The sequence below is a fragment of the Pseudomonas sp. NPDC088885 genome, assembly GCF_044750025.1.
Lineage (GTDB): Bacteria > Pseudomonadota > Gammaproteobacteria > Pseudomonadales > Pseudomonadaceae > Aquipseudomonas > Aquipseudomonas rustica.
In genome coordinates, this window is the sequence record NZ_JBIVJB010000004.1 from 76,515 (window position 1) to 133,756 (window position 57,242).

Below are 57,242 nucleotides of genomic sequence, written 5' to 3' on the forward strand. Positions count from 1 at the left end.
GAACGTTTCAAACCAACAGGAGTGTCGCCATGCGCGAACAGGATTACGCAGTTAATAACGGCGTGCAGGCTGAGCAGCTAGAGGTTAGCCGCGTCCTGCGCAACACTTACGGCCTACTGGCTCTGACCCTCGCATTCAGCGGCGTGATGGCTTTCGTTGCGCAGCAGATGCGCGTTGGCTACCCGAACATTTTCGTGGTGCTGATCGGCTTCTACGGGCTGTTCTTCCTCACTAACAAACTCCGCGACTCCGCGTGGGGCCTGGTGTCGGCGTTTGCCTTGACCGGTTTCATGGGTTTCCTGCTCGGCCCGATCCTCAACCGTTACCTGGGCATGCAGGGCGGCGCTGAAGTGGTCAGCTCGGCATTCGCCATGACTGCACTGGTATTCGGTGGTCTGTCGGCTTACGTGTTGATCACTCGTAAGGACATGAGCTTCCTCGGTGGCTTCATCACCGCTGGTTTCTTTGTCCTGCTGGGCGCAACGCTGGCTAGCTTCTTCTTCCAGATCAGCGGCCTGCAACTGGCGATCAGCGCAGGTTTCGTGCTGTTCTCGTCGGTCTGCATTCTGTTCCAGACCAGCGCCATCATCCATGGCGGCGAGCGCAACTACATCATGGCGACCATCAGCCTGTATGTATCGATCTACAACCTGTTCATCAGCTTGTTGCAGATCTTCGGCATCATGAGCCGCGACGACTGATCGCTGTCGTTAGAAAACGAAAAACCCGCCTCGGCGGGTTTTTTGTTGTCTGCAGGAAAGCTTACGGTATCAATTGATAATGATGCTGCCGTCTGTGTGCTGTTTATAGATGGTGTAAGGCAGCAACAGCGTATCGAGGACGCCGGACGCCGCTGCATCGATCAGCACGCCGGGGTTGGCATTGTTGTAGTCGAAGGTGTCGACACCGTCCTTCACTTCCGCGTGCATCAGGCAGAAGTCGTAGGTCACGCCGCTGTAGATTCGGGGCACGGCGCCGCAGTAGGTTTTTTCGTCCTTGAGGCTCTTGGCCGCGGCTTGATCACTGCGCACGACCGTTTGCACCGTCCCGCAACCACTGAGCAGCACCGCTGCAATCAACATGACCTGAGTTTTCATGACCGCCAATCCTTCGCCGGAAAAAACTCAATCTACGCCGAACGTGCTGAAAAAGCACTCACGCCATCGGTGGCAGACGGCGCTTGACCGGGGTTTTCTTGACGATCGCGGTGTTGGTTTCTGCCAGCGTATTCAGCCGGTCGAGGAGGGTGTCCAGTTGTTCCATCGAGCGCACATGCAGGCGGGCGATAAAGCAGTCTTCGCCCGTCACCTTGTCGCATTCGGTGAATTCGGGGATCGACATGATCTGCCGCTCGACTTCCTGCAACTGCCCCGGCAAGGGGCGCACGCGGACGATGGCTTGCAGTTGATAGCCGAAACATTTCGGATCGATCTCGACGGTGTAACCCTTGAGTACGCCGCGTTCTTCCAGACGCTTCAAGCGCTCGGCCACGCTGGGTGACGACAATCCGCTGATCTGCGCCAATGCCTTGAGCGAGCGGCGCGAGTCTTCCATCAATGCGCTAATCAGAATCTGGTCGATATCGTCAGTCATGTAGCTCCTCCCGGATTAGGCGATTTCAGAAAATCACCCGCGATAAAAAAGGCAGATTCGCAGTTTAGCCTGTCTTTTGCTCTGGAGAGAGCCGCTGTCCGCTTGGCATACTTTTGTCACAAAGACAGGAGATAAACGATGGACACAACAACCCGCCGCGGCTCATTTGAAATGACCGCCGCCATGCTGATATCCGGAACCATCGGCTGGTTCGTGTTGGTCTCCGGGCAACCGGTGCTGGACGTGGTGTTCTGGCGCTGCGTGTTCGGCGCTGGCACCTTGTTGCTGATTTGCGCTGCGTTCGGCTTTCTGCGCCCGGGCATCCTCACCCGCACCACATTCTTGCTGGCGGTGCTCAGCGGTGTGGCGATTGTTGGCAACTGGCTGCTGTTGTTCGCCTCATATTCGCGAGCCTCGATTGCCATCGGCACGGCGGTGTACAACGTGCAGCCGTTCATGTTGGTGGGGTTGGCGGCGCTGTTTCTCGGCGAAAAAATCACCCTGCAGAAACTGTTCTGGCTGGCGATTTCATTTATGGGGATGCTGGCGATTGTCAGCGCCCACGGTACGCAGGGCGCGAGCGGAAACGATTATCTGATGGGCATTGCCCTGGCATTGGGCGCGGCGTTTCTCTATGCGATAGCCGCGCTGATCATCAAGCGTTTGACCGGCACACCGCCGCACTTGATCGCGCTGATCCAGGTCTGCACCGGCGTACTGTTGCTCGCACCATTCGCGCATTTCTCCGCGCTGCCGCAAGCGCCGAGTGCGTGGGCCAGTCTGATCACGCTGGGCATCGTCCACACCGGTCTGATGTACGTGCTGCTCTACGGCGCGATCCAGAAACTGCCGACCGCACTGACCGGTGCGCTGTCGTTCATCTATCCGATTGCGGCGATTTTCGTCGATTGGTTCGCCTTCGGTCATCGACTGCAACCGCTGCAATGGCTCGGCGTGGCGGCGATTCTGCTGGCGGCAGCGGGCATGCAACAGAGATGGGGCTTCAAGTCCAGAGCCGGTGTCGCTGCACGCCCTTAAATGGCTTTGATTAAATCTTTGAACGCGCCTTTCAACAGCTGATTGCCGGCATCGACCAGATGATTGTCATCAAAGTACAGCGGCTCGCCGTTTAGCGAACCCATGCAACTGCCATCGGGGCACAGCGATGGTGTTGGATCGATCACCGTCGCGTTGCACTGTTTGGCAGCGGCTTCGATGGTGAAATTGGCGATCCTGTTGCGTTTTTGATAGTCGACCAAAGGCACTGAGATATCGGCGGTCTGCTGGAAAATCCGCTGATTGAGGTTCAGGCCTTTATATACGCTGAAGGGCATTTCCGGGATCGGCCGGACGATATACACCGGATGGTTTTGCGCGATCTCACACACAGTTTTGCTGTACTCGGCCACGTATTCGTCGATGAAGGCCGATTCACCTTTGGGGCTGTCAGGGAAGTGAATGCGATAGCTGTTGCCCCGGCCGGGATCGGAGTACAGCGCGGCCCGACTGAACAGCACCACCGGAACGCCCTTGTATGAATCCTTCAAGATCTGCAGCTTTTCATGGTTGAAGGCTTGGCACTTGGCTTGAAGATCCTTGTCGTGCATTTCGAAGTTCTGCAATTGAGGACAGCCACCGCGTGACCACGATAGCGCGGCGTGCGGATTGTTCATCTGCACCGCAGCGGCGGTCGATTCGGCATGACTGTCGCCGAACAAAATCACTGAAACGTCCCCGGTGCCCAGCTTGCAGTCCGCCGCGTCGTAGGCGTTGGGATAGCACTCTTTTGGATAGAGTTTGCTGGTGTATTGCGGTTGTCCGAGGTCGACGAATGCAAACCGCGCAGCGGGATACTTCTTCACTAGCGACGAAGTCACCGACGCCACGGCAATGACCGCCACCGTCAGCGCGGCAAACTTGAACAGCGTGCGCGGCGCCGTGGTGATCTTGCGGGTTTTCGATTCCACGTATCGGAAGGACAGCGCACCGAGCACGAACGACAGAACAATGCCGCCCAGCACATGCGGCCAACTGCTGAGCAAACCGCACAGATACAGCAGCACCACCAGCGGCCAGTGCCAGAGGTAAACGGAGTAGGAAATGCTTCCGGTAAATTGCAGCGCCTTGTTGCGGCTGAACAGCGAATGCGTGTTGCCGTAAATCACCAGCATCGTCCCGAGCACCGGCAGCAGCGCCAGATAACCTGGCCATAGATCGTTTTCGGAAAAGCCCAGAACGCTGATCAAAATCGCGATCAAACCGAGGCCTTCGCTGAGCAGGCCGTTACGCTGGCTGAGCCGCAGCGGAAACAGAAAGACCAGTCCGCCGGCAATCATTTCCCACGCGCGGGTGGGCAGCATATAGAAGGCAAAGGTCGGATTTTTCTCGGTCACCACTACCGATGCGGCGAATGAAATCACCGCCAGTGCGAGCAGCGCATAGCGGGTCTTTTGCGAACCGAAGAATTTGTACAGCCCCATGACCAACACGGGGTAGAGCATGTAGAACTGCCATTCGACGGAGAGCGACCAGGTGTGCAGCAGCCAGTTCTCGTGCAGCGGTGCGTCGAAGTAATTGCCGTCTTTAGCGAACAAGAAGTTCGAGCTGAACAGCAGACTGCTTTTGATCGTGCGGATCGATTCGCGGAAATCATCCAGCGGCAGATACACGTAGCCGAAAATCAACAGCGCCACGCACAGCGTCGCCAGCGCCGGAATAATCCGCCGGGCTCTGGAGGCGTAGAAGCCGAGCAGGGAAAACTTTTGTTGTTGCAGACCGCTGAAGATGATCCCGGTCATGAGGAAACCGGAGATCACGAAAAACACGTCGACCCCGGCAAAGCCGCCATCGAAACCGAGGACGTTGAAGTGAAAGAGCACCACCGACAAAACGGCGAGTGCCCTCAAAGCATTGATGTTTTCCCTGAACTGCATGTGCGCATCCATTCACGTACTTTGCGATGGCGCATTGTAGTGATCATGTCTGCGTTGTTACATGGGAAAATTCGCCGCGCGTCAGATGTTCCAGCGCGGCGCGGTTTTCGCCAGCCGCTGACGCATGTCGCCGATGTTCGCGGCGAGCTGTCGGGTCAATAAGCGATAACCGTCCAGCGCGCTGTAAACCGGTTCGTCCAGGCCGGCGTCCGGCAACTCCACAGGTCGATCGAGACGTTGGCTTGCGCCGGTTTTCAACGCCCGCGCCATGCCGATCAATTGCACCCGAATCTGCCGGTGTTCAGCCTTCAGCGCTGATTGCAGATGCGCCATGGCCTCGGGGTCGTTAGCGTCCGGGCGGGTGTTGCCGAGGATTTCCAGGGTGCTGATGCACATGCGCAGGTTGCGCTGGATCGAATCCAGTTCGGTCATGGAAATCTTCACTTCTTTGGACACCGACGGCATCAGCGAGCGCAGTTGCACCATCACCGCGCCCAAACGGCCCATCAGTTTCAGATGTTCATCGGCGCTGACCGGTTGGCCGCTGATGATCCGTCCATACACCGTGGCGCAATCGCGCAGCGCATCGGCGAGGTTGTAGCGCCACGAGTACACGGCGTACAGCGGCAACGCGAAGGAAAAGGCCAGGGCGAGGGCAATGCCGATCAGAATATCGACGCCGCGCCACAAACCATCGGTGATCGGGTTGTCACCATGCCCGGCGACGATAAACACCGTGATCGCCGAGAGCAGGGCGGTGTAACCCCCCTTGCCGATGGCGTGATAGGAGAAGAATCCGCAGACCACCGCCATCGCAAAGTACGTCAGCCACGGCATGCCGAGCCACGCCTGTTGCGCCACGAGAACCAAGCCTACGGCGGCGCCGATCAACGTGCCGGTGGCGCGTTCGGCGGCTTTTTTGCCGATGTTGCCGTGGTGTTGCAAGCCGCCAATTACCACCAGCATGGTCACCGAAGCCCACTCGCCGTGGGGCAGATTGATGCCGGTGGTCAGCAGAATCGTCGCCAGCAACCCGAGGGCAACACGCACGGCGTGGATCAGTCGGGCGTGGCGGTAGCGCCGGTATGGATCGAGCAACGGTCGCAGGATTCGGCGCAATAGCGGTGGCAGTCGATGGGTGCTGTGAGTACTCAGTGCGAACCTCTCGTCAGTGTTTTTCAGATCAATGGAAAGGGAAAATGTAATTCATCCAGGCCGCCATGCGCAGGAGAATTTTGCGCATCGCGCCGATGTGATGAAAGTGCTGACTGTACAGCGCGGCCTGACCGTAAGCGCCGCCGGGCATCTGTTTGGCGTACTGGGCGTAGTCCGGATCGGTGATCTCAATGATCACCGGCACTCGCCCGGCCGGCGGTGAACCGGTGTAGCCGATCAACGTGCCGGACGGTTGAATCTGTCCTTCGGCAATCACGCCGATGACGCTTTTCACCCGACCTTCGAAGACCTTGCCGGGAATGCCGTCGAAGGCGACTTCTGCCTCGTCACCGACGGTCAGACGCAGCAGGCTGTTCTGACGCAACCACGCAGCAAAATACTGGCCTTCTTCGGGAATAAACACCATGGACGGGCGCAGCGGCAACTTGCTCGCCATCATCCCCGGACGCAACGAAACGTGGGTGACGAAACCTTTGCTCGGCGCGCGAACGGTGGTGTTGTCCAGCTCGAACTGGGCGTTGTCGAGTTGCGCCTGCAGGTCATCGGTGCGTGAGATGGCGGCATCCAGTTCGCGCTGAGTGCCGAAGTTACGGCGGATCAATTCGGTGATGCGATAACGATCGCCCTTGGCCGCGACCAGTTGCGCCTTCAGCGATTTCACTCGGTTTTCAAACGGCGTCGGATCAATGCGAAACAGCACATCGCCTTTTTCCAGCGGCTCGTTGCCGTGCACCGGTACTTCGATCACCTGGCCGCTGACGATGGGAATCACTGGCACAGAAACGAAGTAGGAACGCGCCACCTCGGAGTAGGGGTGGTTGTAGTTCATGGTGAAAATCAGCGCACCGATGATCAGGATTCCGCCCAGAACGGCGGTGGGCACCGTCCATTTATTCAGCGGGATGCGGAAGATCTTGAACAGCGCGACACAGAATGCGGCGTACGTGAGGATGAGCAGCAGATCCATGCTCAGTTCCCCTCTTTATCAGAGCGCGGTGACTGCGCCTCAAGTCGCTCAATGCGACCTTGCAGCTCTATGACTTGCTGTTCCAGCCGCAGCACATGGTTCTGCACCGGTTTGCCGTCGCCGAAACCCCAACCGCGATCCTCGCGATACGCCATCGCCCAGATCCACAGAAACGGCCACAACGCGTGCAGGGTGAACAGGCTGACCCAGCCGGTGGCATGGATCGCATCCTGATGCGGGTGGTTACGGTGAACGGCAATTTCGTACGGAATGTCATGCAGCACGATGATCCCGTAGAACAGCACGAGACCGACAAACACCAACAGACCCAACGCGACGTAATCAAGCATGTCCAGCTCCCGGCATCCAGTGCAGCGCTGGAATCAGTGTAGACACTGAAATGCCGGGGGCTTTGTGGATTTAGACGAGAAGCTGATGACTTCCCAATCCGCTTAGAAGATGTAGTCCGTGGTCAGGAAACTCGAATCGCGGCCACGAATGATTTCGCTGATCAGATCCTTGTTGCTGTCCTGGAACTTGGTCGCCACCAGCGTGCGGATCGAAAACACCCGCAAGGCGTCGTGCACCGACAACGTCCCTTCAGCGGAGTTTTTGCGCCCGTTGAACGGATAAGTGTCCGGGCCACGCTGACATTGCGCGTTGAGGTTGATCCGCCCGACCTGATTGGCAAAAGTGTCGACCAGTCGGCCGACCGCCACCGGGTTGGTGCCGAAGATGCTCAACTGCTGGCCGAAATCCGACTCCAGCACGTAATCGATCACCGTATCGAGGTGACGGTACGGCACGATCGGCACCACCGGGCCGAACTGCTCTTCCTGATAAACGCGCATCTGCGGGTTCACCGGGTACAGCACCGCCGGGTAGAAGAACGATTCACGGGATTCGCCGCCATTGGGGTTGACCACTTGCGCGCCTTTGCTCTGCGCGTCGGCCACCAGACCGTGCAGATAATCGACTTTGCCTGCCTCCGGCAACGGCGTCAGCGACACACCGCTGTCCCACGGCATACCCGGTTTTAGCGTGGCCAGTTTGGCGTTGAATTTTTCGATAAAGCTGTCGACCACGTCTTCATGGACGAAGAGGATTTTCAGTGCGGTGCAGCGTTGGCCGTTGAACGACAGGGAGCCGGTGACGGCTTCGCTGACGGCATTGTCCAGATCGACCTCCGGCAAGACGATGCCCGGGTTCTTCGCGTCCAGACCCAGAGCGGCGCGCAAGCGGTGTGGTTTTGGGTGCAGTTTTTTCAGGTCGCTGGCGGCTTTGTTGGTGCCGATGAAGGCGAAAATATCGATCTTGCCGCTGGCCATCAGCGCGCTGACCGTTTCGCGGCCACTGCCGTAGATCACGTTGATCACGCCGGTCGGGAAGCTGTCGCGGAAGGCTTCAAGCAGAGGGCGGATCAGCAGGACGCCGAGCTTGGCCGGTTTGAACACCACGGTGTTGCCCATGATCAGCGCCGGGATCAGTGTGGTGAAGGTCTCGTTCAGCGGATAGTTGTAAGGGCCCATGCACAGCGCGACGCCGAGTGGTACGCGGCGGATCTGGCCGAGGGTGTCCTGTTCCAGCTCGAAACGGCTGGAGCGGCGGTCGAGTTCCTTGAGCGCGTTGATGGTGTCGACGATGTAATCGCAGGTGCGGTCGAACTCTTTTTCCGAGTCCTTGAGGTTCTTGCCGATCTCCCACATCAGCAATTTCACCACGGCATCGCGCTGTTGGCGCATGCGGCCGAGGAAGGCTTCGACGTGCTGAATGCGTTCGGCCACGCGCATGGTCGGCCACAGGCCCTGGCCGCGGTCGTAGGCACGCACGGCGGCGTCGAGGGCGGTGAGGGCGGTGTCGGCATCAAGCAACGGCGTGCTGCCGAGGATGACTTGCTCGTCGCCATTGTCACCGTGCAGATACACCGGGCTGCGCACCGTGGCGAGCGGGCCGTCCCAGCGGCGCAACTGGCCGTCGACCAGATATTCACGTTGCTCGACCTGACCGTCGAGGCGATATTTTTCCGGGATGTCGCTGACAGAAGGGAACAGATTGCCAACGATGTTTGCTGTGCTCATGTCGCTACCCCGCGTGCCATTTGAAAGTCTGTAACGGTTATACGCCTGAATGCCGCGAAATTTAAACCCGCAAATGTCACCCGAATGTCACCCAAACCCCCAGAACAGAAGGGGTGACCACACAGCCCCCCCTGTAGGAGCTGCCGAAGGCTGCGATCTTTTGATCTTTCAGGCCTATGCGATCCAGTGTGGGAGCGGGCTTGCTCGCGAAGGCGTGGTGTCAGGCGACATCATTGTTGAATGATCGGCCGACTTCGGGAGCAAGCCCCCTCCCACAATGGATTTGTGGTGTTTTGAGAATTTTCTACTGGCCCCTGAAGTCCCCCTCGTTGTCCGGCAATGCCCTCAACCCGCTGGCGCGCCTGCCTTAAGGTGTGATCACAACAATAAGCGATGCCACCCTTGAGGATCGTCATGCGGGCAATTCCCATCACATTACTGCTGACTCTATCCGTGGCGCTGTTTGGCTGCGGCGAAGACCCCAAACCTCCGGCCACCACCGCCAGCAACGCCATGCCCAAAGACCCGGCACTGGCGCAGATCTACGCCAACAGTTGCCAGCTCTGCCACGCCAATCCCGCCGCCAACGCGCCACTCACCGGCGACCGCAAAGCCTGGGAGCCGCGCATCCAGCAAGGCGCCGACACGCTGCTCGACCACGCCATCAACGGCTACAACGGCATGCCGCCGATGGGGCAGTGCGTCGAGTGCAGCGAAGAACAATTTCTGCAATTGATCGGCTTCATGGCCGATCAGCCACTCCCACAATAAGGTGCCCGGCATGACGATGGATCTGACACGGCGCCAGTTATTGCAACGGGCTAGCATCATCGGCGCGTTCAGCGCGTTGGCGAGCAATCCGGCTCTGGGCCAATTGATGCGCGCGCCACGGCTGATTCCGTGGCGCAACTGGTCGGGCGGGCAGAGTTGCCTGCCGGCGGCGCGCCTTGCGCCGAAGAATCTCGACGAACTGACAAGTGTGATCAAACAGGCCCAAGGCAAGATCCGCCCGGTCGGTTCGGCACATTCCTTCAGCGCTCTGGTGCCCACCGACGGTACGCTGCTGTCGCTGAGCTACTTCAACGGCCTGCTCGATCACGATGCAAAAACCTTGCAGGCGGAATTCGCCGCCGGCACACCAATGTCGCGCATGGGCGTACCGTTGAAAGACATCGGCCAGGCCCTGCAAAACATGGCCGACATCGACTACCAGACCCTCGCCGGCGCGATCTCCACCTCGACCCACGGCACCGGCAAAAACTTCCAGTCCTACTCAGCCCACGTTTGCGGCATGCAACTGGTGACCGCCAATGGCGAGGTGCTCGACTGCGACAGTCAGCACGATTCTGAGGTATTCAATGCTGCGCGGGTCTCCCTCGGCGCCCTCGGCGTGGCGACCAAAATTCGTCTGCAAAACCGCCCGGCTTATCGCCTGCGCGAGCGTCAATGGATCGCTAAAACCGAAGAGCTGCTGGAGGACATCGACAAGAACACCAGCGAAAACCAGCACTGGGAAATGCTCGTCGTCACCCACTCCGACTACGCCTTGTCCATCGCCCTCAACGAAACCGATGAGCCGGCCACGCCGCCCATCCCGCCGGAAGAAGAGGGCGGCAACGAGTTCGTCACCCTGATCGAGAAGATCGACAAATATGGCAGCGACTTCCCCGACCTGCGCCGCACCATGCTCAACAGCCTGCGCCATTTGGCGAGTTTCGATGATCGCATCGGCGACTCGTTTGACATCTACGCCAACGTGCGCACCGTGCGCTTCAACGAGATGGAATACTCGGTGCCCGCCGAACACGGCCCGGCCTGTCTACGCGAGATTCTCAAGCTGATTCAGGACAAGGATCTGCGCACCTGGTTTCCCATCGAGTACCGTTACGTCAAAGCCGACGACATTCCGCTGAGCATGTTCGAGGGCCGCGACAGCTGTTCGATCTCGGTGCACCAGCATTACCAGATGGATCATCACAACTTTTTTGCGGCGGTCGAGCCGATTTTCTGGAAGTACAACGGCCGCCCGCACTGGGGCAAATTGCACACGCTCAACGCGAAGAACCTGCAACCGCTGTACCCGCGCTGGCGCGAATTTGTCGACGTGCGCCAGGCGCTGGATCCGAGTGGACGATTCTTGAACGCGCATTTGTCATCGATTCTGGGGGTGAGCTGATGGCGGTTAATCGACGTAACTTCCTGCTCGGTACATTGGGCGTCGGCGCCTTGTTGGTCGGGGTTGGCGCGTGGTTGCGGCCGGGCGATCGCGGCGGGCCGTACAGCGATTATTTTCGTGCGCTCAATCGCGAGTTGAAAGATAAAGGCCCGATGCGGCCGGTGCTGCTGATCGATCTGGATCGACTCGATCACAACATCGACGTGGTCATGCAGTCGGTGAAGCGCGGCGGCAAACATTTGCGGCTGGTCGAGAAATCACTGCCGTCGCCGGGGTTGCTGAGCTACATCGCGCAACGCGCAGGGACACAGCGTTTGATGTCGTTTCATCAGCCGTTTTTAAATCACGATGCGGTGACGTTTCCGCAGTCGGATATTTTGCTCGGCAAGCCGTTGCCGGTACGTTCAGCCGAGTTGTTTTACCAAACCCACAAAGGCCCATTTGATCCGTCGAAACAGTTGCAATGGTTGCTCGACGGCCCCGAACGATTGCAGCAATACCTGCAACTCGCGCAGGGCTTGGGCACGCGGATGCGCATCAACATCGAGCTGGATGTCGGCCTGCATCGTGGCGGGGTCAGTGATGTGAATGTGCTGGGGCAAATGCTCACCCTGATCAGGGCCAACCCGCAGCATCTGCAGTTTGCCGGGTTTATGGGCTACGACCCGTTCGTGGGCATGGGCGTGCCGGGGATACTCGGTTCGCCCGAGGAATTGTTCGCCAAGGTCATGGTGATTTATCAGCGCTGCGTTGATTTCACTCGACAGCAGTTTCCCGGTTTGTGGCACGACGGACTGTGCCTGAACACCGCCGGCAGCCCGAGCTATCGCATGCATGAAAACGAGAAGCTGAGCACGGAAGTGTCGGTGGGCACGGCGATGCTCAAGCCGACGCATTACGATTTGCCGTCGCTGACCGAGCATGTACCTGCGACCTATATCGCCACGCCGGTGTTGAAAAGCACCGGCGCGGTGAACATCCCGGCGCTGGACGACAAGTCGCGGCTGTTTTCTTGGTGGGATGCCAACCAGCGCGAGACCTTTTTCATCTACGGCGGCAACTGGATGGCCGAATTCGAATCGCCGCAGGGTTTGCAGAGCAACACGGTATACGGGCGCAGCTCGAATCAGGAAATGGTCAACGGCTCCATCGCTGTCGGCCTGAATATCGAAGATCAAGTCTTCCTGCGCCCGACCCAGACTGAAGCCGTGCTGCTGCAATTTGGCGACCTGCTGGCGGTGCGCGGCGGCAAAATCGTCGACACCTGGCCGGTCTACATCTGATCCAAAATCACCCAAACCCCTTGTAGGAGCAGAGCTTGCTCGCGAAGGCGTCCTTTCAGCCAAGTAAATCCACGCTCATGTACCGCTTTCGCGAGCAAGCTCTGCTCCTACAGTTTTTGTGTTTGTTTGACATTGCGTGCCGAAACCGCAGAACGGTCTACGCTTGAAAACGCCATGACCGAATCAGCACAAGCATGGCGTCTCAATCTGAAGAACAAGGAAGATCCAATGACTCAATTGATCACCCAGGTGTCCCCGCAATCCTTGACCGACGTGCTGCAAGCCGCCGGTTATCGCGTCAACCAGACCGAACAGAACGGCATCGTCCAGCTACTCAGCGCCAGCCAAGGCATCGGCTACGCTGTGCGTTTCGGCAATCCGGCGGCGGAGCAGGGCAGTTACGTTGACTTCACGTTCAGTTGCGCATTGCGCGTGCAAGGTGAGCTGCCGGCCGGCGTCGCGGAACGCTGGAACGCGACTCGGCGTTTTGCGCGGTTGTCGTTGCAGGGCGAATTTCTGGTGATGGAAATGGACGTGGTGGTCGGCGCCGGGGTCAGCAACGATCACCTGCGCGGCAACCTCGAATTGTGGGATCGCCTGTTGCAGGAATTCATCGTCTATCTGCGCGATTTCAGCCAGACCGCGCAAGCCTCGACCACAACCGCAACAGCGGCCGTCGCCGAAGAAGAAGTCGCCCTGACCTGACACACATCCCCTGTGGGAGCGGGCTTGCTCGCGAAAGCGGTGGATCAGGCGCTACAGGTTTTGAATGTGCCGACGCCTTCGCGAGCAAGCCCGCTCCCACATTTTGAATCTCGCTAAACAGACAGATGCTGGTTTAGAGTGGACGGCCACATAGAGATCACGGACGGATCTGCCATGCCCGACGACATCCATATCGTACGCTCCAGCGAAGCCCACATCGAGGGCGTCACTGCGCTCTACAACGACCCGGCCGTGGCGCGGCAGGTGTTGCAGATGCCGTTTCAATCCACCGAAGTCTGGCGGCAGCGGTTGCAGGCGGAAAACGATCGGGCGGTGAAGCTGGTGGCGCTGCATGAAGGTGTGGTGATCGGCAATCTCGGGCTGGAAGCGTTTTCACGGATTCGCCGGGCGCATGCCGGCAGTTTCGGCATGGCCGTTGCGGTGGCGTGGCAGGGCAAGGGTGTCGGGTCGAAATTGTTGACGGCGGCATTGGACGTCGCCGACAACTGGATGAACCTGCACCGCGTCGAGCTTTCGGTATATGCCGACAACGAAGCGGCGATCAGCCTCTACCGCAAGTTCGGGTTCGAGGATGAAGGGCTGTTCCGCGATTACGCGGTGCGTGACGGGCAATGGGTCGACACCCTGAGCATGGCCCGTCTGCGACGCAGCACTAAAACCTGACTCAATCGCCCAACGCGAACGCCACCGCCGACTGTGCATGCAGTTCGGTGGTGTCGAGCAGGGGCAGGGCGCTGTGTTCGGGTTTGATCAACATGCCGATTTCGGTGCAGCCGAGGATGATTGCCTGAGCGCCGCGTGCGGTCAGGGATTCAATGACTTTTTGGTAGGTCTGCCGCGAGGCTTCGCTGATCACGCCGACACACAGTTCGTCGTAGATGATCCGGTGCACGTCCTTGCGTTCGGCTTCGTCCGGCACCAGAACCTTCAAGCCCTGAGCGATCAGGCGCTGCTTGAGGAAATCCTGTTCCATGGTGAACGCCGTGCCGAGCAGGCCCACGGTGCGTGCGTCGATTGCGATCGCAGCCTGCGCGGCGGGCTCGGCAATGTGCAGAAATGGAATGCTGATCGCTGCCTGAATCTGCTCGGCGACCTTGTGCATGGTGTTGGTACACAGCACCACGCAATCAGCGCCGCCGGCTTCGAGCCTGCGCGCTGCGTCCACCAGAATCGCCGCCGCATCGTCCCAGCGCCCGGCGTGCTGGGCTTGTTCGACCGGGCCAAAGTCGACGCTGTACATCAATATTTGCGCCGAACGCAGTGGCCCGAGCCGGTCGCGAACCTGTTGGTTGATGAGTCGATAATATTCGGCGCTGGACTCCCAGCTCATACCGCCGATCAGGCCGATGGTGCGCATTGAAATTCCTCGATCAATGATTTGTGTTTTCCCCGAGTGTCCTTTTCTTCAAGGCCTGATGCCAGCAGCAATTGACTGTACCGCTGATCTTTCACGCAAGTGTCACGGTGTGTTGCAAAACCGCAGGCGATTTACCGTACACCGGGGCTTCGATCTGCCACTATCGAACATCGCAGGATCCTTTCCGAGGCACACAGCAATGAGCGACGTACAGCAACTGGGCGAGATGCTTCGTCATTACGCCGAAAGCGAAGCGCACAAAAAGCAACTGTTCGAAACGCAGTCGCAGGTCTGGGCGAGCCGCATCGAAGGGCTGTTCGGCGATATTCAGCGATGGCTGGAGCCGGTGCAGGCGCCGAATCTGCTGGAAGTGAGCCGTGAGGCGTACGTTGCGTTCGGCCCGAGTACGCCGGTCGAGACCTCGACGTTCAAGACCGAGAAGCTGAGCATCGTGATTGCCGGCAAACCGGTGGAGTTTGTGCCCGATGTGATGGGCAGCGCCGGGCAGATTTCGCTGGCGGTGATGGGGCTGACGGCGGCGCGTTACGGCAGTATTTCGTTGGTGGGGCTGCCGGGCGGCGAGTGGCAGTGGCGCAAGACCAATGGTTTGAAAGATCCGGACACGTTTGTGTTCGATGCGAATTTTTTGGCGTTGCAATTGCAGAGCCTTATCCCCCGCGAACGCGGCTAAGATCAAGGGCATACCCCCTCACCCCAGCCCTCTCCCCCAAGGGGGCGAGGGGGAAAGGGAGCCGATCTTTGTTGTGTTCAATTGCAAGTTCGACTCAGGACTTTCAGGTCGATGTATCTCGAATATCCAACCCGGTCAGTTCCCTCTCCCTCCGGGAGAGGGCTAGGGTGAGGGCAACCCCAGACCCACCTCAAATCTCCAGATTACCCCAGCCCGATTTCACCACCTCCGGCGCCACCGCTTTCACGCTTTTCCCGGTAGCCAGCTCAACCCGCCGCGCCACCTCGGGATCATCAGCAAACGGCACCATACTCGCCTCATCCAGACTCTCCGCCGTCTCCCGTCGCAAGCAGTACTCCACCGCCAGCCACAAAAACACCACGGCCAGCCCATCAAAAAACACCTCGATCATGACGGCCTCCCAGGCTCAGGCAATCTGCGCTTCACGCTGAGCCAATGCCACATCAGCCACGCGCACCGTGCGCCAGACGTTGTAAGCCATCAGCAACATCCCGCTAAGAAAGAACACCCCGCCGGCAAAACGCACGATGAACCCCGGGTGACTGGCCTGCAGTGCTTCGACAAACGAGTACGTCAGCGTGCCGTCCTCGTTGATCGCCCGCCACATCAAACCCTGAGTGATGCCGTTGACCCACATCGAGGCGATGTACAACACCGTGCCAATCGTCGCCAGCCAGAAGTGCAGGTTGATCAGCGGCGTGCTGTACATCTGCTCGCGGCCGAAGACTTTCGGCACCATGTGGTAGGTCGCGCCGAAAGTGATCATCGCCACCCAACCCAAAGCCCCGGCGTGAACGTGGCCGATGGTCCAGTCGGTGTAGTGGGAGAGGGCGTTGACGGTTTTGATCGCCATCATCGGCCCTTCGAACGTCGACATGCCGTAGAACGCTAGCGACAGCACGAGAAAGCGCAGAATCGGGTCGGTGCGCAATTTATGCCAGGCGCCGGAGAGCGTCATCATGCCGTTGATCATCCCGCCCCAGCTCGGCGCGAGCAGGATCAGCGACATGGCCATGCCCAATGACTGCGCCCAGTCCGGCAGCGCGGTGTAGTGCAAGTGGTGCGGGCCGGCCCAGATGTACAAGGTGATCAACGCCCAGAAGTGCACGATCGACAACCGATACGAATACACCGGCCGATTGACCTGTTTCGGCACGAAGTAATACATCATCCCGAGGAAACCGGTGGTGAGGAAAAAACCCACCGCGTTGTGCCCGTACCACCACTGCACCATCGCGTCGGTGGCCCCGGAATACACCGGATACGACTTGAACCAGTCGACCGGAATCGACAGGTGATTGACAACGTGCAGCATCGCAATCACCAGAATGAACGCGCCGAAGAACCAGTTGCCGACGTAGATGTGCTTGGTTTTGCGCTGCACCACGGTGGTGAAGAACACCACGGCGTAGGCAATCCAGACCACGGCCATCCACACCGCGCCGGAAAATTCTATTTCGGCGTATTCCTTGGTGGTGGTGTAGCCCAGCGGCAGGGTGATCAGCATGATCACGATCACCGATTGCCAGCCCCAGAAAGTGAAGGCGGCGAGGGTGTCCGAGTACAGCCGCACCTGACAGGTGCGCTGTACTGCGTAGTAACTGGCGGCGAATTGCGCGCTGCCGGCGAAGCCGAAAATCACCAGGCTGGTGTGCAACGGTCGCAAGCGGCCGAAGGTGGTCCACGGCAAGTCCAGATTCATGTCCGGCCATACCAATTGAGAGGCGATCCATACCCCCATCGCCATCCCCACGACACCCCAGAAAATGGTCGCAATGACGAATTGGCGGACGACCTTGTAGTTATAAGCCTGTCCGATTGTTGCTGTGCTCATGGTCAGTTCATCCACGGTTGCAAAGTCTTGCCAGGCCAACCGGTCTGGCATGGGCTGCACTGTAGGAACACCGTGGAAAACAAAACAGGCTCAGGAATTGTTGATTTGTGCGGATCAGATTTTGGCTTTGCCTGCGGCTATCTGACGCGGTCTGATATGGTTTTTCGTACCTTCGACGGGTCTGTTTCCCGCTGCACCGACACTGTCAGGAGAACTCCGTTGTGGCGAGGGGATTTATCCCCGCTCGGCTGCGCAGCAGTCGCAAGCCCGTTGCATGCGGTGTGTCTGATGTACCGGGTCGGCAGGTTTTGGGGCTGCTTCGCAACCCATCGGGGATAAATCCCCTCGCCACAATGGGCCAGTGTGGCAGCAGAAGTATTGCGGCCATTGGATGTGGGGGAAACCCTTACGGGCCTCTGCCATCGGGGATATTTCCTTGGGTCGATGATGGCATTTTGTTAAAGTCCCGCCCGCCAGCGGGATTCGGCTGGGCGATGGAATCGATGAAGGGAGTCGGGTTTGTGAGTGTGGGCAAAAATATTTTGGGTCTCACAGCGGTGCTGTTGATGCTGACGCTGTGGGCCAGTTACTTCTATGTGTTCAAGGAAAACCGCAACGGCCAGCTCGGCGGTGTTGGCGAAAGTACCGCGTGGTGCGGCACGCCACCGTCTACGCAAGCAGCGTTGCTGGGCAAGGATCAACTGACCTTGCGCGTCACCAATAACCTGCGCGGCGAGTTCATGGTCGGCGGCTCATTGGTGGTGTCCGAGCGCACGTTCAATCGCTACGATCTCGGTCGCAATGAACTGCGCCTGCGCCTGGAACCGCTGCAGTGGACCTTCGGCGCGACGCCGATCTTCCTTGAACAAGTCAAGGTTCAGCCGCTCAGTCGCAACCTGGCATCCTCCAACAAAAGCGCTTACGCCGAACTGGAACCACGGCCGATCGGCGTTCAGGGCCAGGTCGCCGCGTTCCCGTTCGACACCTATCGCTACGGCTACAAACCGGTGCTCTATTACCTCAAGGGCAGCGAGCGCATCGACCTGCGTTTCAGGAACGTCACCACGCTGATGGAAATGTCCAACACCTTCACGCCAATCCAGAAGTACAACCGCGTCGACTACATCAACGAGAAAAACTCGCTGATCCGCGACGAGGATTACAAAGCTTACGGGGCGCACGAATGTGCCTTTAGCGTTGAGCGTAAAGACTCGTTCAAAGTCGTGGGGTTGTTGATGTTGCTGGTGCTGTGCCTGCCGCTGATGCTGGTGTTCTATCGCGACGAACCGGGGATCGATTTTCTGGCCACGCTGGTGGGGATTGCTGTGGTGCGGGTGATGCTGCTCGGACCGGTGCAGGACTTTCAGTTGTACAACATCGACTTTGTGTTTGGCGCGGCGATTTTGTTAGTGGGCACGGTATCGCTGATCAAGGCGATGCGGGCGAATAGTCGGCGGGAGATGGCGTTGAGGAGCGGGGAGACGTCTTCCTGGTGAATTGTTCCTGACTTTTGTTGGCTGTGATGCCGTCTTCGCGAGCAAGCCCGCTCCCACAGTTTGAATGCATTTCAAGTGTGGGAGCGGGCTTGCTCGCGAAGGGTCTCAGGGTCAGTCCCGGATTATTTCAACGCCGGATCCCCCATATTCATCTTCTTCCACCCCTGCAACAACACCTGCGCCTTGGGCTCCTGGCCACTGTCGAGGTAGTACTGGATCAGCGACAGCCGCGCATTACGATTCGCCGGTTGTACCTTCAGCAAGCCTTCAAGAATCGCGCAAGCCTCATCAACCTTGCCGCCCTCGTGCAACGCCACCGCCAGTACATAACCGTACTGGGCGTTCTGCGGTTCCAGTTGCGCAGCTTTGTGCAGCGCAACCATCGCTTCAGTCGTCTTGCCGGCGCGGATCAATGACAAGCCCCGAGTGTGCTGTAACAGCGCCGCGTCCGGGTGTTCCTTGATGCTGTCGTCGAGCAGCGTCTGCGCTTCCTGACTGCGGCCGCTGGCCTCCAGCCATTGCACCAGTGTCACGAGCGCCGGGTAGAAGTCCGGATCACGTTTGAGCGCATCTCGCAGCAACGCTTCAACTTCCGAACTGCGCCCACTGGCCTGATAGAGCATGGCCAGATTGAGGTTCGCTTCGGCGCGTTCCAGCAGACTCTTCTGCACCGCCTCGTACTCGCCAATCGCGGCTTCCCAGTTGGCTTGCGCCGAACCGAGACCGCTGCTGCGAGCGACGCTGAGCAAATCGCGCGCGACCACAATGCGTACCGCTTTCACCGGATCGCCCAACAGTGGCGACAACAATGGCGCACGTTCAGGCGGAGGCAGAAACGCACTGATTGCCCGCGCTGCGCTTTCACGCACTTGCGACTCAGGATTTTTCAGATCCTGCGTGGCCAGTTTCAAAGCCTGTTCGCTTGGATACAGCGGCAATTCCGCCAGCAGGGTGGCGCGCTGGATTGCCGGCAGGTTGCTGCGTTGCAGTTGCGTAAACAGCGCGTCGGCGGCGCCGGGCTGGCCATTGCGGATCAGCCACAGGCTTTCGTCATAACGCGGTGCTTGCGGCGCGGTGGAAGCGCTCCACAGCTTGAACTGCGCGGTGACTTTGTCGCCAGCCTTACCTTGATGGCAGGTCAGACACGCGTCCGGCGTGCCGAGCTTCTGCGCGCGTTCCGGGTTGGGAATGCTGAAGCTGTGGTCATGACGGAAGTCGTTGCCCATGTAGAACTTGCCGGGCATGTGGCAATCCACGCACTGCGAACCCGGCTGGCCCATGGTGTGGCGCGTGTGTTCGATGGAGTCGTAATTCTTCGCTTGCAGGCCTTTGCCGTCGACCCCTTCAACCGAGGTTTTGCCGGCAGTGTTGTGGCATTGCAGGCACACCGCGTTGCCCGGCGCTTTCAGTTCGTTGCTGTGCGGGTTGTGGCAATTGCTGCAACGCACACCTTTGTCGAACATTTTGCTTTGCAGGAATGAGCCGTGTTCGAACACCTCGTCCTTGATCTTGCCGTCCAGCGCATACAGCTCGCGGGTGAGGGTGCTCGGCAGGTAATCGTCCATCAGGCGTTTGCCGACGGTGTAGCCATCGCCCAGCGGCGCACGACGCGCATGGCAACGGGCGCAGGTTTCGATCTCGACCGTGGCGTTCTTGTCCTTGAGGTCGACGTCGAAACCTTGATGGATCAGGTCGCCCTTTTTCTGCGTCCATTCCAGGTGATTGGAGGCCGGGCCATGGCAGGCCTGACAACCGACGCCAAGGCTGTTCCACTGACTGTCAAAGGTATTGCTGGCCGCATCGAAGTTGCGCTTAAAACCGGTGGTGTGGCACTCGACGCACATGAAGTTGGCGTTCTGGCTCGGCTTGCTCCAATGCAGCGGATTCTTGAAGTTCACGCCTTGGCCGGGATAGAGATGAAACCAGCGGTTTTTCTGGGTATCCCAGGCCACGCCAAGCGCCTGCAAACGGCCTTCGCCAACCTCGATCAGGTACTGCTGCAGCGGCGCGATGCCGAAGGTGTAGGCCACTTTGAAATCGGCGTTCTTGCCGTCGATGCCCGGCGTATTGACCCAGAACTCGTCGCCCTTGCGTGTGAACTTCGTGGTCTCTTTTTCAGCCTTGACGGTGACGTTATTGAAGTCACCGAGCATGGTCTCGGCGTTCGCCGGTTGCATCGCCAACTGGTGGTGCGAGCCTTGCCAGTCTTTGACTTGCTCGGTGTGGCAGCCTTGGCATTGTTGCTCGTCGACCATGCTCGCCGGTTTCAGTGCGACCGCTTGCGGCTTGGGCGCGGCAGGCGCGGGCGCCGGCGCACTGATCGGGGGCACCGTGAGCGGCGCGGTAACGGGCGCAGGGCTGAACAGAAACCAGCCGATCCCCGCCACGGCAGCCAGCAGCACGCCAATGGAAATCGGAAACAGGTAACGAGAAAGTGAAGATTGAGACGAATCAGGGTCAGGTTGTAGCGCTTTATTTTTATGCTTGGGCATTACGACTTCCGTGGTCCAGGTGCATTTACCGTCAGGTCTACGTTCAAGCTCGGTGCAGCTTTGCCGGATGGCCGGCGTCTGTCAAATGACCGTTGTGATCGGGCGCGCAGCCTCGTGTGAATTTTGTAATTTTGCATCGCAAAAGCTGAGGTTTTAGCTATACCTGTAACTCCCCTTATGCAAATCTTTCGGCTTTCTGACAGGAGTTACAGCATGAAGCTAGCAGTAATGATGGGCACGCTGTGCATCGCCACCCTTGGCGTGGTGGGTTGCTCGAGCAAAACCGTCGCTCCAGATGAGTATTCCGGGTTTCTCAAGGATTACAGTCAGCTCAAGGAAGCCAAGTCACCGTCGGGTGCCGAGGTGATGCGCTGGATGGATCCGAAACTCGACATCAATAAATTCACCAGCGTTTACGTCGAACCAAGCCAGCTCTATCCGAAGCCGCAACCGACCGCAAAAATCTCTCAGCAAACCCTCAATGGCATCACCAGCTATTACGATCAGGCGCTCAAGCGTGAGCTGGGCAAATCGCTGCCACTGGCCACCGGGCCTGGGCCGGGTGTGATCGTACTGCGTCCGGCGATCACCGCCGTCAGCAGCAAAACCGAAGGGCTGCACGCGTATGAAGTGATCCCGATTGCTTTGGTAGCCGCGGCGGTCAGCACGGCCACCGGCATCCGTGATCAGGAAACCACCCTGGCCACTGAAGCGGTGTTCATGGACGGCGCCAGCAATAAGGTCGTGGCGCAAGTTGTGCGCAAAGGCACCGGCAAACCGCTGGAAAATGATTCCCAGGCGCTGAAGGCCGAAGACGTTAAAGCCGTGATCGATGGCTGGGCGTCTGATATGCACCAGACCTATCTGAAACTGAAATCCGAATCCAAGTAATGCATCGGGGCTGATGGCCCCTTCGCGAGCAAGCCCGCTCCCACACTGGATCTGTTTCGATCACACATTTGTGATCACCACAGACCCCTTGTGGGAGCGGGCTTGCTCGCGAAAGCGGTGTCACAAACGCTGAATTATTGCCCGGTAAACCAGCGGAAATACGGATTCGCGCCATCCCACTGCATCACCTCGCGCATGTCCCGCCCCCACGCATCCCGATCGCCGTCATACGCATGCAGGCTGGCACGATAGAACTGCATCAGCCGTTGACGATGGGTTTCCATGCGCTCAGTGAAAGCGGCATCGGCATTCACCAGCGTCGGCGCCTGATACAGATCCAGCAGCGCCGGCAACACGCGAGTGATTTCCTTGCTGCGCACCCATGGCGCGTATTCAATGCGCGGCTGATCATCGGTCACCGCCGGTGCATCGGCGGCAAAGCGCTCAAGGCCGGCGCGATCGGTCACCCACGTCGCAAGCAACGCCGCCGCTGAACCAATGCCGACATCCTGCAAGGTGCTGCGCACATTGTCCTGCTGGAAACGTTCGGTGATTTTCGCGGCGTCCAGTTCCATCGGCTCCATCGAGCCCACTAGCAACATCTCGTGGAATTCGCTGGTCCATAGCGAGGCATACGGAAATACATCAAGGAAGCTGCGCACCAGCGAGCGCGAGTCGTCGATGTTTTGCGTCGGCAGCGGCAGCCATTGCGCGACGATGCCGTTTTTCTGCAGACGACTCGCGGCCAATTGGTAGAAGTCGCGCGAGTACAGATTGACCACGCCGGCCGCGGAGGGCGGTGGCGGCTCCAGTGTGACCAGGTCGTAAGTCTGCGCACTGCGCAGCAATTCCTGACGACCATCACGCAGACGCACTTCCACACCCGGATCACTGGCAGCATTGAAGTTGCCCTTGAACAACGGCGCCGCTTTCACCACCGACGGCAGCAACTCGGCGACCACGCGGTGCTCCAGCCCCGGATAGCGCAGCATGGCGCCCGCAGTAATGCCGGTGCCGAAACCGATCACCAGGGTCGAGCGCGGTTCGCCGTTGTGGATCAACAGCGGTAGCAGCGCCTGAATGCGCATGTAGCGCAGCGACGGCATGGCATCGCCGGTGTTCGAGACGCCCTGAATGTACAGACGATGGAAATTGTTCTCGCCGCGACCTTGGGCGACCACCGCGACCGTGCCGCCACGACCTTCTTCGTAAAACGCCAACGTACCGTTGCGTGCGCCGGGCAGCAGGCCGGCGATTTTGTCGACCGGCGTCAGCACCGCCAATGCGACCGAGACCAGGCTCAGTGCGACCACTGCCTGACGCCGGCCTTTCTTCACACCATGGCCCTTGCGCACGGCGAAGTAGCCGATGCCCGCCGCGATGATCGCCAGCAGACCCAGCGTGCGCACCAGACCCAGCAGCGGGATCAGCAGGAAGCCGCAGAGCATCACCCCGACAATCCCGCCCAAGGTATTGAACGCCACCACCGCGCCGACATCGCGACCCACGCGCTCATGGCCGACACTCAAACGCAGCGCCAAGGGAAACGCCGCCCCCAGCAGCAATGTCGGCACAAACACAATGCTCAGCGCCGCGACGGCAAAGCGAGCACTCATGCCGACCAGCTCACTGGCGCCCAGGCTCAGCAACCACATCTCGGTCTGGGTCTGGGCGTAAATCAGCCAACGACCGAGCACGGCGATTTCCAGCAGCGCGATCAGGCCGGCGCCGGCAATCAACAAACCGAACACGCCCCACGGATCACGAATGCGATCAACGCGACGCGCGAGCAGGGCACTGCCGATAAACAGGCCGGTCAGGTACGTCGCCAATACCACGGCAAACGCGTAAGTGCGGGTGCTCATGAACTGCACGATCGATTGCGACCAGACCACTTCATAACCCAGCGCCACACCGCCGGCGATGGAATACAGCCACAGCGCCGTGCGATCCGCAGCTTTTTCCGGGTGGTGATGGATCGGGGTAACAACAGGGGCCGGATGCTGACGGGCGAACCACAAGGCGCCAGCCGCCGCCAACAGATTGAGCATCGCTGCGGCCAGCGAGCTGCCTCGCACACCGAGGGTGGCGATCAAAAAGAATGCGGCGAGCAGGGTGCCGACAATCGCGCCCAAGGTGTTCGCGGCGTACAACTGGCCGCCAGCCTTGCCCGGATCAGCCGCGAGCGAACGCACCAGCACCGGCAGCGTGCCGCCCATCAACACCGCCGGAATGCCCACGAGGGCGAACGGCAGCAACCATGCGAACACACCGACGTGATCCTGCAGCCAGGCGAACGGACTGGCCGCCATGCTCATGGCCACGGTCGCGCCAACGCCCAATATCGCCACCAATACTTCCAGCCCGGCATACAGCAGCACCGGTTGCTGCAAGCGATCCGCCCAGCGCCCGAACAGCCAGCCACCGATGGCCAGACCGGCGAAGAATGCGCTGATGCCCGTGGTGATCGCGTACACCTCAACGCCGACCACCAGCGACAGTTGCTTGATCCACAGCACCTGATAGACCAGTGCTGCGGCACCGGAGATGCACAGCAGCAGGGCGGGGATCAGCAGTGAAGGGGAGGCGGTGTGCGAGGCGGGTATGGCCGACGGCTTGCTGGCGATACGTGAGGACATGCGGATTGCCTTTTTTCAATTCGATAAAAACGGCGACTGTGCTGATCGTTCCGACGCTCTGCGTGGGAATGCCTCACTGGACGCTCCGCGTCCGCTTTGGCATGGGACGCAGAGCATCGCGGGATGCGTTACCACGCAGAGCGTGGGAACGATCAATACAAATGATCGGGCCTGCTCCCTGTTGGAGCTGCCGAAGGCTGCGATCTTTTGATCTTTATATTTATCAACGGAGATCAAAAGATCGCAGCCTTCGGCAGCTCCTACAAGGGGGATATCCGACTAAAAATAAGTCCGCCCGCCGGTAAGGGCGGGCGGCAGTCTTGCGGTCTTACTGTGCAGCTTTCATTTTTTCAGCGATTTTCGCATCTACCGCTGCGCGGATCTGGTCAATACTGAAGCTGGCCGGTTTCTGGCTTGGCGGATAATCGACGAAGGTCTGCAGGAACGCTGCGGACTTCATCACGGCCATTTCGGTCAGATAAACGTTCTTGCTCGTCCAGTCGTAGTACTGATCGGAAACAATGTCGGCACGTTCATACGGGTCCATGCGCAGGTTGAAGATTTTCGGTACGCGCAGGCACACGAAAGGCTCGCTCCAGACCTTGAAACCACCCGGCTCACGTTGTTCGCAGAACACCGCTTTCCAGTTGCCGAAACGCATCGAAACCAGTACGCCATCGTCGTTGAAGTAGTAGAACTCCTTACGCTCACTCTTCGGGCTTTGGCCGGTCAGGTAAGGCAGTTGGTTGTAACCGTCCAGGTGCACCTTGAAGTTGGTGCCACCGGAAGTCGGCGCCCAGCCTTTCAGTAGCTTGTTGGTCACATCGGTATCACCGGCAGCGGCGAGCAAGGTCGGGAACCAATCCAGACCCGAGAACAGCTCGTTGGACACTTCACCCGGTTTGATCTTGCCCGGCCAGCGAACCATTGCCGGCACCCGGTATGCGCCCTCCCAGTTGGAGTTCTTCTCGTTGCGGAACGGCGTGGTTGCCGCGTCCGGCCACGACCATTGGTTCGGGCCATTGTCGGTGGTGTAAACCACGATGGTGTTGTCGGTGATTTTCAGGTCATCGAGGGTTTTCAGCAGTTTACCGACGTCACCGTCGTGCTCGATCATGCCGTCCGCGTAATCGTTGCCGGGCATGCCGCTTTGACCCTGCATGGATTCACGAATGTGTGTAAAGGCGTGCATGCGGGTGGTGTTCATCCAGACAAAGAACGGTTTGTCCGCCTTGGCCTGTTTCTCGATGAACGCTTGCGCCGCCGCCGTGGTTTCGTCGTCGATGGTTTCCATGCGCTTGGTGGTGAGCGCGCCAGTGTCTTCGATCTTGCCGTCGGCGAAGCTGTGGATCACACCACGAGGGGAAACAGCTTTGACGAATTCGGCATCATCTTTTGGCCAATACGGACGCTCAGGTTCTTCCTCGGCATTCAGGTGGTACAGGTTGCCAAAGAACTCGTCGAAACCGTGGTTGGTCGGCAGGTATTCATCCTTGTCGCCCAAGTGGTTCTTGCCGAATTGACCGGTCGCATAACCCTGAGACTTGAGTGCCTGAGCAATGGTGATATCACGCTTTTGCAGGCCTACCGGAGCGCCGGGGATGCCGACTTTCGACAGACCGGTACGCAGTGGCGTCTGACCGGTGATGAACGAGGATCGACCCGCGGTGCAGCTGTTCTCCGCGTAGTAATCGGTGAACATCATGCCTTCTTTGGCAATCCGGTCGATGTTCGGCGTTTTGTAACCGACAACACCCATCGAGTAGGCACTGATGTTGGTCTGGCCGATGTCGTCGCCGAAGATCACCAGGATGTTGGGTTTTTCAGCCGCTGTGGCGGTTGCCGACAGCGCCATCACCGAGGTCGCAACCAAGGCGAATTTCGGTAGCCACTTGCGTATGCGAGTCATCTGACTTGCTCCTTTTCGCGGGGGGTCATTTATTGCTGATAACGTTTATTGCAGTCCTGCAGCACGCTTTTTTTATTGCACCTGCTCGTTTACCGGCGGATCGAACGGGTAGATCCGGCGCCATTCGGTCGCCATGTCCACCACGGTCCAGCCGCGGGAATTTGCTTCATCGAGAGCTTTGTCGAGCTTGCCGATGTCTGATTTGCGGTCGTAGGCCCACTCGCGCTTGGCGTCGGTGTGGTGCACCAAACCCATGAAACGTTTGCCGGTACCGGCGGCCGTCCACTGCAGCATTTGCAGGTCGCCGTCGGAGTTGCCGAAGGCGAGAATCGGCCGCTTGCCGATCACCGCATCAATGCTTTCCGGTTTGCCCGGGCCGTCGTCGTTGTGCGCCAGTTTTGGCGTGCGCACGATCGAGGCCTTGCCATCCTTGTATTCGAAAGAAGTGACAAATGTGGTGCCGATCACCTGTTCCGGTGGAATGCCGTAGACCTTCTCGGCAAAGGCGCGCATGAAACCGGTGTCGCCGCCGGAAACAATGTAGGTCTTGAAGTCCTGGCTGCGCAGGTAGTCGAGCATTTCCAGCATCGGCTGGAAGATCATCTCGGTGTACGGCTTGCCGGTTTTCGGATGGCGGGCCTGGCTCAGCCAGGTTTTCGCGTAATCATCAAACGCTTCGGTGGTCATGCCGCTGTGGGTGGCGCCGACGATTTTCAGCAGGCCTTCCATGCCTGACGCCGCGAGGGCCTTGTGGTCGTTTTCGATCACCGCTTTGAATGGCTGCGTGGTTTTCCATTCCGGGTGCTGATCGGCGGTGCGCTTGACCTCGTCGAAAGCGAACAGCAATTCGAAGTACGCCGGTTGCTCGCTCCACAGCGTGCCGTCGTTATCGAACACGGCGATGCGGTCGGCGGGTTTGACGAAGTCCTTGCTCGTCTGATCGGTCACGGTCTGCACGAATTCGATGATGCTTTTCTTCGCCGGGCCGTCGTTCCACGAAGGCAGCGGCTCATTGGCCTGGGCCAGCAGCGGCAGGGCCAGACCGAACAAAAGAGCCAGGCCAAAACGTTGGCGGTGCAGCAACGGGTACGTCATGGGAAATCCTTCTCGTGTACAGGGTTGAGCGGGCGCAGCGCCGAGGCCGGTTTCGCGTGCTGCTGTTCGGCCTGACTGTGAAGCGTAGTCAAGGATTGGCGCAGTTGGACAAGTGTCTGCTCGGTGGCCGGTTCGCGACCGTAAAGCCCACGCAACAGGCCTTGCAGACGCGGGCCGGCATCGACGAGCTTCAGACCCATTCGACTGCGGCGCAGCCACAGATACAGCGCACTGAGTTGCGCTGGTTTGGCTTCAAGTTGCGGATTGATTTGTTGCCAGGCGTAATCGGCTGACTGCAACCACGCTGCGTGCCGCGCTTGTTTGCGCGCTTGCAGGGTGCGGTAGCCGCGAGTCAGGGCCGGGCGGCTCAAATAGCCGAGGCCGATAATCGCGATGAGCGCCACGAGCCAGATCAGCCATTGTGTGGAGAACCGCAGGCGATTCTGGCCGAGTTGCTTGAGGTCTTCGGCGATGGAGAACACAGGTTTGTAGGCGCTGTTGGCGGCGGCAGCGAACGTCACTGCGGGCACTTGCGCGGTGCGTGTTTGATTGCTGCTCGCGTCCCACCATTTCACTTCGATGGCCGGCAGTGTGTGCGAACCGGCGCGGTCGATGCGATAGGTGACGCTGTCGATGCGCTGGCCGCCGAGAATGTCGCCACGGCCGTCATCAAGGCTGGTGACTTGCGGGGTTTTCGCATAGCGGCTGAGGCCCTCGACATCGCCCAGTGCCGGGATCGGCAAGGACATGGCCAGTGCGCCGTCGGCCTTCAAGGTGAGTTGCCGGGTAATGCTGTCGCCGACTTTGAGCGGTGTGGCCGAGTTGATCACGTTCTGGCTGAAGGTCAGTCCGGTGGCAACCAGTGGCGTTTCCCCGGGGTTGAAACCGGGCGGCCGGGCGGCGCTGAATTGCAGCGGTTCGCTGTGTGCGCTGATTTCGCTTTCAGCCTGACCGGGGGTGGCGCTGACGGTGAGGGCCGGGATATCGAACGATCGCGCGACGTTCGGCGTGATCAGGTAGGTGTAGCGCAAACCGTTGAAGGATTGGCCGTCGATGGTCTGGTTCAGGTGCTGGGCCTGACCGTCCGGGGGCATGACCAGAGCGCCGTCGAGTTTGAGATCGGGCAGGGTGGCGGCGCTGGTGAACCAGGTGTCGGTGAGGACATCGACTTGCAGCTCGATCAGGCCACCGACCATGGCGCCTTCAGCGGGTTGCAGATGAGCCTGGACTTTGAGTTGTGGGGCAGCGGCGAGGGCCTGGAGTGTGAATAGACTTCCTGCTAATAAAGTCAGGAACGTTGTGCTGGTCTGGCGGGCCCCTTCGCGAGCAAGCCCGCTCCCACATTGGTTTTGTGTACGCTGAAGATCCCCTGTGGGAGCGGGCTTGCTCGCGAAGGCGCCAGTAGGGTTTCGGAGATTCATGGCTTAACCCCCGCCTGATCCTGCAAGCTGAATTTCTGCTTGAGAAACTTCGCCGGCGATGTCGTCAGGTTCTGCAACCACAGCGCATCCGATGCGGCTTGCTCCGACTCGATTTTCTTGCTCTGCCCCTTGCCCTTCGCCTTGTCGAATTTCACTTCATCCGGTTTGGTTTCAGGCGCGTTTTTCTCGGCACTTTCGGTGTCTTTGAGCAACGCCTGCGCCAACGCCAGATTGGCCGTGGCCTCCGGGAATTGCGGCTGCAGTTTCAAGGCTTGGGTGTACGCGGCGATCGCCTCATCAAACTTGAAACGGCGCACGTAAATATTGCCCAGATAGAAGTACGCCTGTGGCGTGTCCAGCCGCGCGAAAGTCGCCAGCGCCAAGTCATAGTCAGACGCGTGATATGCCGCGACGCCTTTCCAGTACGGATCGACAAACAGCGCCGCTGCCTGAGGCAGGTGCCCGTGCTCAAAGGCCCAGCGACCTTGCTGATCGCGAGTGAAAAAGGCGTCGGTCAGTGCATTCGCTTGCGCCGGAGCCGGCATGCCACCCAGCCCCACGGCCAGCAGCAACGCCGCCATCCAATTCACGCTCCAGCCTTTGCGCACGCCGAAAAATGCCAGCAACAGCAACGGCCAGCACAGCCAATAACCGGCGTCTTTCCAGTGCAATTCACGCTGCTCGGCGCTGGCGCTTTGGAAGTGCTGTTGCGCGTGCAGTTCGATCCAGTCCAGATCATCGTCATTCAGGGTCAAACTGCCGAGGGGCGCATCGACAGCAGAAGCCAATTGTTTGATTGCCGCTTGATCAAAACTGCCCAGTTCCGGGCGCCCGTTGGCATCGGTGCGCGGCTGCCCGCTGGCGTCGTGGATCATGCCGCCGTCCTCGCTGCCCACCGCCAGCACTAACACTTGCAACTGACTGCCGCTCAGCTGCTTGTCGAGGCCATCAAGTTGCGCGGTCTCGGCGCCATCGGTGATCAGCAGCAGGCTGCCCGGCGTCTTTTCTGCGCTGAGCAAGCGTTTCGCCTGCTCAATCACCGCGGCGACGTTTTTCCCCGGTTTGTCGATCAACCCGGTGCCCAACGCCTGAATAAATGAGTCGAGCAGGGCGGGGTCGTCGGTCGGCGGCAACACCAGGTGCGCGCTGCCGGCGTAGGCGATCAGTGCCGTACGGGCACCGGCGCGACGCTGAATCAGGTCATGCAGTTTGTGCTTGGCCGCTTCCAGTCGCGTCGGTTGCACATCGCTGGCGTCCATCGACGGTGACAGATCGACAGCGACGATCAGCGGCGCACGGTTTTCGAGAAAGTCCGGACGATCCTGCTCCCAGGTCGGCCCGGCCGCCGCGATGGCGCCGAGAATCAACAGCGCACAGAGCAGATGCACCGGGCGCAGGCGTTGATTGTCTTGTGGCGTGATCAATAGATGCGGCAGCAAATGCTCGGCGATGTTGCCACGCAGTTGTCGCTGCAAATCACGGCTGCGGCGCCAGATCAGCGGCAACAACGCGCCGAACAGCGCGAGCAGGAGCCAGAACGGGCGCAGGAAATGGAAGTCGCTGAGGTTGATGTCCATCTCAGACCTCCTGCCGCTGACGGGCGAATGACAGCCGAGGCCACAGCAGCGCGCCGAGGTGATACAGACCGAGCAACAACATCGCCGCCCCCAGCGGCCAATAGAACAACTCGCGTTGCGGCTGATGACTGAGGGTTTTCACCTGATGCGGCGTGAGGCGGTCGAGGGTGCTGTAAACCTGATCGAGCGCGGTGCGGTCTTCAGCTCGGAAGAACTGGCCGCCGGTGGTTTTCGCGATCTGCTCCAGACCCGGCAGATTGACTTTGGCCTCGCCCGAAGCACTCGGGTCGCCGATGCCGATGGTGTGGATGATCACGCCTTTGTTGGCGGCCATTTCGGCGGCGTGATCGGGAGTGATCGCGCTGCTGGTGTCGTTGCCATCGGTGAGCAGAATCAGCACTTTTTCCTGCTCATGGGCTTTATCCAACAGCTTCAGGCTGAGGCCGATGGCATCGCCGATCGCGGTGTTCGGCCCGGCCATGCCGATGCCGGTGTCGGCCAGTAACAGCGACAGACTCGCATGATCGAGGGTCAGCGGTGCCTGCGGATAAGCGCCGCTGCCGAAGACGATCAGGCCGAGGCGGTCGTCCTTGCGCTTGTCGATAAAGCCTTGCACCACGTCTTTGACGGCGGCGAGGCGATTGATTTTTTCGCCGTTGGCGTTGGTGAAATCTTCGGTTTCCATCGACTGCGAGATGTCGATGGCGAGCATCAGGTCGCGCACCGGTTGCTGGCGTTCGATGGGTTTTTCAACGAACACCGGACGTGCCACGGCGAGCAAAATCAGCGCCCAGACCAACAGGTTCAAGAGTAATTGCCAGACGTTGCGGCGGGTGCCGGCATGGGTGGGCGCTTCGCCGACAGCGCGGCTCATCGCCGCAAAAAACGGTACGCGCACGGCGCTGCGCGCTTCGTTATAGGCCGGCAGGTAGCGGTAAGCCAGCCACGGTAGCGGCAGCAGAAGCAACAACCATGGGTAATCAAGCTGCCACATGATGATGCTCCACCCAGTCCTGACATGTGTCGAACAACGCCTGACGCTGCGGCGCGGGGAGGGCGCGCAGGGTGTCGTCGGGGGCGTAGGCGAGTTGCGCGAGTTGTGCGCTGAAATCGGCCGGGAGCGGCTTCTTGCTGTGCGCTTGCAAGAAGCGCTGCCAATCCTCTTTACCAAGCGCCGCAACCCCCTGTGGGAGCGGGCTTGCTCGCGAAGGCGTCCTGTCAGTCAGCGCAGAGGGTGAATTTGATTGCCCCTTCGCGAGCAAGCCCGCTCCCACAGGGGTTGTATTCCAATGTCGCGATTGAGTGGGCATCGAGAGCGCCACTCGCTTGAGCAACTCGGGCAATTCGCGCAACGCATTGAGGTCGTCACTGCGGCTACGCAATTGTGCCAGTCGCGCCAACCCTTCACGACGGTATTCATCGCGGCGCCATTGCAGGTAACGGCGTACGCCAATCACGATTGCCAATACGATCAGCAGCCCAAGCAACACCCACCAGCCCCACGTTTGCGGCGCATAACTGACCGGCGCGGGCGGGGCCAACTCTTTGAGTTGATCGATGCTCGGGATATTCGGATTCATCGCCGTGCCCCGGCGCTTTTGCCCAGTTCGGCACGCAGTTGCGCGTGGGCTTCTTCGGCGGTGCTGAACATCATCAGTGGCACCTGACTGCGGCGCAGCAGGGTGGCGACGTCCTTCAAGCGACCACCGAGAAAATCCCCCAGCGGTTGATGCACATTGCGTTTTTCGATGGCCAGTTCGACCTGCAATTGGCCTTGGGTAATCAGCAGGCGTCCATTGTTCGGCAGCTTCAATGCCAGCGGATCGTAGACTTGCAGGGCGATCACGTCGTTGTGCGCCGACAGCTGGCGCATCAGTTGCAACGTACGTTCGCCGGCCCCGGCGAAGTCGCTGACGATGCAGATCAAATGGTCGTGACCGGCCAGCGCCAGGCAACGCTGCAAGACTTTGTCGAGCTGGTCTTCGCCTTCGGCATCCGGGTTAGCCGCGTCGAGCGCCTGATTCTGTTCGGCGATGCGGCTGAGCAGCGCTTCAACGCGTTTACGGCTGCGCAACGGCGCGATGCTGTCGATACGTTGATCGTTGAACACCAGCCCGCCAACCCTGTCGCCGGCGTTGAACACCATCCACGCGGCCAATGCGCCGAGTTCGGCGGCGAGAGCGGATTTGAAGCTGCGTTGCGAACCGAAAAACATCGACATGCGCTGATCAACCACGATCAACGCCGGACGATCACGCTCTTCAGTAAAAGTGCGCACCACCGGTTTGCCGGTGCGCAGCGAAGCACGCCAGTCGAGGTGACGCAGGTCGTCGCCCGGCTGGTAGCGGCGTAGTTCATCGAAATTCAAGCCACGACCACGCAGGCGCGAGGCATGGTTGCCGGCAAGGATGCTGCCTTGCGGCTGACGAGCGAGAAAACTCAGGTCACGGGCCTTGAACTCCAGCGCCATCAACTGCGCGAGAGAGACATAGACCAGGCCGTCGCTGCTCTTCGTATTTGACATCAGGCCGGAATCGCTACTTTATCGAGAATCCGATCGAGCACTTGATCGGCATTGACGCCGTCCGCCACCGCGTCATAACTCAATTGCAAACGATGACGCAGCACCGGGTGCACCACCGCGCGCACATTGTCCGGCGAAACAAAATCCTGCCCCTGCAGCCACGCATCGGCGCGGGCGCAACGATCCAGACCAATGCCGCCACGCGGGCTGGCACCAATCGAAATCCAGCGCGCGAGGTCTTCGTCGTAGTCGGCGGGATGGCGGGTGGCGTTGATGATGTCGATCAGATAACTGTCGATGGCCGGTGACACATGCACCGCGCTGACTTCCTCGCGTGCCGCGAAAATCACCTCCTGCGACAGACTGAAACCCTTGCTCGGCGCGGTGTTGGCGCCTTGCGCGAATTCTTCGGCGCGCAGCAGGCGCAGCACCTGGCTTTCGTTGTCGGCGCTCGGATAATCGAGCAGCACTTTCATCAGGAAACGATCCATCTGTGCTTCCGGCAGCGGATACGTGCCTTCCTGTTCGATCGGATTTTGTGTGGCGACCACTATGAACAAATCCGGCAACGGATGGCTGGTGCCGGCCACGGTGATCTGGCGTTCTTCCATCGCTTCCAGCAGCGCCGCCTGAACCTTGGCCGGGGCACGGTTGATTTCGTCAGCAAGAATCAGGTTGCCGAACAGCGGGCCGGGCTGGAAACGGATCTCGTTTTTGCCTTCAACCTGATGCAGCACTTCGGCACCGGTGATGTCAGACGGCAGCAAATCCGGGGTGAACTGGATACGGCTCATTTTCGCGTCGAGGTGTTTGGCCAGCGCCTTGACCGTACGCGTCTTGGCCAGCCCCGGCAGACTTTCCAACAGTAAATGGCCGTTGGCCAACAGGCCCAGCAGGATCTGCCGAATCACTTGATCCTGACCGAGCACCGATTCGGCGATGCTGGCTTGCAGGGCATTGAGGTCGGTAAGTGCAGTCATGGGGCAGTCCTTTGTGTCCGGGTCTAGAAAAATGCCAAGGTCATGTTGACGCTGAAGCCGTTGCCTTCAGGACGATTTTTGGTGTCGAACTCCGGTACCCAACGGGCGCTGATATTGGCTTGGGCGTCGGCGAATTTACCCGACCAGCCCACCACCGGGCCGGCGCCAACGGAACGACCGCGATAACCGTTGAACGTATCGGCAGTCTGGCCTTTGTCGTCGGTCAGTTGCTGGATATAACCCGCCGCAACGCCGGCGCTCCAGCCATTGCCGAAACCGTGGGTCCACAGGGCGTCGAGGGTGAAGATGTTGCCGTTGCGATAATCGGTGGCGTCGTTCTCGGTGTAGAACTCCAGACCGCTGGACAGCGTCAGCTCGCCACCCTTGCCGTCGAGGTGGGTGAACGCCACGGTCGGCATGAACGTGTAATTGTTCTGCCCCGGGTTGGCCAGTCGATCATCGTTATAAGCACCGGTTGGCACGTAGATCGGCAGGGACAGCGAGATGTGGTTCAACTCGTCGAAGTGGTAACCGGCGGCGATCGGCGTGATCAGGGCGTCGGCGAATTGGGTGCCGGAGTCGCTGTCACCCAGCGTGCGCCCGCGCGGGCCGGTGATGCTGGCTTTGATGTCGGTGTACTGCACGGGAATGCCAACGGCCGAGGCGTAGTTCCAGCGACCTTTGCCGGTGTCCCAGACATGGGTGAAGTTGGCCATGGTGTACGACACTTTCATGTCGATCCCGCCACTGACCGCGCCGGAAATCGGCGCACCAGTGCTGCCCTTGAGCGAGCCGTCGTACCAGATGCTGGTCAACGACATGACCCAGCCCGGCTCAGGCGGCACGATACCGGCGTTGGAAAACACCTGCTGACCGGTAATTGGCCGGCCAACACCGCCCTCGGCGGCGTAAAGCAGCGGACTGCCGATCATGCACAGCGCCAGTAACGGGCGCACAACGTAAGGCTTGACCATCAACGACTCCGCTTAAAGTTCTGGCTGTATAAATATTCGAATAGTGGCGCCGCCGGGCGCTCGGTCGCTGCGTAGACAGCGCTCCGATCAGTTTGCGGGCTGGCGATGGATTCCTGGGCGCCGACGCCACAGCTGACAAACATCGTCATCAAGCTATAGCCGGCGGCCTTGAGGGTGACTTGCATAGCGTTTTCCTTACTTGCCAAACGTCACGTTAATCCCGGTATACACGACGAATTGCGGCAGGCCATCGCCCTTGCGATCGACAGTCCACTGCGGTTCGACGAAAGCATTGAGGATGTTGCCGCCCGATTTCCAGGCTTTGCCCACACCCAGACCGAGCGGGATGTAGTGGGTGTCGTTTTTCAGGTCGAACGTCCAGGTGCCGGTGGAGCGCAGGTACCAGCCTTTTTCCAGGTTATGGATGATGAACGGCTGCATGGTCGCGCTTTCAACGTGGGCGCGGTCGCTGTCGCCAGCGAAAGAACTTTGATACTGCACCAGTGCGCCGAGCAATCCGCGCGGGGAGGCGTCGATCGCGACAGCCGCGAGGCCCCCTTGCCATTTGCCGGTGCCGAGCTCGTCCTGTTCGGCGGTCGGCGCGGTGATCAGCGGGCCAATGCCCAACTGCACGCCTTCGGTTTTCAGAATAAAAATGTCGAACAGGTTCAGATCGCCCATGCCGGTGCTGTAACCGTTATGCGGATCGGGGCGGGTGCTGATGGGCAGTGTCGCGCGCACCAGCTGCGGCACACCGATGAAGTCGTTCGGGGCGATCGGCAACGTGCCGCGCAGCAGGACGTCATTGGTATGAGCGTTGCTGTCGTAGAGTTTGGGGGTGTAGTAGTCCTGAAGATTGGCGCCCGGCGCCACGTTCAGCGGGTTGTTACTTTTATTGGAGTCTTCGGCATTGTCTGCTTGCGCGAACGGCATAGCCGCCAGCGAACTTGCCAGAAAAAGAGTCTTCCCCACTCGATTGAACTTCATCCCCGATTCCCTGGTGGCTCACTGGACAACTCGGCACTTGTCGGCCGTACGGCGTAATCCCTTTCTTTTCAAGCCTCTAGGACACGTCTTGTTTACGCTAGCAGCTTATCCAAAGTCTGCCAGTCGAATGTATTAATTCTTTGGTTTTGTGTACTTGTTCGCTATTCGGTTGTGTACTAATTGGATAGTAACGAGATGTTTTCGTGGCAAGGGAGCTAGCTTCCGCTGGGGCGCGAAGCGGCCATTTGCTTGATCAAAAGAGCGGCCAGCTGCACAGTCCAGCGTAGTAAGTTGTCAGGGTTTTCTGGCTTGCTTGCGAAAGTGGCGAGTCAATCAACACGCACGTGGGAGATGATGAGAAACCTGTGAATGTATTCCTTGATCATTTCCAAGCTCCGCTTGGGTATGCAGCCCTCGACGTTCTGCGTCAATTCAATAGTTCGAATGCAGAGCGTCCCCTGAGGGGAGCAGTCGATCAAAATCCAAGCCTCTGCATTCCGCGTGAACAGGTATTGGCAGAGATCAAGCCTCTAATGAAAGCAATGCACGGCAAACGCGAAGCAATCAAGGTGTTTGGCAATGATGGGGGCCGGTCGTTCAGGAGGCATTAAAGATCAGGTAACATCCGTAGATCGTGATATTCAAAGGAGAGAAACGATGGCAGGAAAGCCGGTCGCAAGACTTGGAGATCCAGGGAGTCACGGCGGAAATATCACCACTGGATCCAGTCCTATTTTTGTTAATTCAATGCCCGTGGCTTTGGTAGGAGATATTTATTCCTGCCCAGTTCACGGGAGCAATCCCATAACGACGGGGGCTCCTCATGTTTTCGGGTTGGGTAAAGACGTTGCCCACGTCGGCTCCCAAACGGCATGCGGAGCGACGATTACTGCTGGATCCCCCGACACCTTTGTTGGTGCGTCTGGCGGTGGCGCCCCCACCAGCTTCTTTTCGCAGTTTTTGAAAGAAAAAACCTTTGTCGAGTTTCAGTTGCTGAACGAAAGAGATGAGCCTATCGCTTACGAGGCATATGAATTGACCCTGCCCGATGGAGCCTTGATGACTGGCGTCCTTGACGAAAATGGCTTTGTGCATGTTGCAAATATTCCTAGAGGAAGCTGCAGCATAAAGTTTCCGAAACTTGAAGATACGGAACATCTTTAATGGTTCAGTCGATTAAAACTACCAGCACAACACAGGCAGCAAAGAGTACAGGCACATCAGGGAAAACCACAAAGAGCAACCAGGTAGTCGTGTCCGGTGCTTACATGGAAGTACTAGTGGGTGGTCCCTACGTTCGCGATAAAGAAGAGCATCCTTTCGGTCACGCAGCTTTACATGTGGTAGTGGGGAGCAAAGACATTACCTATGACTTTGGTCGCTATGGGAAGACATGGGGCACATTCGATAGCGAGGGCGAAGGCGTGCTGAACGTTTGGTTATCCTTCAAAGCATATGTCTCGGGTGAGAACAGTTTGGGGCGTACAACAACAGGGTTTGTTTATTTTTTGGATAATGCAAAAGCTGAGGCTGTGATCGCTCATTTTGACGGTATTGTCGCTCAGCAAAAAGAGCAGAGAAAAAAGACGGCATCATCAGCAAGGTATGTGTTGCCATCCAACTATCATCCGACCACGAATAACTGCACAACCGTGACAATTGCAGGAGCAAAGATTTCGGGTAAGTCCATTGTGCAGAATCCAGCGAAATTTAATGAGATGCGAGGTCTCTCTTTCATCGAGAGACAGGCAGCGCGCACGCAAAGTAGCCCGCAGGACGGGATCTTCATGCCAGCGGATTTACAAGCCATGCTCGAAGCGAATACTGAGGCCCCCTATGATAAGAAAAATGTTTACAAATAGGCGACTGGGCCTATGGCTGGTGGTAATTCTATCCGTCAATGCGATTTTTTTGGCTTCTCTGATTTTTGGCGATATTGCGAAGGGACATGATATGAAGATGATCAAAACTAAAGAACCGTTGTTGATTGAGGGGGCAGAGGGTGATGAAAACTACTATGTCCTGCCTATAGGGGCTACGCTATATCACGATAAAAGTTTTCCTGAAGGGCATGATCGTTATGTGGTGTATCTTAATCATAAAGGTGCTATTGCTCACGAAGAAGTACCCATGAAGCCTGAATACGGCGGTTCCTTTATCGATCCTCTTTGGTTGGCCAATGTCGATCCGGAAGCATTGAAAGAAATTTTCAAACGCTTCCCTCTTTCAAAAAAGGATGTCGCCGCAGCAATTAAAGCCAATGAAATAACCAAGGACGATCTGGCTGACATAATCCGCTCAATGCCCGACTGACCGATTGTCAGTATTCGAGTGAAACAAGGCTGCGGACTTTTTTGCTTCTAAAGCAATCGATGGTCGCAGCCTTCAGCGGTTCTTAATCCAGTGTTTTCGGTTATGCGTTTTTCTTTGCTTGCTCGCGGATTCGCTCTTCTTGCTCACGCGCTTGCGGCGTCAATTCCGGGCCAAAGTCTTCAGCTGAGAATATCTGGCGAATCTCGATGTCGGAATCGGTGCCCGGCATAGGATTCGGGCAGCGCTTGACCCACTCAATGGCTTCTTCCTTGGATTTAACGTCCCAGATCCAATACCCGGCGACCAATTCCTTGGTTTCGATGAAAGGGCCATCAGTCACCGTACGTTTGTCGCCGGAGAAGCGCACACGGGCGCCTTTGCTACTCGGGTGTAAACCGTCCGCTTCGACAAGGATGCCGGCCTTGGCCAGTTCCTCGTTGAAATTGCCCATCGCGGTGAGCAGTTCTTCACTGGGCATGACGCCGGCTTCCGAATCGGCGCTGGCTTTTACGAGGATCATGAATCGCATGGCGGTTACTCCGAAAAGTGTGGGGTTCACTGCTTAATCGAACGGGCCGGACATGAATCGACAGCATGGTTGAAAAAATCAGGATCGCCCGCATCCCCGTGCAGGAGCTGCGGCACGCTGCGATCTCTTGATTTTGTTTCGAGGAGCAAAAGATCGCAGCCTTCCGCAGCTCCTACCGGGATCTCGGGTTGTATACAATTTCGTGCGTCGGCACCTGACAATTTCATTTTGGGCATAGGTCGTCGGACAATTTCGTGGTTAACTTCCGCTTCTTGCATGCTCTCCAACCACAACGTTAGAAGGACTCAAGTCATGGCTCAAGTCACCCTTAAAGGCAATCCGGTTCAAGTCAACGGCCAGTTGCCACAAGCCGGTTCCAAGGCGCCAGCCTTTTCCCTGGTTGCCGGCAATCTGTCCGACGTCACCCTGAAAGACTTCGCCGGCAAGCGCAAAGTCCTCAACATCTTCCCAAGCGTTGACACCCCGACCTGCGCCACTTCCGTGCGCAAGTTCAACGCTCAGGCCAACGAAGTCGCCAACACTGTCGTGCTGTGCATCTCCGCTGACCTGCCGTTCGCTCAAGCACGCTTCTGCGGCGCCGAAGGTCTGGAAAACGTACAGAACCTGTCGACCCTGCGCGGTGCCGAGTTCATCGAAAACTACGGCGTAGCCATTGCTGACGGCCCGCTGAAAGGTCTGACTGCCCGTGCCGTTGTGGTGCTGGACGAGAACGACAACGTGCTGCACAGCGAACTGGTCAAGGAAATCGCTGAAGAGCCGAACTACGACGCTGCTCTGGCCGTCCTGAAGTAAGCTCTGCCACAGCGCTTTACAATTGTTAACGGCCTGGCTCTGTCCAGGCCGTTTTCATTTGTGTATCAGTGTTTTGCCTCACACCTTGAAACGTAAGATGAAGGTAAATTGCCGGTAAAGCTGCTTTGCTTAATCGTCACCAGTGCTTATCGTTCAGCCTCCCGTAAAAGAAGCCCACGCGCCCAATGGTTAATCACTCCATGCAATCGTCCCCCCGCAACACCCGTCGCTGGCTGATCAGCCTGCTTGTCTTGTTGGTTATCGCTGTCCTGTGCTGGAAATTCTGGCCGGCCGGTTCAGCCCACAAGGAGGGCGGTGATAAGGCGGCGGCCGGTCATGCCGGGCGTTCGGGGATGATGAGGCCAGGATTCGGCGGCGGCACCGGGCCGATTCCGGTGCGCGTGGCGCCGGCGGTTACCGGTGACTTTCCGCTGTATTACAAGGCGCTGGGCACGGTAACGGCGCTCAACACCATCAATGTGCGCAGCCGGGTGGGCGGCGAATTGGTGAAGATCAATTTCGAAGAAGGGCAGATGGTCAAGGCGGGCGACCTGCTGGCAGAGATCGATCCGCGTCCTTACCAGAATGCCTTGCTGCAGGCCGAAGGCACTTTGCTGCAGAATCAGGCGCAATTGAAGAACGCTCAGGTCGACGTCGAGCGTTATCGCGGTCTGTTCAAGGAAGACAGTATTGCCAAGCAGACACTGGACACCGCCGAAGCGCTGGTCGGCCAGTATCTGGGCACGGTAAAAACCAATCAGGCGGCGGTCAACGACGCCAAGCTCAATCTTGAATTCACCAAGATCCGTGCACCGATTGCCGGTCGCGTCGGTCTGCGTCAGGTTGACGTCGGCAACCTTGTGGCGGCCAACGACACCACGTTCCTCGCGGTGATCACCCAGACCCAACCGATCAGCGTCGCCTTCACGCTGCCGGAAAACAGCCTCGAAACCGTGCTCGCCCGCTACCGCAGCGGCGCCAAACTGCCGGCCGAAGCGTGGGATCGTGGCGACACCAAACTGCAAGCCACTGGCGTATTGCAAAGCCTCGACAACCAGATCGACGTCGCTACCGGCACCCTGAAATTCAAGGCCCGTTACGACAACCGCGATCAAGCGCTGTTTCCGAATCAGTTCGTCAACGTGCACTTGCTGGCCGACACCCTCAAAGGCGTGGTACTGGCGCCTTCTGCTGCGATCCAGTTCGGCACCAACGGCACCTTTGTTTATGCACTCGACGGTGACAAGAAAGTCACCATCCGCCAACTGAAAATCGGTGCCAGTGATGGTAATAACACCGTGATCACCGAAGGCCTGGCCGCCGGCGACCGTGTGGTGCTGGAAGGAACCGACCGCCTGAAAGAGGGCAGTGAGGTGGAAGTGGTCAACGACAGCAATGCCGTGCCGACCACCCCAACCGAACACTTGCAGGGCAAATCCGCTGCCGCCGCGCCAGACGCTGCTGTGACTGACAAGGCCAAGAAGGGCGCATGAACATTTCGCGGCTGTTCATCCTCCGTCCGGTAGCCACCACCCTGAGCATGCTGGCCATTGTTCTGGCCGGCCTGATCGCTTATCGCCTGCTGCCGGTCTCGGCGTTGCCGCAAGTCGATTACCCGACCATCCGCGTCATGACCCTGTATCCCGGCGCCAGCCCGGACGTAATGACCAGCGCCGTGACCGCGCCACTTGAACGTCAGTTCGGGCAGATGCCGGGTCTGACGCAAATGGCCTCGACCAGCTCCGGCGGCGCGTCGGTGCTGACCCTGCGTTTCAGCCTCGACATCAACATGGATGTTGCCGAACAACAGGTGCAGGCCGCGATCAACGCTGCGACCAATCTGCTGCCAACCGACTTGCCGGCACCGCCGGTGTACAACAAGGTCAACCCGGCAGACACCCCGGTGTTGACCCTGGCCATCACCTCGAAAACCATGTTGCTGCCCAAACTTAATGATCTGGTCGATACGCGCATGGCGCAGAAAATCGCCCAGATCAGCGGCGTCGGCATGGTCAGCATCGCCGGCGGTCAGCGTCAGGCGGTGCGGATCAAGGTCAACCCGGAAGCCTTGGCGGCCAACAGTCTCAATCTGTCTGACGTGCGCACCTTGATCGGTGCCTCCAACGTCAACCAGCCGAAAGGTAACTTCGACGGCCCGACCCGGGTATCGATGCTCGACGCCAACGATCAACTGACGTCGCCCAAGGATTACGCCAACCTGATCCTCGCCTACAAAAACGGCGCGCCGTTGCGACTCAAGGATGTTGCGGAAATCGTCGATGGTGCCGAGAACGAACGTCTCGCCGCGTGGGCCAACCAGAATCAGGCAGTGTTGCTGAACATTCAGCGTCAGCCGGGCGCCAACGTCATTGAAGTGGTCGACCGGATCAAGGCGCTGCTGCCAAGCATCACCGACAACCTGCCGGCCGGCCTCGATGTCACGGTACTGACCGACCGTACGCAAACCATTCGCGCCTCGGTAACCGATGTTCAGCACGAACTGCTGATCGCCATCGCGCTGGTGGTCATGGTCACGTTCCTGTTCTTGCGTCGTGCCAGCGCCACGATCATTCCATCGGTGGCGGTGCCGTTGTCGCTGATCGGCACCTTTGGCGTGATGTACCTCGCCGGTTTCTCGGTGAACAACCTGACGCTGATGGCGTTGACCATCGCCACCGGTTTTGTGGTCGACGATGCCATCGTCATGCTGGAAAACATCTCTCGATTTATCGAAGAGGGCGACAGCCCCATGCAAGCGGCGCTCAAGGGCGCCAAGCAGATTGGCTTCACCTTGATTTCCCTGACCCTGTCGTTGATCGCCGTACTGATTCCGCTGCTGTTCATGGCGGATGTGGTCGGGCGCTTGTTCCGTGAATTTGCCATCACCCTCGCGGTAGCGATCCTGATTTCCCTGGTGGTCTCGCTGACCCTGACGCCAATGATGTGCGCACGTTTGCTCAAGCGTGAACCGGAGGCGCATGAGCAGGGCCGCTTCTACCGTGCCAGTGGCGCGGTGATCGACTGGATGATCGCCGAGTACGGGCGGATGCTGCGTTGGGTGCTCAAGCACCAACCGCTGACCCTGCTGGTCGCTATCGGCACTTTGGCGTTGACCGTGTTCCTTTACATGATCGTGCCGAAAGGCTTCTTTCCGGTGCAGGATACCGGAGTGATTCAGGGCATTTCCGAGGCGCCGCAATCAATTTCCTTCGCCGCCATGGGCGAGCGCCAGCAAGAACTGGCGAAGATCATTCTTGAAGACCCGGCGGTACAAAGCCTGTCGTCCTACATCGGTGTCGACGGCGATAACTCGACACTGAATAGCGGCCGCTTGCTGATCAACCTCAAACCGCACAATCAACGGGATCTCACCGCCACGGAAGTGATTGCCCGCCTGCAGCCGAACCTGGACAAACTGGTCGGCATCCGTCTGTTTATGCAGCCGGTGCAGGATCTGACCATCGAAGACCGTGTCAGCCGCACGCAATACCAATTCAGCATGTCGTCGCCAGACTCGGAGTTGCTCAGTGAATGGAGCGGGCGTTTGGTCGAGGCATTGGCGCAACGCCCGGAACTGACCGACGTCGCCAGTGATTTGCAGGACAAAGGCTTGCAGGTGTACCTGGTGATTGACCGCGATGCGGCCTCGCGCCTGGGTGTGTCGGTGGCGAATATCACCGATGCACTGTACGACGCGTTCGGTCAGCGGCAGATTTCGACCATCTACACCCAGGCCAGCCAATACCGCGTGGTGCTGCAAGCGCAGTCCGGCGAGAAAATCGGCCCGCAGGCACTGGACCAGATCCACGTGAAAACCACGGATGGCGCGCAGGTGCGCCTGTCGAGTCTGGCCCACGTCGAGGAGCGTCAGGCACAACTGGCGATCACCCACATCGGCCAGTTCCCGGCGGTGATGATGTCGTTCAACCTTGCGCCGGGCGTGGCGCTGGGGCATGCGGTGGACATCATCGATCAAGTGCAGAAGGACATCGGCATGCCGGTCGGCGTGCAGACGCAGTTCCAGGGCGCGGCCGAAGCATTTCAGGCGTCGCTGTCGAGTACCTTGCTGCTGATTCTGGCGGCGGTGGTGACCATGTACATCGTTCTCGGCGTGCTCTACGAGAGCTACATCCACCCGATCACCATTCTCTCGACCTTACCGTCGGCGGCGGTCGGTGCCTTGCTGGCACTGTTGCTCAGTGGCAATGATCTGGGGATGATCGCGATCATCGGCATCATTTTGCTGATCGGTATCGTGAAGAAAAACGCGATCATGATGATCGACTTCGCCCTTGATGCCGAACGCAATCAGGGCATGGCGCCCGAGCAGGCGATCTATCAAGCCGCGCTGTTGCGTTTCCGGCCGATTCTGATGACCACGCTGGCGGCGCTGTTCGGCGCGGTGCCGCTGATGCTCGCCACCGGCTCTGGCGCGGAATTGCGTCAGCCGCTGGGTTTGGTGATGGTTGGCGGGTTGCTGGTGAGCCAGGTACTGACGTTGTTCACCACGCCAGTGATCTACCTGTACTTCGACCGCCTCGGTCGCCGGTTTGGCAAAACCAATGCCGACAGCGCAGAGGTGCCGGTATGACTTCTCAAACATCGCACATTCCTTGTGGGAGCGAGCCTGCTCGCGAAAGCGGCCTATCAGGCAACACCAATGATGAATGTCAGATCGCATTCGCGAGCAGGCTCGCTCCCACAGGGATTCGCGGTGTAGGCGGGGATTGCGGTCAATGAATCTGTCCGGTCCTTTCATCAAGCGCCCGGTCGCGACCATGCTGCTGAGCCTGGCGATCATGCTGCTGGGCGGTGTCAGCTTCGGCCTGCTGCCGGTGGCGCCGCTGCCGCAAATGGATTTCCCGGTGATTGTCGTGCAGGCCAGCCTGCCCGGTGCCAGTCCGGAGGTCATGGCGTCCACCGTGGCCACGCCGCTGGAGCGCTCGTTCGGCGCCATCGCCGGCGTCAACACCATGAGCAGCCGCTCCAGCCAGGGTTCGACGCGGGTCATTCTGCAATTTGACCTCGACCGCGACATCAACGGTGCGGCGCGGGAAGTGCAGGCGGCGATCAACGCCTCGCGCAATCTGTTGCCGAGCGGGATGCGCAGCATGCCAACCTATAAAAAGGTCAACCCGTCACAGGCGCCGATCATGGTGCTGTCGCTGACCTCGGATGTGCTGGAAAAAGGTCAGCTTTACGATTTGGCCTCGACGATTCTGTCGCAGAGCCTGTCGCAGGTGCAGGGCGTCGGCGAAGTGCAGATCGGCGGCAGTTCGTTGCCGGCAGTGCGCATCGAACTCGAACCGCAGGCGCTGAACCAGTACGGCGTGGCGCTGGATGACGTACGCAAAACCATTGCTGACGCCAACGTGCGCCGGCCCAAAGGTTCGGTCGAGGACGGCCAGCGGTTGTGGCAGATCCAGGCCAACGATCAACTGGAGAAAGCCAAGGATTACGAGTCGCTGATCATCCACTACGCCGATGGCGCCGCGTTGCGCCTCAAAGACGTGGCCAAAGTCAGCGACGGTGTCGAAGACCGCTACAACAGCGGTTTCTTCAACGATGACGCCGCGGTGTTGCTGGTGATCAACCGTCAGGCAGGTGCCAACATCATCGAGACCGTCAACGAAATCAAGGCGCAACTGCCGGCACTGCAAGCGGTATTGCCAGCCAGCGTGAAGCTTAATCTGGCGATGGATCGCTCGCCGGTGATCAAGGCGACGTTGCACGAAGCGGAAATGACCCTGCTGATCGCCGTGGCGCTGGTGATTCTGGTGGTGTTCCTGTTCCTCGGTAACTTCCGCGCCTCGCTGATCCCGACGTTGGCGGTACCGGTGTCGCTGGTCGGCACCTTTGCGGTGATGTACCTCTATGGATTCTCGCTGAACAACCTGTCGCTGATGGCGCTGATTCTGGCCACCGGTCTGGTGGTCGACGACGCCATCGTGGTGCTGGAGAACATTTCCCGGCACATCGACGAAGGCGTCAAACCGATGGAGGCTGCTTACCTCGGGGCCAAGGAAGTCGGTTTTACCTTGCTGTCGATGAACGTCTCGCTGGTGGCGGTGTTCCTGTCGATCCTGTTTATGGGCGGGATCATCGAGAGCCTGTTCCGCGAATTCTCCATCACCTTGGCGGCGTCGATTGTGGTATCGCTGGTGGTGTCCCTGACGCTGACGCCGATGCTCTGCGCGCGCTGGCTCAAACCGCACACGCCGGGGCAGGAAAACCGTCTGCAACGTTTCAGCCGCCGCACCAACGACTGGATGGTTGGCAAATACGCTACCAGCCTCGATTGGGTGCTGCGTCATCGCCGCCTGACCTTGCTCAGTCTGTTGATCACGGTCGGCGTCAACGTTGCTTTGTATGTGGTCGTGCCGAAAACTTTCATGCCGCAGCAGGACACCGGCCAGTTGATCGGTTTCGTGCGCGGCGACGATGGTCTGTCGTTCAGTGTGATGCAGCCGAAAATGGAAATTTTCCGTCGTGCTGTGCTCAAGGACGAAGCGGTGGAAAGTGTTGCCGGGTTTATCGGCGGCACCAACGGCACCAACAACGCCTTCATGCTCGTGCGTTTGAAACCGATCAAGGATCGTCAAATATCGGCGCAGAAAGTCATCGAGCGACTGCGCAAGGAAATGCCCAAGGTGGCTGGGGCGCAATTGATGCTGATGGCGGATCAGGATCTGCAGTTCGGCGGTGGCCGTGAACAGACCACCTCGCAGTACAGTTACATCCTGCAAAGTGCAGACCTGGGTTCGCTGCGCGAGTGGTACCCGAAAGTGGTGACCGCGTTGCGTGCGCTGCCAGAGTTGACCGCCATTGATGCCCGCGAAGGCCGAGGCGCGCAACAGGTGACGCTGATTGTCGACCGTGATCAGGCGAAGCGTCTGGGCATCGATATGGACATGGTCACTTCGGTGCTGAACAACGCCTACAGCCAGCGGCAGATTTCGACGATCTACGACAGCCTCAACCAGTATCAGGTGGTGATGGAGGTCAACCCGAAATATGCGCAGGATCCGGTGACGCTCAAGCAAGTACAGGTGATTACCGCCGACGGTGCGCGCGTGCCGTTGTCGACCTTTGCCCACTATGAAAGCAGTCTGGAAGACGACCGCGTCAGCCACGAAGGGCAGTTCGCCTCCGAGGACATTTCCTTCGATATGGCCGAAGGCGTGACGGTGGAGCAGGGCAGTGCCGCCATCGAACGGGCGATTGCCAAACTTGGCTTGCCAGAAGACGTCATCGCAAAAATGGCCGGTACCGCCGATGCTTTCGCCGCCACGCAGAAGAGCCAGCCGTTCATGATTCTTGGCGCGTTGCTCGCGGTGTATCTGGTGTTGGGTGTGCTGTATGAAAGCTACATTCACCCGCTGACGATTCTGTCGACGTTGCCGTCGGCCGGGGTCGGCGCGTTGCTGTCGATCTATGCGCTGGGTGGCGAGTTCAGCCTGATCTCGCTGCTCGGCCTGTTCCTGTTGATTGGCGTGGTAAAGAAAAACGCGATTCTGATGATCGACCTGGCGCTGCAACTCGAACGCCACCAAGGCATGACTCCTCTGGAGTCGATCCGCAGTGCTTGCCTGCAACGTCTGCGGCCGATTCTGATGACCACGCTGGCAGCGATTCTCGGCGCCTTGCCGTTGCTGCTCAGCCGCGCGGAAGGTGCAGAAATGCGCCAGCCATTAGGCCTGACCATCATCGGCGGGCTGATTTTCAGCCAGGTGCTGACGCTTTACACCACCCCTGTGGTTTACCTCTATCTCGACAAGCTGCGCCATCGTTTCAACAAATGGCGTGGCGTGCGTACTGACGCCGCTCTGGAAACTCCGCTATGACTGATCGTTCGCTTATCCATATGGCCACTGTGCGCGGCTCGCGTCTATTGAGCCTGTCGCTGTGCGTGGCGATGCTCAGTGCCTGCGCTGTCGGCCCGGACTACCAGCGCCCGCAGACCGCCGAAATCGCTCAGTACAAAGAAGCCGAAGGCTGGCGTCAGGCCAATCCGAGCGACTCGCTGGCCCGTGGCGCCTGGTGGGAGCTGTACGGCGATCGGCAGCTCAACGGCCTGATCGAAAAGCTCAACAGCTCCAACCAGACCGTCGCGCAATCGGAAGCGCAATTCCGTCAGGCGCAGGCCTTGGTACGCAGTGCGCGCGGCGCGTTCTATCCGAGCGTTGACCTGAGCGTGGGCAAAACCCGCTCCAGCCAGGGCACCGGCAGCAGCAGTTCGAGTTTGAGCAGTTCTTCCAGCGGTATCCGCGACACTTACAACGCGCAACTGGGCGTCAGTTGGGAAGCCGATATCTGGGGCAAACTGCGCCGTGGTCTTGAGGCCGATCAGGCCAGTGCTCAAGCGAGTTATGCCGATCTGGCGGCGATGCGCCTGAGCCAGCAGTCGGAGCTGGTGCAGAACTACCTGCAATTGCGCGTGATCGATCAGCAGAAACGTTTGCTCGAAGCCACGGTGGCGGCGTACGAGCGTTCGCTGAAAATGACTCAGAACCAGTATCGCGCCGGTGTGTCCGGACGTGACGCGGTGGCGCAGGCGCAAACCCAGTTGAAAAGCACACAGGCCGATCTGGTCGATCTGATCTGGCAACGCGCGCAATTCGAAAACGCCATTGCCGTGCTGACCGGGCAGGCGCCGGCCGAATTCAACATTGCCGAAACCCAGAACATCCCGAACCTGCCGCAAGTGCCGTTGAGCTTGCCGTCGCAACTGCTGGAACGTCGCCCGGACATCGCCTCGGCTGAACGCTCGGTGATTGCGGCCAACGCTAATATTGGTGTGGCGAAAGCGGCGTATTACCCGGATCTGTCGCTGAGTCTGAGCGGTGGTTACAGCAGCAGTACCTCGCAAGACCTGGTCAGCTTGCCGAACCGCTTCTGGTCGGTCGGGCCGAAACTGGATCTGCCGCTGTTTGACGGCGGTATCCGCTCCGCAGAAGTTGATCGCACCGAAGCCGTGTACGACCAGACCGTGGCCAAATACCGCCAGACCGTGCTCGACGGTTTCCGCGAAGTGGAAAACTATCTGGTGCAGCTCAAGGTGTATCAGGACGAAGCCGCCGTGCGCCAGGAAGCGCTGGATGCGGCGCGCGACTCTCTGCGCCTGACGGAAAACCAGTACAAGGCCGGGCTAATCGCCTATATCGACGTCGTGGTGGTGCAAGCCACGGCACTGAGCAACGAACGCAGCGTGCTGAACATTCTGCAGAGCCGCCTGATCGCCAGCGTGCAACTGATCGCCGCGCTGGGTGGTGGCTGGGATGGCCAACTGGATGTAACCGACAGCAAATAAGCCCGCTCCCCCCCCTGTAGGAGCTGCCGCAGGCTGCGATCTTTTGATCTTGAAAACCAAATCAAAAGATCGCAGCCTTCGGCAGCTCCTACAGGGGGAAAGGTGCTTCCCAGAGCCTTGTAGGACGATCAAACAAGCGTTTCATCGGGTTGATGGCAATTTGCTTACTTTGTCAGTGCGTTCTTCCGCGCAATCAGTACAATCGCCGCATTTGCCCAGCCGAGAATGGACGCAGTACGGTTTGGGTGGTCACGAGAAATTTCATGCTCACTGGTAGCTATTCCTCCACCCTCGTACTCATCTCGTTGTGCGTGGCGATTCTCGCCTCTTACACCGCGCTCGATCTCAGCGGGCGCATTGCCACGGCCAAGGGCCGCGCCGTGCATTTCTGGACGGCGGGCGGCGCATTGGCCATGGGGGTCGGCGTCTGGTCGATGCACTTCATTGGCATGCTCGCCTTCAAACTGCCGATTGATCTGGGTTACGACATTGGCATCACCGCGCTGTCGCTGCTGATCGCCGTGCTGTCGTGCGGCTTTGCGCTATGGCTGGTCAGTCAGCCGAAGCTACCAATCTGGCAACTGGCCTTCGGTGCGCTGATCATGGGCGCCGGTATCAGCACCATGCATTACACCGGCATGGCTGCCATGCGCATGACCCCAGGCATCGATTACGACCCGACACTGTTCAGCGCGTCGTTGCTGATCGCGGTCGGCGCCTCGGCCGCCGCGCTGTGGATTGCCTTTCGCCTGCGCCAGCATTCGCCTTATGTACGGCTGATCCGTGGCGGTGCGGCGGTGATCATGGGCATCGCCATTGTCGGCATGCATTACACCGGCATGGCCGCTGCGAAGTTTCCTGACGGCAGCTTCTGCGGCGCGACCATCGATGGCCTGAAGGGCAATGGCCTCGACAGTCTGGTGCTGATTACCACGTTGGCGGTGCTGTCGATCGCCTTGCTCACCTCGATTCTTGATGCCCGCCTCGAAGCTCGCACCGCTGATCTGGCGCACTCGCTGACCGCAGCCAACCGCGAACTGACGCAACTGGCCCTGCACGACACGCTGACCGGTTTGCCGAACCGCATGTTGCTCGATGACCGCATCAATCAGGCGATGAAAAAGGTGCATGAACAGGGCGGTTGTTTCGCCTTGATGTTCATCGATCTGGATGGCTTCAAACCAGTCAACGATGCGTTCGGCCATCACATGGGGGACCAGTTGCTGCGCGAAGTGGCGCAACGCCTGCGCGAAGATCTGCGCAGCCAGGACACCCTCGCGCGGATCGGCGGCGACGAATTTGTTTTGCTGGTGCGCCTCGCCGAAACGAACGACGCATTGAGCCTGGCGGCGCGTCAGGTCGGCCTGATCGCCCGTTCGTTCCGCGTGGCTGAGCACGATTTGCAGATCTCTGCCAGCGTCGGCATCGCCCTGTATCCGGGCAATGGCCAGACCACGCAGGAACTGCTGATGAACGCCGACGCGGCGATGTACCACGCCAAAGGTGGCGGCAAAAACGGTTACAGCTTCTTCGACGCGTCGATGAACAGCAATGCGCGCAAGCAACTGCAACTGCTGCAGGATTTGCGTGCGGCGCTGGAACACAGCCAGTTCAGCCTGCATTACCAACCTAAATTCGACGCAGCCAACGGTCGCCCGGTCGGTGCCGAGGCGCTGCTGCGCTGGGAGCATCCGCTGCACGGCATGCTGATGCCGGACAAGTTTATTGATCTGGCGGAGAAAACCGGCTTGATCATTCCGATCGGCGAGTGGGTGCTCAATGAAGCCTGCCGGCAGATGCGCGAGTGGTTCGTGCTCGGTTACACCGACTGGCGCATCGCCGTGAACCTGTCGGCGTTGCAATTCTGTCATGCCGGGTTGGTGCAGAGCGTGGCCAAAGCTTTGGCGACTCATCGTCTGCCGGCCAACAGCCTGACCCTGGAAATCACCGAAACCACGGCGATGAGTGATGCTGATGCGAGCATGACTGTGTTGCAGGAGTTGTCGGACATGGGCGTCGATTTGTCGATCGACGACTTTGGTACCGGTTATTCGAGCCTGATGTACCTCAAGCGTTTGCCGGCCAACGAATTGAAGATTGATCGTGGGTTTGTGCGTGATCTGGAGCATGACAGCGATGATGCGGCGATCGTTTCGGCGATTGTCGCGCTGGGCCAGGCGCTGGGTTTGCGCATTGTTGCTGAAGGCGTGGAGACCGGCGTGCAGCAGGATTTTCTGACGCAATTGGGCTGTGATTCGTTGCAAGGGTATTTGCTGGGGCACCCGATGCCGGCGGAGCGGTTTATGCAGGACATCGTGCGCGGCGAACAACTGATTCCTGCCTGAGACAACATCCTGTGGTGAGGGGATTTATCCCCGTTGGGTTGCGCAGCAGCCCCTTTAACTTGGACCCCGGTTCTTGCTGACACACCGCACTGGCTGATTTTGGGGCCGCTTCGCAGCCCAACGGGGATAAATCCCCTCGCCACAGGGGATGTGTGTTCACAGGAAGACAGTGTTCACTGTTAATTGTGTTCACAGGGGGGAAGGGGCTGCCCCCAACACAACCCATGCAAAACCCGGCAATGGCGGTTATTCTTTCCCCCGACTGTTATGGGTGCATTCGGGGGAAGGGCCAGCATGGATAAAGTCATTGTGATCACCGGTGGCGGGCGCGGGATTGGCGCTGCTACGGCGTTGTTGGCGGCCGAACAAGGCTATCGGATCTGCATCAACTACCAGTCGGATGAACAGGCCGCGCATAGCGTGCTGGAGCAAGTCCGTGCACTGGGCGCACAAGCCATTGCGGTTCGCGCCGACGTCAGCATTGAAGACGAAGTGGTTGCGTTGTTTCAGCGCGTCGACACCGAACTGGGCCGGGTCACCGCCCTGGTTAACAACGCCGGCACCGTCGGGCACAAATCGCGGGTTGACGAAATGTCCGAATTCCGCATCCTCAAAATCATGAAAACCAATGTTTTGGCACCGATCCTCTGTGCCAAGCACGCGATCCTGCGCATGTCGCCCAAGCACGGCGGGCAGGGCGGCAGCATCGTCAACGTCTCATCGGTGGCTTCGCGATTGGGTTCCCCGAATGAATACGTCGATTACGCCGCCTCCAAAGGCGCGCTGGATACGTTCACCATCGGCCTGTCCAAGGAAGTGGCAGGCGAGGGCATTCGCGTTAACGCGGTGCGCCCGGGTTACATCTACACCGATTTCCACGCACTGAGCGGCGATCCGGATCGGGTCAGCAAGCTTGAGTCAGCGATTCCGATGGCCCGTGGGGGGCGGCCGGATGAGGTGGCGGAGGCGATTGTCTGGTTGTTGTCGGACAAGGCTTCGTATGCGACGGGGACGTTTGTTGATTTGGGTGGCGGGCGTTAATTTGAATTTTTTTGGAAGGGCTCTTCGCAAGCAAGGAAACTTGGTTGCGAAGACACTTATTAGAGGGTTGAGTCAATTCTCGATAATTATGTTGTCGAAAAAAGCCCGTGTAGTTGGGTCTTTCTCAGAATAGGAAACTTTCAAGTCCAAGGAATTTTTCGCCACTCCCGTCAGATCTACAGGAATTGTATAGCGTTGCCATTTGTTGGTGGGCACTGGGCTTCTTACATCAAAATATTTACCATTGCTCACTACGGCAACGTATAAGAAACCCTTTGTTGCATTTTCTACGCGTAAGTCAAACGAAACCGTGAGCTTTTGACCAGAGAGGTGCTCAAGCGTCCTTTGAGGGCAGTCCAGACCCGCGCGGTCAAAAATTTTGGTGACAAGGCATTTCCCAGGACGCTGAGTGTCTTCAACCAACTCACATCGTTCAAAAGTTTCAATCATTCCCCAGTCATATCTTTTACCGTCATCAAAATTCACTTGATGCAGAATGGTTCTGTTTGACATCGTAGTTCTCCCTAGCCAATTGAAGATAAGTGAAGATGCTGAAATTTCAGCTCACACTATTTAGCCAACAGAAGTCATTACTGTCACCTGTCAGAGTTGACAGGTATTTGCGAAGTTATGAGCCATTCGTCCGGAATAGTGAGGTGCATTGGGGTATAGGTTCAAACAAACTAAGTATGTATTGGCAATTCTGGCCTCTTCGCGAGCAAGCCCGCTCCCACATTGGATGTGTGAACGACACATAACCATTGTGGGAGCTAGCCTGCTGGCGATAGCAAAAATCGCGGCAACATCAACCTGTCAGAACGACCGCACAATCCGCCCCAACGTCTCCATCGCCTTCTCCGAATCTTCCGTCCACGGGCTGCCATAGTTCAGGCGGATGCAATTTCTGAAGCGCTGCGTCGGCGAAAAAATCGGCCCTGGGGCGATGCTGATGCCTTGTGCCAGCGCCATCTGAAACAACTTCAAAGAATCCATCTGCTCTGGCAGTTCCAGCCACAAAAAGTAGCCGCCGGCGGGTTGGCTGACGCGTGTCTGGGCCGGGAAGTAACGGGCGATGGCGGCGAGCATGGCGCTTTGCTGCTCTTCCAGGGCATAGCGCAATTTGCGCAGGTGGCGGTCGTAGCCGCCGTGTTGCAGGTAGTCGGCAATCGCTGCTTGCGCGGGCATCGAGGCGCACAGCGAGGTCATCAGCTTGAGCCGCTCGATTTTCTGCGCGTAGCGCCCGGCAGCGACCCAGCCGATGCGGTAGCCGGGGGCCAGGCTTTTTGCGAACGAACCGCAATGCATGACCAGACCTTCGGTGTCGAAGGCTTTCGCCGGTTTCGGCGCTTGCTGGCCGTAATAGAGTTCGGCATAGACGTCGTCTTCGATCAGCGGCACTTGGTGACGGCGCAGCAGTTCGACCAGTTCCTGTTTCTTTTCCTCGGGCATGGTTGCGCCCATCGGGTTCTGGAAACTGGTCATGCACCAGCAGGCTTTGATCGGGTGACGTTCGAGCGTCTGCGCGAGCACATTGAGATCGATGCCGTCGCGCGGGTGCACGGGGATTTCCACGGCTTTGAGTTTCAGGCGTTCAAGTACTTGCAGGCTCGCATAGAACGCTGGCGCTTCGATGGCCACCAGATCGCCGGGTTCGGTCACTGCTTGCAGGCACAGGTTCAGCGCTTCGAGGGCGCCGTTGGTGATCAGCAACTCTTCCATTGGCAGCATAAGGCCGCCGACCATGTAACGCAGGGCGATCTGGCGGCGCAGTTGCGGGTTGCCCGGCGACATGTCGGTGACGACCATGCGCGGATCCATCTCCCGCGCGGCGCTGGCCAGCGACCGGGACAGGCGTTGCAGGGGGAACAGGGTCGGGCTGGGGAAGGCTGAGCCGAAGGGCACGGTGTTTGGATCTTTGATCGAATCGAGTACCGAGAACACCAGTTCACTGACGTCGACTTCGGTGGATTCGTTGACCTGGTGGCTGATCACCGGCTCCGAGAACGGGCTCGGCGCGTGGGCGTTGACGAAGTAGCCGGAACGGGGGCGGGCGCGGATCAGGCCTCGGCGCTCGAGCAGGTAGTAGGCCTGGAACACGGTGGAGGGGCTGACGCCGTAGGTCTGGCTGGCGTAGCGCACCGAAGGCACGCGCTGGCCGGGGCCGAGGACGCCGGAGCGGATCAGTTCAGCGATGTCGTCGGCGAATTTTTCGTAGCGTTTCATCGAGGAGCCTTGGTGCTTGTTGATTGATGGGTGTCTGGGGGAAAGCCCCTCACCCTAGCCCTCTCCCGGAGGGAGATGGGACTGACCGAGTTGATTGTTCAATTTGCATCGACCTGAGAAATTACAGTCGAACTCAGGATTTGAATTACATGGAGATCTGCTCCCTTTCCCCCTCGCCCCCTCGGGGGAGAGGGCTGGGGTGAGGGGGGAGCGGCTGACGGATCAGCGATTCATCGGCGCCACAAACCGGCTTTTGGCCACGCTGTAAACCTCAGGCTCATCGCTGTCACTCACTTTGAAATTCAACGTCTGCGAACTACTCGCGGGCCGTTCCGTCGTCATTGCCACCGACACCGGCACATCGACAATCTCCCCGGGCGCCAGGCTCAATTCGGTCTTACCCTGCAACTGAAAGCCGTCGCCATCCAAAAGGCTCAGATTGTAAACCTGACGCTGCTGGGTTTTGTTGATGACTTTGAGACTGTAGATGTTTTCGATCTGGCCCTGAGCGTTCTCCCGGAACAACCCGCGATCCTTGGTCACGTCCAGCGAGACCATCGGCCGTTCGACCAACGCCAGGGCGAGTGCGCCGATCATCAGCAGCAACACCACCGTGTAACCGATCAGCCGAGGCCGCAGCAGGTGGGTTTTACCGCCCTGCAGTTCGCGTTCAGAGCTATAGCGGATCAGCCCGCGCGGGTAGTTCATTTTGTCCATGATCGAATCGCAGGCATCGATACACGCCGCGCAACCGATGCATTCCATCTGCAAACCGTCGCGGATGTCGATGCCGGTCGGACATACCTGCACACACAGTTGGCAGTCGATGCAGTCGCCCAAACCGGCTTCGGCGGGTTTCACATCGCGTTTGCGCGGGCCACGGTTTTCGCCGCGCGCCACGTCGTAGGCAATCGTGAGGGTGTCTTTGTCGAACATCACGCTCTGGAATCGCGCATACGGGCACATGTGCATGCACACCGCTTCGCGCAGCCAACCGGCGTTAATGTAAGTGGCGGCGGTAAAGAACAGCACCCAGAACAGACTGACCCCGCCGATTTGCAACGTCAGCAACTCTTCGGCCAGCGGACGAATCGGCGTGAAGTAGCCGACAAAAGTCAGCCCGGTCAGCACGCTGATCGCCAGCCACAAAGTGTGTTTGGCGGCACGGCGCGCCAGTTTGTTCAGGCTCCACGGCGCCGCTTGCAGTTTGATCCGCTGGTTGCGTTCGCCTTCAGTGAGCTTCTCGCACCACATGAAAATCCACGTCCACGAGCTCTGCGGGCAGGTGTAACCGCACCAGACCCGGCCGGCAAACACGGTGATGGCGAACAGGCCGAACGCGGCGATGATCAGCAGTGCCGACAGCAAGATGAAATCCTGTGGCCAGAAGGTCGCGCCGAAGATGTGGAATTTGCTTTCCGACAGATCCCAGAGCACGGCCTGACGCCCGCCCCAGTTCAGCCACACCGTGCCGAAAAACAACAAAAACAGAAACCCCGCGCCGCTCATACGCAAGGTGCGGAAAAGGCCGGTGAAGCTGCGGGTGTGGATTTGATTGTCGCTGGATTTTGCCGTCGCCTTCATTGGGCGTGCGGGAATGTTTTTTATGGTTGGAGATGCTTCTACGGTTCGGACGGGGATTTGTTCGCTCATGGTCGTTCGCTCATCAGCCTCCATCAGGCCAGCGAACTATGGGCGTCGATCTGTTTGCATAACAGACTCAGGTATTTCAATAAAAAGCGGATCAGATGAGCTTTCTGACACGTACTGCGACAACTTGAAGCAGCCCGCAGGCAAAGGCGCAAACGCCTATCGCAGGCGTCTGCGCCGGGTGTTGACCAAGGTCAGTCAAATCACCGAATCACTCTCGTCAGCCTTGAGGTGCTTACGACCGTCCTTGGCACCTGCTACGGTCAAGGCGTCGGCTTCTGCTTCGGTGATGTACACGCGCTTGCCTTCTATCTCAACGAAAGACATGGCTTTTTCACTGTCCGTTTTGACTTCCAGGGTGTCGCAGATGCGAATTTCCTCGCCATGTTCGACGGTAAAGAAACACACTTTTTGCTCGGGATTGGATTCATCGACGCGCAGGGGCATGGGGCTGTCCTTTTTCCGGGGGTGTCTGAAACGTTAGGGCGCATGCTTTGCCGATCGTTCGGCGCAACCGATTAATGGTCGCCGCTGTCCATCATCTATCGACTCATAAAAAGGACGGCACGATGAACGCCTGGTGGCATGAAGTGTGGGTGACGCTGCAAGCGGAATTTGCCGATATCGGCGATGCGTCGCAGCTGACGCGAATCACCGTGCGGCTGGTGATGGCGGCGGTATTGGGCGGGATTCTCGGTTTCGAACGCGAGCATAAAGGCAAGGCGGCCGGGGTGCGCACGCACATGTTGGTAGCGCTCGGCGCGGCGCTGTTTGTGCTGGTGCCGCAGACGTCAGGGGCGGAGTCCGATGCGATGAGCCGGGTACTGCAGGGGGTTATCGCCGGGATCGGCTTCCTTGGTGCGGGCACGATTTTGAAGAACAAGGAAGGTGATGAAGGTCACGTCAAAGGCCTGACCACGGCAGCGGGGCTGTGGATGACGGCGGCGATTGGGGTGGCGGCGGGGTTGGGCAAGGAGGCGACGGCGCTGCTGAGTACCTTGTTGGCGTTGGGGATTTTCAGCGTGATGCCCCGGATCGTGCGTTTGTTTGAAAGGGATGAGCAGAAAAACGATCTCCTCTAATTCATCGCTTCCCGCGTGCAATGGGACGTGGAGCGTCCCCGGCGGCATTCCCACGCAGAGCGTGGGAATGATCGGTGGCCGGGTCAGACGATCACGGGCGGCATCGTCGTTGGTGG

At 58.9% G+C, this 57,242-nt stretch carries 51 protein-coding genes (1 of these 51 only partly in view); 21 read left to right on the forward strand and 30 right to left on the reverse strand.

Features of this window, described 5'->3' with window-relative positions; genetic code table 11:
* Window positions 1-29: 29 nt before the first annotated feature.
* Window positions 30-701, forward strand: coding sequence for a Bax inhibitor-1/YccA family protein (locus tag ACIP1X_RS04850; RefSeq protein ID WP_053120677.1), 672 nt, complete (start codon window positions 30-32; stop codon window positions 699-701).
* Between the two features lie 69 nt (window positions 702-770).
* On the opposite strand, the gene ACIP1X_RS04855 is transcribed toward ACIP1X_RS04850, so the two are convergent.
* Both ACIP1X_RS04855 and ACIP1X_RS04860 read right to left on the reverse strand, forming a co-directional pair.
* Window positions 771-1,097, reverse strand: a complete 327-nt coding sequence (locus ACIP1X_RS04855; RefSeq protein WP_282355024.1) for a YceK/YidQ family lipoprotein — start codon at window positions 1,095-1,097, stop codon at window positions 771-773.
* A gap of 58 nt (window positions 1,098-1,155) precedes the next feature.
* Complete coding sequence (locus tag ACIP1X_RS04860; protein ID WP_053120674.1) at window positions 1,156-1,593, reverse strand: Lrp/AsnC family transcriptional regulator; 438 nt, start codon at window positions 1,591-1,593, stop codon at window positions 1,156-1,158.
* Window positions 1,594-1,731: 138 nt separating this feature from the next.
* Between ACIP1X_RS04860 and ACIP1X_RS04865 the strand changes: the two genes are divergently transcribed.
* Entirely contained in the window at window positions 1,732-2,631 is a 900-nt protein-coding gene (locus ACIP1X_RS04865; protein WP_400749839.1) for a DMT family transporter, read from the forward strand.
* Here the strand turns inward: ACIP1X_RS04865 and ACIP1X_RS04870 are convergent.
* From ACIP1X_RS04870 to ACIP1X_RS04890, 5 genes are all read right to left on the reverse strand, one after another.
* Complete coding sequence (locus tag ACIP1X_RS04870; RefSeq protein WP_400749842.1) at window positions 2,628-4,526, reverse strand: acyltransferase family protein; 1,899 nt, start codon at window positions 4,524-4,526, stop codon at window positions 2,628-2,630. The genes ACIP1X_RS04865 and ACIP1X_RS04870 overlap by 4 nt on opposite strands.
* Window positions 4,527-4,607: 81 nt before the next feature.
* Window positions 4,608-5,657, reverse strand: coding sequence for an FUSC family protein (locus tag ACIP1X_RS04875; protein WP_400749926.1), 1,050 nt, complete (start codon window positions 5,655-5,657; stop codon window positions 4,608-4,610).
* A 52-nt stretch (window positions 5,658-5,709) separates the two neighbouring features.
* The gene (locus tag ACIP1X_RS04880; RefSeq protein ID WP_400749844.1) at window positions 5,710-6,669 is read right to left on the reverse strand and encodes an HlyD family secretion protein; all 960 of its coding nucleotides are present in this window, start codon (window positions 6,667-6,669) and stop codon (window positions 5,710-5,712) included.
* A gap of 2 nt (window positions 6,670-6,671) precedes the next feature.
* Window positions 6,672-7,019, reverse strand: coding sequence for a DUF3302 domain-containing protein (locus ACIP1X_RS04885; RefSeq protein ID WP_053120668.1), 348 nt, complete (start codon window positions 7,017-7,019; stop codon window positions 6,672-6,674).
* A 102-nt stretch (window positions 7,020-7,121) separates the two neighbouring features.
* Complete coding sequence (locus ACIP1X_RS04890; protein ID WP_400749847.1) at window positions 7,122-8,747, reverse strand: NADP-dependent glyceraldehyde-3-phosphate dehydrogenase; 1,626 nt, start codon at window positions 8,745-8,747, stop codon at window positions 7,122-7,124.
* A 414-nt stretch (window positions 8,748-9,161) separates the two neighbouring features.
* Between ACIP1X_RS04890 and ACIP1X_RS04895 the strand changes: the two genes are divergently transcribed.
* From ACIP1X_RS04895 to ACIP1X_RS04915, 5 genes are all read left to right on the forward strand, one after another.
* Entirely contained in the window at window positions 9,162-9,518 is a 357-nt protein-coding gene (locus tag ACIP1X_RS04895; protein ID WP_400749850.1) for a c-type cytochrome, read from the forward strand.
* A 76-nt stretch (window positions 9,519-9,594) separates the two neighbouring features.
* On the forward strand, window positions 9,595-10,923 hold the full coding sequence (locus ACIP1X_RS04900) for a D-arabinono-1,4-lactone oxidase (protein WP_400749927.1): 1,329 nt from the start codon (window positions 9,595-9,597) through the stop codon (window positions 10,921-10,923).
* A gap of 74 nt (window positions 10,924-10,997) precedes the next feature.
* Window positions 10,998-12,206, forward strand: coding sequence for a DSD1 family PLP-dependent enzyme (locus ACIP1X_RS04905; protein ID WP_400749929.1), 1,209 nt, complete (start codon window positions 10,998-11,000; stop codon window positions 12,204-12,206).
* Window positions 12,207-12,434: 228 nt separating this feature from the next.
* Window positions 12,435-12,911: a YbjN domain-containing protein gene (locus ACIP1X_RS04910; RefSeq protein WP_053120939.1), complete on the forward strand. Its 477-nt coding sequence runs from the start codon at window positions 12,435-12,437 to the stop codon at window positions 12,909-12,911.
* A 174-nt stretch (window positions 12,912-13,085) separates the two neighbouring features.
* The gene (locus tag ACIP1X_RS04915) at window positions 13,086-13,595 is read left to right on the forward strand and encodes a GNAT family N-acetyltransferase (protein WP_400749852.1); all 510 of its coding nucleotides are present in this window, start codon (window positions 13,086-13,088) and stop codon (window positions 13,593-13,595) included.
* A gap of 1 nt (window position 13,596) precedes the next feature.
* Here the strand turns inward: ACIP1X_RS04915 and ACIP1X_RS04920 are convergent, their stop codons facing one another.
* On the reverse strand, window positions 13,597-14,289 hold the full coding sequence (locus ACIP1X_RS04920; RefSeq protein WP_400749855.1) for an aspartate/glutamate racemase family protein: 693 nt from the start codon (window positions 14,287-14,289) through the stop codon (window positions 13,597-13,599).
* A 199-nt stretch (window positions 14,290-14,488) separates the two neighbouring features.
* Between ACIP1X_RS04920 and ACIP1X_RS04925 the strand changes: the two genes are divergently transcribed.
* Complete coding sequence (locus tag ACIP1X_RS04925; protein WP_053120651.1) at window positions 14,489-14,980, forward strand: hypothetical protein; 492 nt, start codon at window positions 14,489-14,491, stop codon at window positions 14,978-14,980.
* A gap of 190 nt (window positions 14,981-15,170) precedes the next feature.
* On the opposite strand, the gene ACIP1X_RS04930 is transcribed toward ACIP1X_RS04925, so the two are convergent.
* Window positions 15,171-15,392 (reverse strand): cbb3-type cytochrome c oxidase subunit 3, encoded by a 222-nt coding sequence (locus ACIP1X_RS04930; RefSeq protein ID WP_400749858.1) that lies wholly within the window; start codon window positions 15,390-15,392, stop codon window positions 15,171-15,173.
* Window positions 15,393-15,407: 15 nt separating this feature from the next.
* Window positions 15,408-16,835 carry a cytochrome-c oxidase, cbb3-type subunit I gene (gene ccoN, locus ACIP1X_RS04935; protein ID WP_400749860.1) on the reverse strand — a complete coding sequence of 476 codons (1,428 nt, stop codon included), beginning with the start codon at window positions 16,833-16,835 and terminating at the stop codon, window positions 15,408-15,410.
* 521 nt (window positions 16,836-17,356) lie between these two features.
* Here ccoN and ACIP1X_RS04940 point away from each other — a divergent pair.
* Complete coding sequence (locus ACIP1X_RS04940; protein WP_400749863.1) at window positions 17,357-18,331, forward strand: hypothetical protein; 975 nt, start codon at window positions 17,357-17,359, stop codon at window positions 18,329-18,331.
* Window positions 18,332-18,453: 122 nt separating this feature from the next.
* Here the strand turns inward: ACIP1X_RS04940 and ACIP1X_RS04945 are convergent, their stop codons facing one another.
* Window positions 18,454-20,823: a tetratricopeptide repeat protein gene (locus ACIP1X_RS04945; RefSeq protein ID WP_400749865.1), complete on the reverse strand. Its 2,370-nt coding sequence runs from the start codon at window positions 20,821-20,823 to the stop codon at window positions 18,454-18,456.
* A gap of 213 nt (window positions 20,824-21,036) precedes the next feature.
* Here ACIP1X_RS04945 and ACIP1X_RS04950 point away from each other — a divergent pair, with 213 nt between their 5' ends.
* Complete coding sequence (locus ACIP1X_RS04950) at window positions 21,037-21,714, forward strand: DUF3313 domain-containing protein (RefSeq protein ID WP_053120645.1); 678 nt, start codon at window positions 21,037-21,039, stop codon at window positions 21,712-21,714.
* Between the two features lie 134 nt (window positions 21,715-21,848).
* Here ACIP1X_RS04950 and ACIP1X_RS04955 read toward each other — a convergent pair whose 3' ends face one another.
* The 12 genes from ACIP1X_RS04955 to ACIP1X_RS05010 all read right to left on the reverse strand — a co-directional run bounded on the left by ACIP1X_RS04955 (window position 21,849) and on the right by ACIP1X_RS05010 (window position 35,820).
* Window positions 21,849-24,353, reverse strand: a complete 2,505-nt coding sequence (locus ACIP1X_RS04955; RefSeq protein WP_400749867.1) for a fused MFS/spermidine synthase — start codon at window positions 24,351-24,353, stop codon at window positions 21,849-21,851.
* A gap of 328 nt (window positions 24,354-24,681) precedes the next feature.
* Entirely contained in the window at window positions 24,682-26,262 is a 1,581-nt protein-coding gene (locus tag ACIP1X_RS04960; RefSeq protein ID WP_400749869.1) for an arylsulfatase, read from the reverse strand.
* A 72-nt stretch (window positions 26,263-26,334) separates the two neighbouring features.
* The gene (locus ACIP1X_RS04965) at window positions 26,335-27,357 is read right to left on the reverse strand and encodes an HAD family hydrolase (RefSeq protein WP_400749872.1); all 1,023 of its coding nucleotides are present in this window, start codon (window positions 27,355-27,357) and stop codon (window positions 26,335-26,337) included.
* Window positions 27,354-28,778: a hypothetical protein gene (locus ACIP1X_RS04970; protein WP_400749874.1), complete on the reverse strand. Its 1,425-nt coding sequence runs from the start codon at window positions 28,776-28,778 to the stop codon at window positions 27,354-27,356. The genes ACIP1X_RS04965 and ACIP1X_RS04970 overlap by 4 nt, the downstream gene beginning before the upstream one ends.
* Window positions 28,775-30,355 carry a VWA domain-containing protein gene (locus ACIP1X_RS04975; protein WP_400749877.1) on the reverse strand — a complete coding sequence of 527 codons (1,581 nt, stop codon included), beginning with the start codon at window positions 30,353-30,355 and terminating at the stop codon, window positions 28,775-28,777. The genes ACIP1X_RS04970 and ACIP1X_RS04975 overlap by 4 nt, the downstream gene beginning before the upstream one ends.
* A gap of 1 nt (window position 30,356) precedes the next feature.
* Entirely contained in the window at window positions 30,357-31,349 is a 993-nt protein-coding gene (locus ACIP1X_RS04980; RefSeq protein WP_400749879.1) for a vWA domain-containing protein, read from the reverse strand.
* On the reverse strand, window positions 31,336-31,935 hold the full coding sequence (locus tag ACIP1X_RS04985) for a DUF4381 domain-containing protein (RefSeq protein ID WP_400749882.1): 600 nt from the start codon (window positions 31,933-31,935) through the stop codon (window positions 31,336-31,338). Before ACIP1X_RS04985 ends, ACIP1X_RS04980 begins: the two co-directional genes overlap by 14 nt.
* On the reverse strand, window positions 31,932-32,879 hold the full coding sequence (locus tag ACIP1X_RS04990; protein WP_159812049.1) for a DUF58 domain-containing protein: 948 nt from the start codon (window positions 32,877-32,879) through the stop codon (window positions 31,932-31,934). The genes ACIP1X_RS04985 and ACIP1X_RS04990 overlap by 4 nt, the downstream gene beginning before the upstream one ends.
* Entirely contained in the window at window positions 32,879-33,859 is a 981-nt protein-coding gene (locus ACIP1X_RS04995) for an AAA family ATPase (protein ID WP_400749885.1), read from the reverse strand. The genes ACIP1X_RS04990 and ACIP1X_RS04995 overlap by 1 nt, the downstream gene beginning before the upstream one ends.
* A gap of 23 nt (window positions 33,860-33,882) precedes the next feature.
* Complete coding sequence (locus tag ACIP1X_RS05000; RefSeq protein WP_400749888.1) at window positions 33,883-34,833, reverse strand: transporter; 951 nt, start codon at window positions 34,831-34,833, stop codon at window positions 33,883-33,885.
* Window positions 34,833-35,018, reverse strand: coding sequence for a hypothetical protein (locus ACIP1X_RS05005; protein ID WP_212550704.1), 186 nt, complete (start codon window positions 35,016-35,018; stop codon window positions 34,833-34,835). The genes ACIP1X_RS05000 and ACIP1X_RS05005 overlap by 1 nt, the downstream gene beginning before the upstream one ends.
* Before the next feature lie 10 nt (window positions 35,019-35,028).
* Window positions 35,029-35,820, reverse strand: coding sequence for a hypothetical protein (locus tag ACIP1X_RS05010; RefSeq protein WP_400749891.1), 792 nt, complete (start codon window positions 35,818-35,820; stop codon window positions 35,029-35,031).
* Window positions 35,821-36,399: 579 nt separating this feature from the next.
* Here ACIP1X_RS05010 and ACIP1X_RS05015 point away from each other — a divergent pair.
* From ACIP1X_RS05015 to ACIP1X_RS05025, 3 genes are all read left to right on the forward strand, one after another.
* Window positions 36,400-36,984: a PAAR domain-containing protein gene (locus tag ACIP1X_RS05015; RefSeq protein ID WP_400644746.1), complete on the forward strand. Its 585-nt coding sequence runs from the start codon at window positions 36,400-36,402 to the stop codon at window positions 36,982-36,984.
* The gene (locus ACIP1X_RS05020; protein WP_400749894.1) at window positions 36,984-37,682 is read left to right on the forward strand and encodes a hypothetical protein; all 699 of its coding nucleotides are present in this window, start codon (window positions 36,984-36,986) and stop codon (window positions 37,680-37,682) included. The genes ACIP1X_RS05015 and ACIP1X_RS05020 overlap by 1 nt, the downstream gene beginning before the upstream one ends.
* A gap of 91 nt (window positions 37,683-37,773) precedes the next feature.
* Window positions 37,774-38,133, forward strand: a complete 360-nt coding sequence (locus ACIP1X_RS05025; RefSeq protein ID WP_400749896.1) for a hypothetical protein — start codon at window positions 37,774-37,776, stop codon at window positions 38,131-38,133.
* 100 nt (window positions 38,134-38,233) lie between these two features.
* Here the strand turns inward: ACIP1X_RS05025 and ACIP1X_RS05030 are convergent, their stop codons facing one another.
* Both ACIP1X_RS05030 and ACIP1X_RS05035 read right to left on the reverse strand, forming a co-directional pair.
* Window positions 38,234-38,662: a YciI family protein gene (locus tag ACIP1X_RS05030; protein WP_400644753.1), complete on the reverse strand. Its 429-nt coding sequence runs from the start codon at window positions 38,660-38,662 to the stop codon at window positions 38,234-38,236.
* A gap of 26 nt (window positions 38,663-38,688) precedes the next feature.
* Window positions 38,689-38,940, reverse strand: a complete 252-nt coding sequence (locus tag ACIP1X_RS05035; protein ID WP_400749898.1) for a hypothetical protein — start codon at window positions 38,938-38,940, stop codon at window positions 38,689-38,691.
* 34 nt (window positions 38,941-38,974) lie between these two features.
* Between ACIP1X_RS05035 and tpx the strand changes: the two genes are divergently transcribed.
* The 7 genes from tpx to ACIP1X_RS05070 all read left to right on the forward strand — a co-directional run bounded on the left by tpx (window position 38,975) and on the right by ACIP1X_RS05070 (window position 52,171).
* Window positions 38,975-39,475: a thiol peroxidase gene (tpx, locus tag ACIP1X_RS05040; protein WP_008086450.1), complete on the forward strand. Its 501-nt coding sequence runs from the start codon at window positions 38,975-38,977 to the stop codon at window positions 39,473-39,475.
* Between the two features lie 185 nt (window positions 39,476-39,660).
* Window positions 39,661-40,968 carry an MdtA/MuxA family multidrug efflux RND transporter periplasmic adaptor subunit gene (locus ACIP1X_RS05045; protein ID WP_053120615.1) on the forward strand — a complete coding sequence of 436 codons (1,308 nt, stop codon included), beginning with the start codon at window positions 39,661-39,663 and terminating at the stop codon, window positions 40,966-40,968.
* Complete coding sequence (locus ACIP1X_RS05050; RefSeq protein WP_400644760.1) at window positions 40,965-44,066, forward strand: MdtB/MuxB family multidrug efflux RND transporter permease subunit; 3,102 nt, start codon at window positions 40,965-40,967, stop codon at window positions 44,064-44,066. The genes ACIP1X_RS05045 and ACIP1X_RS05050 overlap by 4 nt, the downstream gene beginning before the upstream one ends.
* A gap of 145 nt (window positions 44,067-44,211) precedes the next feature.
* On the forward strand, window positions 44,212-47,319 hold the full coding sequence (locus ACIP1X_RS05055) for an efflux RND transporter permease subunit (protein WP_400749901.1): 3,108 nt from the start codon (window positions 44,212-44,214) through the stop codon (window positions 47,317-47,319).
* Window positions 47,316-48,785 carry an efflux transporter outer membrane subunit gene (locus tag ACIP1X_RS05060; RefSeq protein WP_400749904.1) on the forward strand — a complete coding sequence of 490 codons (1,470 nt, stop codon included), beginning with the start codon at window positions 47,316-47,318 and terminating at the stop codon, window positions 48,783-48,785. Before ACIP1X_RS05055 ends, ACIP1X_RS05060 begins: the two co-directional genes overlap by 4 nt.
* A 263-nt stretch (window positions 48,786-49,048) precedes the next feature.
* Window positions 49,049-51,130: a putative bifunctional diguanylate cyclase/phosphodiesterase gene (locus ACIP1X_RS05065; protein WP_400749907.1), complete on the forward strand. Its 2,082-nt coding sequence runs from the start codon at window positions 49,049-49,051 to the stop codon at window positions 51,128-51,130.
* 294 nt (window positions 51,131-51,424) lie between these two features.
* Entirely contained in the window at window positions 51,425-52,171 is a 747-nt protein-coding gene (locus ACIP1X_RS05070) for an SDR family oxidoreductase (RefSeq protein WP_159812040.1), read from the forward strand.
* A gap of 72 nt (window positions 52,172-52,243) precedes the next feature.
* Here ACIP1X_RS05070 and ACIP1X_RS05075 read toward each other — a convergent pair whose 3' ends face one another.
* The 4 genes from ACIP1X_RS05075 to ACIP1X_RS05090 all read right to left on the reverse strand — a co-directional run bounded on the left by ACIP1X_RS05075 (window position 52,244) and on the right by ACIP1X_RS05090 (window position 56,491).
* Window positions 52,244-52,684: a hypothetical protein gene (locus ACIP1X_RS05075; RefSeq protein ID WP_400749908.1), complete on the reverse strand. Its 441-nt coding sequence runs from the start codon at window positions 52,682-52,684 to the stop codon at window positions 52,244-52,246.
* A gap of 300 nt (window positions 52,685-52,984) precedes the next feature.
* The gene (gene mapR, locus ACIP1X_RS05080) at window positions 52,985-54,394 is read right to left on the reverse strand and encodes a GntR family transcriptional regulator MpaR (protein WP_053120604.1); all 1,410 of its coding nucleotides are present in this window, start codon (window positions 54,392-54,394) and stop codon (window positions 52,985-52,987) included.
* Between the two features lie 222 nt (window positions 54,395-54,616).
* Window positions 54,617-56,047 (reverse strand): cytochrome c oxidase accessory protein CcoG, encoded by a 1,431-nt coding sequence (gene ccoG / locus ACIP1X_RS05085; protein ID WP_282358577.1) that lies wholly within the window; start codon window positions 56,045-56,047, stop codon window positions 54,617-54,619.
* 195 nt (window positions 56,048-56,242) lie between these two features.
* Complete coding sequence (locus tag ACIP1X_RS05090; protein ID WP_053120599.1) at window positions 56,243-56,491, reverse strand: DUF3203 family protein; 249 nt, start codon at window positions 56,489-56,491, stop codon at window positions 56,243-56,245.
* A 122-nt stretch (window positions 56,492-56,613) separates the two neighbouring features.
* On the opposite strand from ACIP1X_RS05090, the gene ACIP1X_RS05095 reads away from it, so the two are divergent.
* A complete protein-coding gene (locus tag ACIP1X_RS05095) occupies window positions 56,614-57,126 on the forward strand; it encodes an MgtC/SapB family protein (RefSeq protein ID WP_400749911.1) in 513 nt (170 codons plus the stop codon).
* An 83-nt stretch (window positions 57,127-57,209) separates the two neighbouring features.
* On the opposite strand, the gene ACIP1X_RS05100 is transcribed toward ACIP1X_RS05095, so the two are convergent.
* Window positions 57,210-57,242: the final stretch of a hypothetical protein gene (locus ACIP1X_RS05100; RefSeq protein ID WP_003224520.1), read on the reverse strand. The gene runs 126 nt beyond the window's last position; 33 of the gene's 159 nt are visible here — the last part of the coding sequence; its start codon lies beyond the right edge, outside the window; it ends in the stop codon at window positions 57,210-57,212.

Coding starts and splice junctions, on each gene's coding strand:
- ACIP1X_RS04850 (WP_053120677.1), top strand. CDS start 30: ATGCGCGAACAGGATTACGCAGTTAATAACGGCGTGCAGGCTGAGCAG.
- ACIP1X_RS04855 (WP_282355024.1), bottom strand. CDS start 1,097: ATGAAAACTCAGGTCATGTTGATTGCAGCGGTGCTGCTCAGTGGTTGC.
- ACIP1X_RS04860 (WP_053120674.1), bottom strand. CDS start 1,593: ATGACTGACGATATCGACCAGATTCTGATTAGCGCATTGATGGAAGAC.
- ACIP1X_RS04865 (WP_400749839.1), top strand. CDS start 1,732: ATGGACACAACAACCCGCCGCGGCTCATTTGAAATGACCGCCGCCATG.
- ACIP1X_RS04870 (WP_400749842.1), bottom strand. CDS start 4,526: ATGCAGTTCAGGGAAAACATCAATGCTTTGAGGGCACTCGCCGTTTTG.
- ACIP1X_RS04880 (WP_400749844.1), bottom strand. CDS start 6,669: ATGGATCTGCTGCTCATCCTCACGTACGCCGCATTCTGTGTCGCGCTG.
- ACIP1X_RS04885 (WP_053120668.1), bottom strand. CDS start 7,019: ATGCTTGATTACGTCGCGTTGGGTCTGTTGGTGTTTGTCGGTCTCGTG.
- ACIP1X_RS04890 (WP_400749847.1), bottom strand. CDS start 8,747: ATGAGCACAGCAAACATCGTTGGCAATCTGTTCCCTTCTGTCAGCGAC.
- ACIP1X_RS04895 (WP_400749850.1), top strand. CDS start 9,162: ATGCGGGCAATTCCCATCACATTACTGCTGACTCTATCCGTGGCGCTG.
- ACIP1X_RS04910 (WP_053120939.1), top strand. CDS start 12,435: ATGACTCAATTGATCACCCAGGTGTCCCCGCAATCCTTGACCGACGTG.
- ACIP1X_RS04915 (WP_400749852.1), top strand. CDS start 13,086: ATGCCCGACGACATCCATATCGTACGCTCCAGCGAAGCCCACATCGAG.
- ACIP1X_RS04920 (WP_400749855.1), bottom strand. CDS start 14,289: ATGCGCACCATCGGCCTGATCGGCGGTATGAGCTGGGAGTCCAGCGCC.
- ACIP1X_RS04925 (WP_053120651.1), top strand. CDS start 14,489: ATGAGCGACGTACAGCAACTGGGCGAGATGCTTCGTCATTACGCCGAA.
- ACIP1X_RS04930 (WP_400749858.1), bottom strand. CDS start 15,392: ATGATCGAGGTGTTTTTTGATGGGCTGGCCGTGGTGTTTTTGTGGCTG.
- ccoN (WP_400749860.1), bottom strand. CDS start 16,835: ATGAGCACAGCAACAATCGGACAGGCTTATAACTACAAGGTCGTCCGC.
- ACIP1X_RS04945 (WP_400749865.1), bottom strand. CDS start 20,823: ATGCCCAAGCATAAAAATAAAGCGCTACAACCTGACCCTGATTCGTCT.
- ACIP1X_RS04950 (WP_053120645.1), top strand. CDS start 21,037: ATGAAGCTAGCAGTAATGATGGGCACGCTGTGCATCGCCACCCTTGGC.
- ACIP1X_RS04955 (WP_400749867.1), bottom strand. CDS start 24,353: ATGTCCTCACGTATCGCCAGCAAGCCGTCGGCCATACCCGCCTCGCAC.
- ACIP1X_RS04960 (WP_400749869.1), bottom strand. CDS start 26,262: ATGACTCGCATACGCAAGTGGCTACCGAAATTCGCCTTGGTTGCGACC.
- ACIP1X_RS04965 (WP_400749872.1), bottom strand. CDS start 27,357: ATGACGTACCCGTTGCTGCACCGCCAACGTTTTGGCCTGGCTCTTTTG.
- ACIP1X_RS04970 (WP_400749874.1), bottom strand. CDS start 28,778: ATGAATCTCCGAAACCCTACTGGCGCCTTCGCGAGCAAGCCCGCTCCC.
- ACIP1X_RS04975 (WP_400749877.1), bottom strand. CDS start 30,355: ATGGACATCAACCTCAGCGACTTCCATTTCCTGCGCCCGTTCTGGCTC.
- ACIP1X_RS04980 (WP_400749879.1), bottom strand. CDS start 31,349: ATGTGGCAGCTTGATTACCCATGGTTGTTGCTTCTGCTGCCGCTACCG.
- ACIP1X_RS04985 (WP_400749882.1), bottom strand. CDS start 31,935: ATGAATCCGAATATCCCGAGCATCGATCAACTCAAAGAGTTGGCCCCG.
- ACIP1X_RS04990 (WP_159812049.1), bottom strand. CDS start 32,879: ATGTCAAATACGAAGAGCAGCGACGGCCTGGTCTATGTCTCTCTCGCG.
- ACIP1X_RS04995 (WP_400749885.1), bottom strand. CDS start 33,859: ATGACTGCACTTACCGACCTCAATGCCCTGCAAGCCAGCATCGCCGAA.
- ACIP1X_RS05000 (WP_400749888.1), bottom strand. CDS start 34,833: ATGGTCAAGCCTTACGTTGTGCGCCCGTTACTGGCGCTGTGCATGATC.
- ACIP1X_RS05005 (WP_212550704.1), bottom strand. CDS start 35,018: ATGCAAGTCACCCTCAAGGCCGCCGGCTATAGCTTGATGACGATGTTT.
- ACIP1X_RS05010 (WP_400749891.1), bottom strand. CDS start 35,820: ATGAAGTTCAATCGAGTGGGGAAGACTCTTTTTCTGGCAAGTTCGCTG.
- ACIP1X_RS05015 (WP_400644746.1), top strand. CDS start 36,400: ATGATGGGGGCCGGTCGTTCAGGAGGCATTAAAGATCAGGTAACATCC.
- ACIP1X_RS05020 (WP_400749894.1), top strand. CDS start 36,984: ATGGTTCAGTCGATTAAAACTACCAGCACAACACAGGCAGCAAAGAGT.
- ACIP1X_RS05025 (WP_400749896.1), top strand. CDS start 37,774: ATGAAGATGATCAAAACTAAAGAACCGTTGTTGATTGAGGGGGCAGAG.
- ACIP1X_RS05030 (WP_400644753.1), bottom strand. CDS start 38,662: ATGCGATTCATGATCCTCGTAAAAGCCAGCGCCGATTCGGAAGCCGGC.
- ACIP1X_RS05035 (WP_400749898.1), bottom strand. CDS start 38,940: ATGCAAGAAGCGGAAGTTAACCACGAAATTGTCCGACGACCTATGCCC.
- tpx (WP_008086450.1), top strand. CDS start 38,975: ATGGCTCAAGTCACCCTTAAAGGCAATCCGGTTCAAGTCAACGGCCAG.
- ACIP1X_RS05045 (WP_053120615.1), top strand. CDS start 39,661: ATGGTTAATCACTCCATGCAATCGTCCCCCCGCAACACCCGTCGCTGG.
- ACIP1X_RS05050 (WP_400644760.1), top strand. CDS start 40,965: ATGAACATTTCGCGGCTGTTCATCCTCCGTCCGGTAGCCACCACCCTG.
- ACIP1X_RS05055 (WP_400749901.1), top strand. CDS start 44,212: ATGAATCTGTCCGGTCCTTTCATCAAGCGCCCGGTCGCGACCATGCTG.
- ACIP1X_RS05060 (WP_400749904.1), top strand. CDS start 47,316: ATGACTGATCGTTCGCTTATCCATATGGCCACTGTGCGCGGCTCGCGT.
- ACIP1X_RS05065 (WP_400749907.1), top strand. CDS start 49,049: ATGCTCACTGGTAGCTATTCCTCCACCCTCGTACTCATCTCGTTGTGC.
- ACIP1X_RS05070 (WP_159812040.1), top strand. CDS start 51,425: ATGGATAAAGTCATTGTGATCACCGGTGGCGGGCGCGGGATTGGCGCT.
- ACIP1X_RS05075 (WP_400749908.1), bottom strand. CDS start 52,684: ATGTCAAACAGAACCATTCTGCATCAAGTGAATTTTGATGACGGTAAA.
- mapR (WP_053120604.1), bottom strand. CDS start 54,394: ATGAAACGCTACGAAAAATTCGCCGACGACATCGCTGAACTGATCCGC.
- ccoG (WP_282358577.1), bottom strand. CDS start 56,047: ATGAGCGAACAAATCCCCGTCCGAACCGTAGAAGCATCTCCAACCATA.
- ACIP1X_RS05090 (WP_053120599.1), bottom strand. CDS start 56,491: ATGCCCCTGCGCGTCGATGAATCCAATCCCGAGCAAAAAGTGTGTTTC.
- ACIP1X_RS05095 (WP_400749911.1), top strand. CDS start 56,614: ATGAACGCCTGGTGGCATGAAGTGTGGGTGACGCTGCAAGCGGAATTT.